Source organism: Cupriavidus sp. LA-1 (assembly GCF_055385985.1).
The window spans coordinates 611744-668341 of the sequence record NZ_AP031387.1 but is presented as its reverse complement, the minus strand read 5'-3'; the positions used below and the strand labels follow the sequence as shown (position 1 = coordinate 668341).

The following is a 56598-nucleotide window of genomic DNA, read 5'->3' as shown; positions in this document are numbered from 1 at the left end:
GTTAAGCCCTTGCAGGGCGCTGCGCGGCCGTCGCAATTCCAGTTCTGAGGACGAAGTCACCATGCAGGTCATCCAAGCGACCGAACTGGCCCAGTGGCTGGCCGACGCCAGCCGCGCCAAGCCGGTTCTGCTCGACGTACGTGAAGGCTGGGAGGTGCAGACCTGCGCCATGCCCGGCATCACCCACATCCCGATGCGCGACATCCCCGCGCGCGCGGCCGAACTGGACGAAGACGCCGACATCGTCTGCATCTGCCATCACGGCGCACGCAGCATGCAGGTGGCGGCCTACCTGGAGCGCCAGGGTTACGCCAGGGTCTACAACCTGACCGGCGGCGTGCACGCCTGGGCCAGCGACGTCGACCCGGCCATGCCGAAGTACTGACGCAGCAATCCAGCTCAGTAACACCAAGAAGAAACGACTGTAGGCCGCGCCCCGCGCCGGCAACCTGGAGCTTTCATGACGTTTGCGCCCACCGCCCTGCCCGGAGTGATCCGGACGCGCCTGGCGATCGCGGTTTCCCTGCTTGCCCCGCTGTTGGCTGTGATGCCCGCGGCACCGGCAAGCGCGGCCGACCTGCTGCAGGTCTACCGCGATGCGCAAGCCAATGACGCGCAGTTTGCCAGCGCGCGCGCGCAGCTGCTGGCCACGCGCGAGAAGCTGCCCCAGGGCCGCGCCGGGCTGCTGCCGCAGATCACCGGCTCGGTCGGTGCAACGCGCACAAACGTCGACCAGAGCGCGCCGATCGTCGCCAACCGGTTCTTCAACAACAACAACTGGGCGCTGCAACTGACCCAGCCACTGTTCCGCTGGGATCGCTGGGAAACCTACAAGCAGGGCGAACTGGCCGCGCTGGCCGGCGAAGTCTCGTTCCGCCAGGCCGAGCTCGACCTGATCACGCGTTCATCGCAAGCCTACTTCGACGTCCTCACCGCGCAGGACAACCTGTACCTCGCCGGCGCGCAGAAGAAGGCCATCGCCGAACAACTGGCGCAGGCCAAGCGCAATTTCGAGGTGGGAACGGCAACCATCACCGATACCAACGACGCGCAGGCACGCTACGACCTGGCGACCTCAACTGAGATCGCCGCACAGAGCGCGCTGGAAGTCGCGCGCGCGAACCTGCAGCAGATCACCGGCAAGCCTGTCGACGAACTGCTTGGCCTGCGGCCCGAGGCTGCCATTCCCGGCCCGCAGCCCGCGGACGTGAATTCGTGGGCGGCACAGGCAGAGGCCACCAATCCACAAGTCGGCCTGGCCGGCTACAACCTGGAAACGGCCCAGCGCGAAGCCAACAAGGCCAAGTCTGGCCACTTGCCTTCGGTAGACCTGGTGGCTTCGTACGGCTTCACCAATTCAACCGGGACGGCCACCCAGCAGGTCAACATCGCCAGCCGCAACAACAACGCCCAGATCGGCGTGCAACTGACGCTGCCGATCTATTCCGGCGGCCAGATCCAGTCGCGCGTACGCGAGACGCTTGCGTTAGCCGACAAGGCCGCCAGCGACCTCGAATTTGCGCGCCGCACTGCCGCGCAGAGTGCGCGCCAGAGCTACTCGGGCGTTTCCAACGGGATCGCACAGGTGAAAGCACTCGAGGCAGCGGAGCATTCAGCCCAGAGCGCGGTCGAGTCGAACCAGCTTGGCTACGAGGTGGGCGTGCGCATCAATATCGATGTGCTGAACGCCGAAGCCCAGCTCTTCCAGACTCGCGCCAACCTGGCCAAGGCGCGCTACGACACCATCATGAACGGGCTGCGGCTGAAGGCCTCAACCGGCGGCCTGCAGGAAGACGACGTGGTGCAGATCAACACCCTGCTGACCTCGTCGCCGGGCGCACTGTACAAGCTGCCCGCGCCCGCCCAGGCCGGCGCCAAAACGCCCGCAGCAATCCCGCGTGCCGCGGTCGATCGCCGCGGCACGCGGCGCGAAGCCACTCCCGCCGCCACACCGCGCACCTGATCCGCCAGAGAACGCCGCAAAGCAAACCGGGCCGCAAACTGCGGCCCGTTGGCATATGTAGCGTCGCGCCTTACTTCGCCCGCGTGCGCGACTCCACGTTCAGCAACTGCCAGCGGATCGACGACGCATCCGCCGGCGGATTCGGCACCTGGTACTCACGCACACGCAGCTTGTAGGTCACGCCCGGCTCGAAGTCCAGCCCTTCGATCGGGCCATACCAGAGCTGCCACGACACCTGCGGCGATTCACGCCAGCGATAGCACGTCATCTTGCCCATGCCCGGGCACTCCACGCGCTGCGAATCGATATACACGATCTTCTCGACGCCGCCGGCACCCACGCTCGCGCCGCGCTTGCCCACGCCCTCACGCTCGACAAACTGCAGCAGATCGCCGCCCGCGGTCTTCCAAATGATCTGCCGCCCCGTACTGCCCGCCGACGGCTGCGTGCCGACAGTGGCGAACGGCGTCTGCATTGCCTTGAGCAGGGTCGACTCCAGTTCCATGCGCGGTGTCGGGCATGCCATACGCGTGCCGGCGATGTTGTCGAAACGGATGCCGGTATCGGTCTTGCCATAGCTCCCGGTAAAGCGGTTGCAGCCACTGGTGCCGCTGACCGTGCCCTGAGCGGCATCGATGCCCTCGTTGAACTCGAAATTGATGGGCTGGCCGTTGTCGCCGTGCGGGATCTCGCGCAGGGAACCGTCGGGCTGTTGCCAGCGAAGCAGTTCCCAGCGGCTGGGGCCGGAGGGTTGGGTCTGGTTGAGGTTGGTGCCGGCGGAGGGGAGGTCCGGTACCGACGCGGTGGTGCAGGCGCCGAGCACGCCGGCCAGCAATGCCACTAAGGCGCTGCACGCAAAGCGTCGGCCGCAGGTATCACGAGCAAAGGTCAGCATAAGGTTCTGGCTCCTGTAATAGGGCATGCGTCACAGTCCGTTGCCATGCATGCACGGTTCCGGGCTGATTAGAGGCGGCCGCGAGGGCACAAGTTCAGCCCTGCCGGCGGACAAGATACCCGGAATGTCGACTACGCTCCATCCGGCCAAGCACCCCCGCCGACGCCAATCCTGCCGCCCGCTTTGGCAACCACACCTATTTGTGAGAAAGTGGCGATCGAAAATCATTCACACCCCTATGGTGCCCGCCCTTCCGATCGCCAGAGCTTCGGCCGCCGTCAACCCTACACCGACCGTCCCCTCCATCCCCGGCATGAGGCGCGCGATGGCGGATGGCTGCCGTGCGAGGCCGGCGTGACAAGACGCAAGGTTGTGGGGAATCTTGCCTGGATGCTGGTCGAGCGCGGCCTCCAGGTAGCAGGCGGAATCGGCATCGTGGCCATGCTGGCGCGCGGCATGGGACTGGAAGGCTTCGCGCACTTCCAGTATGCGCAGGCGGTCGTCTATATTGCCGCCTCGTTCGTGCTGGTCTGCGGCAGCGAGGTCATCGTCCCGAGGCTGGTCGCCGATCCCGACCCCACTGCGCAGCACCGACTGCTGACGCACGGCTTTGGCTTGCGCTTCGCTGCCGGCGTGCTCGCCTATCTGCTGATCGGCGGCTTCCTGCTGGCTTCCCGCCAGGGCCCCGAGTTCTGGGTGCCGTCCATGATCCTCGGCCTGGCCGTGTTGCTGCGCGAACCGTTCGGCATCGTGACAGCCTGGATGCAGGCACATACACGGACACGACCAAATGCGCTCTTCAGCCTGACCTCGCTAGCGGTCAAGGCCGGCTGCGTGGCGCTGCTCTTCTGGCTCGGGGTACAAAGCGTCCCCGCCTATGCCGCAGCCATTGTGCTTGAAACCGCCCTGGCATCGGCACTGCTGGGCCTCTACTACCTGCGCCGCGCGCCGCGCGCCCGCGTCGCCATGGATACGATGCTGGTCCGGGAGCTGCTCGGCAATGGCGCCCTCTTCTGGATAAGCTTTGTGCTGATGATGGGCTCCCGCCGTATCGACCAACTGCTACTCAAGCCGTTGGTACCGCTTGGCGAGTTCGGCGCCTACGCGGCATCGATGCAGATCCTCGACAATTACGTGGTGGTTGCCACCATCCTCTGCGCCGGCATCGCCCCGATCTACGTCTATGCACAGCCCTCACTGGTCCAGGCCCGGCGCAACATTATGAAGATCGCCGCCGGCATGACGATGGTCGGCGCAGTGGGCGCGCTGGCGATTGCCCTCAGCGCCCACTGGATCGTTCACCTGCTCTATGGCTCGGCGTTTGCCTCCGCTGCCGGCCTGCTGCAACTGACGGCCATGGCATCGATGCTCATCTTTACTGATGTCGCACTGACCCTGCTGCCCATCTATCTACGCCGGCCTCGTCTGGTTGCGGTCAAATGGGGGTTGGTGTTCGCCGTCACCATTACCATCGATGTCATTGCAATACCGGCATTTGGCGCATACGGTGCGATCCTCGGCTACGCTGTCGCCAACCTGCTGTCTGTCCTGTTCGGCATCGGAGTGTGGCTGCGCGAAGGGCGTCGTGCCACAGCAGCTCGGGAGGCCAGTGCATGACGACGCGCCGCAATATCTGCTTTATGACAGGGACACTCAACGTCATGGCCGGCGCTGAGCGAATGACGGCAACCGTCGCCAATGCGCTGGCTGAACTCGGCCACAACGTCAGTATCCTGTGCTTGTTCGATACAGCCAGCCGTTTCCCGCTGCACCCAGGCATCCACCATGCGGCGTTGTTCGACCAGCGCCCCTCCTTCAAACGGGCGTATCTCGCCACCGTCGCCGGCATTCGCCGCCATTGCCGCGAGCGCAATATCGACGTGCTGGTACAGGTCGACACCATGCTGGCGCTGTTCGTACTGCCCGCGACCATCGGCCTTGGCCTGCAGCATATCGCCTGGGAGCATTGCCACTTCGACGAAGACCTCGGCAAGGCTGCACGCAGGGGCGCCCGGCGCCTTGCTGCACGATATTGCGACCAGGTCGTGGTCCTGACTGAGCGGGATCGCAAGCGCTGGATCGAAGCCCTGCAGCCACGCAGCGAGGTCGTCTGCATTCCGAATCCGCTGCCCTTCCCGATGCCCGCAGCCCCTGCGCCGCGCGTGGGGACACAGGTTCTGGCCATGGGGCGACTGGTCGCGGCAAAGGGCTTCGATGTGCTGTTGCGCGCCTGGCGGAAGGTCGCGGCGCAGGCCCCGGAATGGGAGCTGGTCATCCACGGCGAAGGCGAGGAACGCGATGCGCTCACCGCGCTGGTCGACCAACTGGGCCTGGGCGACCAAGTCAGCCTGCCCGGGATCTGCCTGGACGCGACGCAGGCCTATGCGCGCGCCTCGGTCTTCTGCCTGAGCTCGCGCTACGAGGGCTTCGGGCTGGTACTGATCGAAGCCATGGCCTTTGGCCTGCCAATCGTATCGACCAATTGCGAGACCGGGCCGCGCGAACTGCTCACGCCCGGACAGGACGCGCTGGTTGTGCCGACGGACGACGCGGATGCGCTTGCCGATGCGCTGTTGCGCGCGATCAGGCAGCCGGAAGAAGCCGGCCGCCTCGGCGCAGCCGCACGGCGTAAAGCAGAAGGCTTCGCCCTGGAGCAAATTGCCCGCCGATGGGATGTCCTGGTAAGCGCGCCGGCGCAAACACACCGCAAACGGCCGTCGACGCCGGCGTCCTGAGCGCCGCAGCCGGTGCCCTTCAGGTTCCGAGCGCCTGCGCCAACTCCGCCAGCGTCCGTACCGTGGCACCCCGGTGCAGGCCCGCGAAGGTTCGAGCGTGGGCACGCATGTCGGCCAGCGCTGCAGGATCCGAGAGCACCCTTGACGCCGTCCTGACCAGGTCGTCGGCATCAGCCACGCGAAGGCAGGCCCCGGCGGCGATGGCATCGTCGGTCGCCTGCGCGAAGTTGAACGTGTGGGGACCGATCAGCACCGGTGTGCCGACCGCGCACGACTCGATCAGGTTCTGCCCGCCCAGCGGCATCAGGCTCCCGCCGATGAAAGCAAGGTCCGAAGCCGCGAAGTACATCGCCATCTCCCCCATTGAATCGCCCAGCACCACGTCAGCCGTGATCGGAGCAGGCAGATGATCGATATCCACCGCACTGCGCCGCTGCACGGTGAAACCGGCGTGCGCGACCATTGCCGCCACTTCATCGAACCGCTGCGGGTGCCGTGGCACCAGCAACAAGGCTGGCCTGGGCACTTCCCCGCACGACCGCTGCCAACGCGAAAACGCATCCAGCAGCATCGGCTCCTCGCCTTCCCGGGTACTGGCAGCGGCCAGCACGGCGCGTTCGCCGAATGCCTGCCGCAAGCGGCCGCCGCGCTCCACGCTGGCGGGGGCCGGCTGCATGTCGAACTTCAGGTTGCCCGTGACCTGCACCGCCTCCACGCCCAGGGCACTGAAACGATCGGCATCGCCAACGGTTTGTGCCAGCACGCCGGCAAAATCGCTGTACATCGCCGCCGCTGCGCGGCCAAAGCGGGCGGTACGCCGGTAGCTGCGCGGCGACAGGCGTGCATTGACCAGGAACAGCGGCACGCCGGCCCGACGCGCACCGCGCACCAGGTTGGGCCAGACCTCGGTTTCCATCAGCATGCCAGCCGCCGGCCGGAAGTAGCGCAGGAACCGGCCCACCAGCCAGGGCAGGTCATAGGGCAGGAAGCACTGCAGGACGCGCGGTTCTTTGCCGAAAAGTTGCGCTCCGGTCTGCCGGCCGGTCGGCGTCATATGTGTCAGCAGCAGGCGATGGCCAGGATAGGCTGCCAGTAGCGCTTCGATCAGCGGCTGCGCGGCCCGCGTTTCGCCGACCGAAACCGCGTGCACCCACAGCCACGGCCCGTTTGCCGGCAAATGGCCGTAACGGCCCAGCCGCTCCCGGACATGCTCAAGGTAACCGGGCTCCTTGCGGGCGCGCCAGACAAGACGCAGCAGGGCAACGGGCAGCGCCACCAGCCACAACAGGCTATACAGGACACGCAGCATCAGCGGCCCGCCCCGCGTACGCGGCGGGCCGCTTCAATAACGTCTTCGACTGACGGCACGACGCCATGGTCGCCCACGTTGGCAATTCGGTCCGACCAGTAGCCTTCGGTCTTCCAGCGCCATGTCGCGGTGTAGATCTCCACGGTGGGCCGGCACAGCGCCGCGGCAATATGGACGAGCCCGGTATCGACACCAATGACAACCTCGGCGCGATTGACCAGGCCAAATCCTTGCATCACCGTGAAGCGCGGCAACACCTGGGCCCGCGGCACTCCCGCTGCAATCTCCTGGGCGGCCCGACGTTCCGCATCGTTACCCCACGGCAGCAGCATGACCAGGCCGTCTTCCAGCAACCGGCGCCCGAGCGCGTGCCAGTCTGACACCGGCCACTTCTTCTTCGCGCCGGCCGTCGCGTGGAAACACGCGGCATAGCGCGGGGGCAGGCCGTCCCAGATCGGATCATCCATATGCAGCGTCTGAGCGGCGGCGCCGAAGAACTGCGGCGGCTCGGTCGGCCCGACGCCGGTAAGCGCCGCGCCCAGCAAGCGCGAGCGCTGTACCGAATGGGTCTGGCTGGGCACGCGCACCGGCGCGGTATACAGCAGCCGCGCGGCCGGCTCATAGCCGGAACCCTTGGTGGCATTGCCAAGGCCGATGATCGGCGCCCGCGGCGTACGGCTGGCCGCGCGCGCGACCACGGCGGTCTTCAACAGGCCCTGGCTTTCGATCACCGCGTCATAGTTATCGAGGCGCAAAGTGTCGCGCAGCGCGCCCACTTCATGCCACGTGCCCGACTGGTAGAAGCGCTTGCGCCAACGCCGCAGCGCGAATGGAATGACTCGCCGCACATCAGGCAGCAGGCGCACCAGCTCGACGTAGCCCTCCTCCACCACCCAGTCGATCTCGGCCCCCGGCCAGCGTGCGCGCAGGTCATGCACCAGCGGCATATTGTGGACAACGTCACCCAGGGACGAGACCTTGATCAGCAAGATGCGCGGCCGATCCGGCAGTGCAAACGGTGCGGCCATCGGGGCGGCCTGGAGGACGCCGGACGGGGCCGCCGGCTGCGGCGCCGCCCCGCCCTCAGAACGGGAGCTGAGCATCCGGTTTCTCGGCCAGGATCACACGTTTGAATTCAGCCTGGATCCGCGCCAGCGCGACGTCGTTGTCCGCCTCGAAGCGCATCACCACTACCGGCGTGGTATTGGACGGACGGGCAAGGCCGAAACCATCCGCATACTCGACACGCACGCCGTCGATGGTGATGACCTCGCGCGCGCCATCAAACGTGGCATTGGCCTTGATCTTGTCCAGCAGCGTGAACGGCTCGCCCTCGGCGCACTTGAGTTGCAGCTCGGGGGTGTTATTGGCGTTTGGCAGCGCATTCAGCACGGCGCTGGGGTCGGCGTAGCGTGACAGGATTTCCAATAGCCGCGCGCCCGTGTACAGGCCATCGTCAAACCCGTACCAGCGATCCTTGAAGAATACGTGCCCGCTCATCTCCCCGGCGATCGGTGCGCCAGTCTCCTTGAGCTTCGCCTTCACCAGCGAATGGCCGGTCTTCCACATCAGCGGCTCGCCGCCGTGCTGGCGAATCCACGGCGCCAGCTTGCCCGTGCACTTGACGTCGTAGATCACCTGCGCGCCCGGATTGCGCGCAAGGATCTCTTCGGCAAACAGCATCAGCTGGCGGTCTGGGAAAATCACCTGCCCGTCCTTGGTCACGACGCCCAGGCGGTCGCCGTCACCGTCGAAGGCCAGGCCCAGTTCGCAGTCGGTTTCGCGCAGGCACTTCATCAGGTCCTGCAGATTCTCGACATGGGCCGGGTCCGGATGATGGTTCGGGAAATTCCCGTCGACCTCGCAGAACAGCTCAGTCACTTCGCAACCCAGCCCGCGGAACAGATCGCCCACGAAGGCACCGGCCACGCCGTTGCCGGCATCCAGCGCAATCTTCATGGGACGGGCCAGCTTGACGTCGCCAAGAATGCGGTCGAGGTACTTTTGGCGCACATCAACCTCACTATAGCCGCCGGCGCCACTTGCGAAATTGCCGGCTTCGATCCGCTGGTGCAGCCCCTTGATCTGCTCGCCATAGATGGCCTTGCCTGCCAGGACCATCTTGAAGCCGTTGTAGTCCGGCGGATTGTGGCTGCCGGTGACCATGATGCCCGAGGTGGCGCTTACGCCATGGAGTTCGATGTTAGTGCCAAAGTAGACCATCGGCGTGGCAACCATGCCCAGGTCGATCACGTCCATGCCGGCGGCGCGCAGGCCTTCGATCAGGCCACTAATGAGGTCCGGGCCGGAGAGGCGGCCATCGCGGCCTACGACAACGGCCTTCTCGCCGGCTTCCGCCGCAGCAGAACCGAATGAGAGGCCGATCTGGCGGGCCACATCCCTGGTAAGCGTCTTACCGACGATGCCGCGGATGTCATAGGCTTTGAAGATGGAGGGATCAAGTCTCATGGGGATTCCTGAAGTAATGGCTCAGCCGCGCGCCCGCAAGGGCCGATCACTGCGTGCCGAAGGGGGTATTTTGCCGGATTGCGCGCCGCGCGGGCGGTATAATCGCCGCTTCGGTAACAATGGCCCTCGTTCTTGCCGCCCACATGGCGGCTTACGGCCTGAAGCCAGCCAGCGCCGCCATCGCAGACGGCGGCACAAGGATCAGGTACCTGAAGCGGGCCCAGCTCGCCACTTCCAGCCGTCATCCGCGCCAGCGATTGCGCTCTCACCCTTGCCGTCCAATATCCAGACCATCAACCGGCCCCGCGTAGCCTGCCTGATCACCAATTCGGAGATCGGCGGTGCGCAGTCGCATGTGGCGGATCTGCTGCAATCGGCAGGCGGCCAGGCCGACATGGTACTACTGGCAGGCGGCGAGGGTCCGCTTCTCGACGTTGCACAACGCGCTGGCATCCCGGTCATCCGGCTGCATCAACTGGACAACACCCTCTCGCCCGCCCGTGCAGTCACGGCACTGCGCGAGTTGCTGCAGGCCCTGCGGCAGGCCGCGCCGGACCTCATCCATGCCCACAGCGCCAAGGCAGGTGCGCTGGGCAGGATTGCGGGCTTGCTGCTTGGTATCCCGGTGATCTATACGGTGCACGGCTTTGCGTTCAAGCCGGAAGCGCCTGCGCGGCAGCGCATCGCCGCACGCATCGCCGAGTGGCTGCTAGCACCGTTGACGGCGCGCATGATCTGCGTAGCCGAGGCCGAGAAGGACCTCGCCCGGACACTGCCAATCCGGGCACGGCATATTGCCGTGATTCCGAACGGCATTGCCGACACAATCGCTCGCGCACGACCGAATGCAACCGTGCAAAGGATCGTCATGGTCGCCCGCCTTGCCCGACCCAAGCGGCCTGACCTGGTAATCCGCGCCTTCGCGCGTGCAGCCGTGCCAGACTGCGAACTGGTCATCACGGGCGACGGGCCCCAACGGCAGGCCCTGCAGCAACTGGCAGACCAGATTGCGCCCGGGCGCGTCCGCTTTACAGGCAGCATCGGAGACGTTCCCGAATTGCTGGCGACTGCGCAGATCTTCGTCCTGGCCTCCGACCATGAGGGATTCCCGCTTTCCGTCCTGGAAGCCATGCGTGCCGGCCTGCCAGTCATTGCCTCGGATCTGCCGGGAATTCACGAACAACTCGACGCGGGCCGTTGTGGCGAGCTACTGCGGCGTAACGACCCGTCCGCGCTGGCCGACGCCCTGTCGCGCATGGTGCACGACGCCAGCCGGCGCGCAACCCTGGGCGATGCGGCGCGCAATCGTTGGGAACAGAACTACGGCCTGGACCGCATGACACACGCTACGTGGGCCGTATATCAGGACGCCTTGGGCGACAAGCCCCGCGCAGCACGAGTGCCGACATGACGAACATGCTCAAGACCGAGCCGCTGCGCCGCCGCGCCACCGGCATGCATATCGCCGGCTCGGAGACCATCCGCCGCGTGAGCCGGATGCTCGGCTGGGCGTGCCTGGGCCTGGTGCTATTCGGCATCAACACCGTGCTGGCCGAGGTTGCGCACCACGCCGGGGTCGTGACCTACGTGTTCACGCGAACGCTGCTGTGGTCCATTGTCCCCTACCTGTTCGCCTTCATGATGCTGCACCGGTCGCTGCACCTGCCGGCGATGGAGGGCAACAGCCTGGCCGGCCTTGCGTCGACCTTCCCGTTCGTCGCATTGCTTTTCGTCTTTGCCGCATTCCATATCGAGTACTCCCGCGGGGCCCTGCTACTGGGCTACGTGACTACGCTGGCGTGGATCTGGATCGGCTATCGCCACTACGTGCAGAACTACGTGCCGCTGTTTGGCTACACCGATCCGCATACGCTGGAGCAACTCGAGTCCATCCTGACAATGCCGGGCGCCGCGCCACCCTCGCCCACACGCTTCGAGCCGATCGGCTCGCTGGAGGACGCCAGGCACTGCGACGGCCTGATGGTCGACCGCAGCACCACCGCCGATCCCGAGCGCACCCGGCAACTCGCGCAGTACAAAATGAGCCACGTGCGCATGTACTCGGTCGAACGGGTCGGCGAAATGCTCACCGGCCGCGTCGGGCTCGCGCATATCGACGAGAATTTTCTGGACGACTATGCGGCGCACTACCTCTACGGCTACCTCAAGCGCGCCATCGACATCGCGGCCGTGCTATGCCTCGCGCCGTTCCTAGTCCCCGTCAGCCTTGCGGTCGCGCTGGCGATCCGGATGGAAACGCCAGGCCGGGCGATATTTCGCCAGGAACGTATCGGCCTATTTGGCAAGCCATTCGTCATGCTGAAGTTCCGCAGTATGGGCGTCGATCCCAACGCCACGGCGCAGTTCGCCTCGCGCCAGGATCCGCGCGTCACCAAGGTTGGGCGGATCATCCGCAAGTATCGACTCGACGAAATCCCGCAGCTCTGGAATGTGCTGGTCGGGCATATGAGCCTGATTGGGCCGCGGCCGGAACAGGCGCCGATGGTGGAGGGGTTTTCAGGGACGATTCCGTACTACCCGTACCGGCATCTGGTGCGGCCGGGGTTGTCGGGGTGGGCGCAGGTGCAACAGGGGTATGTCGGCACGCATGAGGAAACGGTGACAAAGTTGAGCTATGACTTGTATTACGTCAAGCATTGCTCGTTTGCGCTGGATCTGCTTATTGGGGTGAAGACGGTGCGAACGTTGGTGACAGGGTATGGGGCGCGGTGATGGCTGAATCTGAACCGTCGCCGGACGCCAGCCCGATGCGCATCATGCTCGTCACGACCGGCCTGAAGCTGGGTGGCGCAGAACAGCAGGTCGTGGCCTTGGCACGGGAATTTGTCCGCCTTGGACATGCTGTCCTGATTGTCAGCCTGACAAGTGGCAGTGACATACCGCTGCCAGACGGCATCACTGTCGAGCAGCTCGATATGCGCAAGACGCCGTGGTCGATGGCGCGTGCACTTTGGCGTGCCCGTCAGCTGGTCACGCGGTGGCGGCCGGACATCATGCATGCGCATATGGTGCATGCGAATCTGTTTGCCCGCGCACTGACCCGTATGGTCCGCTGCCCACCGTTAGTCTGCACCGCGCACAGCTTCAGCGAAGGCGGCCGCCTGCGCATGCTGGCGTATAGGCTAACCGACGGATGGGCCAGCCTGACCACGCACGTCAGCAGCGCAGGCCACATTGCCATGATCGCGGCAGGCGGTGTGCCGGCGCAACGGATCGTCGTGATGCCCAATGGCATCGATGTGAACCGCTTTCGCCCTGACCCGGCATTGCGCAATGCCACACGCGAGCGTCTCGGCATCGACGCCGATACGCGCCTGGCGCTCAATGTCGGGCGACTGGTGCCCGAGAAGGCGCAGGATCTGCTGATCCGAGCGTTTGCACAGATCGATCGTGCCGTACCCGCACACCTGCTGATCGCGGGAGGTGGCGTGCTCAGGCAGCCGCTGACCGATCTGGTGGCGTCGCTCGGCCTGTCATCGCGCGTCACGCTGCTAGGTCCGCGCCACGACATCCCTGCCCTGCTCAACAGCGCTGATGCGTTCGCGCTGTCATCAAACATCGAGGGCCTCCCCATCGTTCTGGTGGAAGCGTTGGCTTGCGGCTGTCCGGTCGTATCGACTGATGCGCCGGGCGTGGCGGAAGTGCTTCACGATCAGGGCACCATCGTGCCGCGTGGCAATGCGCCAGCACTCGCCAGAGCACTCACCGCCGCTCTGCGTGCGGGCCGCGGATTACCAGCTCAGGCCGCCGAGCGGCGCGAACGCGCGTTGTCCTCGTTCTCAATCGATGCCGTGGCGCGGCGTTGGCTCACGCTCTACGCGAGCCTGCCCGGCGCGGCAGGCGCGCCACATGCAAAGGGAGTCTGATATGCCGGCGCCGTGCAGGCAATCTGCTGTGGATGCCGATTAAGCAGGGCTTTCTGGTCGGCGCCGGCATAGGCGTGGTCACCAAACCTGCACATGCGTTGGGACCGCAGGGCCTCGACCACTCCCAGTATGCGCTGTCGCTTGCGCTGGTGTGCAGCGCAGAGGTGGTGATGCTCTTTTGGTCGAAGCGCAGGCTCGCGAGCTCGGACTCGAGGATTCGCTGGAACTTCCAGGCACCACATCGAATATTGAAGCAGTTTTACTGCGATGCATCGATTTTCTGCCTCAGTTCGCGCTATGACGATTTTTGACTCGTTCTGGCGAAAGCGAACGGCATATTTCGACAGCCGCCACCTTCAACAAGCCGTGGAATACCCAGAAGAAATCTTCAAGAATGCCGAGAATACTTGGCCCGGCGTAGCGGGGAAGGGGTCCACCCCATGGAGGCGTCAGAATATTCGGGCAATGGAAAAACCTTCTGGAGCAGCAGGTCAGAGGGTGTGGCGAATAGGCTCGGTACTTCCTTACAAAATAGGGGAGAGCGCTACAACTTCAAGTCTCGAACTACGGATGAGTCGCGATACAATCCAAGCTACATTAAAGGAAATGTCCGATCTTCAGCATGACTGATATGCCTCCCCCACCCGAAGCCAACAAGCCGGTTACGCCGTTCGGTCTCTTGCTGAACTCATCAAAGCTCATTATTGCTGCCGCGGCGGTGGGTGCTTTGCTAGGCTTTGGGGCATCCCAGGTTATCAAGCCTCGCTGGGTTGCCAAGATGACTGTCCAGATCGGCCAATTGGCAATCACTGGCCAGACAGGCATTGGACTGCGCCTGATCGAGAATCAGCTCACCGCCGCGGATCGCTACAACCTGCCGGCGACTAGGCTGCAGGTCATAAGGGCGATGGGTCTGCCGGACCCCGAAAGCAGCGCAGCGTCGAAGCTCGTTTTTGATACTCTGCGTGCATCCACGGACAAGAGCCCCGACGTGATCAGCCTGCAGGTATCAGGGTATACGCAGAGCGAGGCACTGACCGCCATAGCATCCTCGTTCAAGATCCTGTCCGCGGAGCACAACAGGCTCTTCGAGCCGAGCTTCACTCGGATGAAGACTGATCTGGATATTGTCAAGGGTAAGCTTGAAGCCGCGCAACGCGAATATGACAAAAGCGTTCAATCGCTCAAGTCAGGTGTGAATGCGGGCGGCACGAACGCGGCACAGAATGTTCTGGTGACCAACCTGGCTACTGTCATCAATAGTCAGATTCTTAACCTCAAACAGCAATCCGATACTCTGCGAGAGGCACTGGAGCCTAGCCACACCTACCCGACCCGAACCTTAGGTGAAGCTTATGTGCCGGCACAACCCAGCACACCCGGGACAGCATTATTGATTGCTTCCGGCTTTGCGGTCGGGCTCGTCGTCGGTGCCCTGATTGCTTTCCAGAGGCGCTCGTTCCGCCCCTGACTCGCGGGCCACGCCAGAAGAAACGGGACAGCCTTGGCTGTCCCGTTTTCGATCACTCAGGTCGTCACGACCGTCGCACGACTATCCGCCGGCTGCGGACCATATCCGTGAACCTGCTGGCTCAGGATATCACCAATCGTTTCACGATCATTCTGCTCCGCCGCCAAGCGTAGTCGCGCAAGCACTGGCGCAAACTCTTCCCACGGCACATAGACTTCTCGAGCCTTCATGATGCGCTTGTGCGCGGTAGGCTCAGGATTGTCACCGATCAGCAATTCCTCGTAGAGCTTCTCGCCAGGCCGCAGGCCCGTCACGTGAATCTCGATATCGCCCCCAGGATGATCATTGTCGCGTACCGACAGGCCCGACAGCTGGATCATGCGGCGAGCCAGGTCCATGATCTTGACCGACTGCCCCATGTCGAGCACGAAGACCTCACCGCCATGGGCCATCGCGCCGGCCTGCAGCACCAACTGGGCCGCCTCCGGGATCGTCATGAAGTAGCGCGTGACCTCCTCGTGTGTTACGGTCAGTGGACCGCCATCCGCCAATTGCCTTCGGAAGAGCGGAACGACACTACCGCTGCTGCCCAGGACATTGCCGAATCTGACCATCGCGAAAACCGTCCGGTTATGCACGACATCGTCCTGCCGGCCATCCAGCGCCGCATAGTTGACTGCGGGGCTGGCGGCCATGGCTTGCAATACCAGTTCAGCCATGCGCTTCGATGCCCCCATCACGTTGGTAGGACGCACCGCCTTGTCGGTAGAAACCAGCACGAAGTTCTCGACCCCGCTCTCCATGGCCGCGCGCGCCAGGTTCAACGTACCAAAGATGTTATTCATCACGCCCTCGGCTGCATTGCACTCCACCAGTGGTACATGCTTGTACGCGGCAGCGTGATAGACCGTCGCCGGCCGAAACAGCTCGCAGATCTCGCGCAGACGCCTCAGGTTGGCCACACTAGCCAGTAGCGGGATCACTTCGATCTGCAGGCGATGCTCGTTGCGCAGGCGCTCCAGTTCATGATGAATCGAATAAAGGCCGAACTCGTTGTGTTCGACCAGGACCAGCCGGCATGGCTTCTCCAGCACGATCTGGCGGCATAGCTCGCTGCCGATACTGCCGCCGGCGCCCGTCACAAGCACCGTCTTGCCAGCCAGATAGCGCGCCAGCAGCGCGGCGTCGGGGGGTACGGGCGCACGACCCAGCAAGTCCTCGATATCAAGTTCCTGGAAATCGCGTATGGTGACGCGTCCGGACGCCAGGTCCGCCATGCCGGGCAGCGTGCGCACGTGCACAGGCACCTCGCGCAGTTTGTCGATCACAGCATTGCGCTGCGTCCGCCCCATCGACGGAATGGCCAGCAGGATATCGGTCACGCCCATGCGCTCGACCGCATCCGGCACATCGTCCGGCCCGATGATGTCGAGGCCGTTTATAGTGCGCCCGATCTTAGCGGGGTCATCATCGATGAATCCGAGCAGCAGATACTGTCTCGCAACGGCCAGTGCGGACGCGGTCTGAACACCCGCTTCACCAGCGCCATAGATCAGCAGACGCCCTTCGTGCGAATGCACCCTGGCTGGCGTGCCAGCCAGCCAGAAGCGCGCCTGCGCACGGCTAGCGCCCACCAGCAGCAGGAACAGCATGGGCTGGATCAAACCGACACTGCGTGGTACGCCATCGAGCTTCAGCAGAATCAGCGCCGTGAAGAACAACACGCCATACAGACCCACTGCCTTCGCCGTGCTGGCCAACGCCGCCATCCCCGTGTAGCGGAAAATTGCCCGATACAGGCCAAGACGCACGAAGATCGGAAAGGCCAGCAACGGTGCCAATATGTACACATAGCCTTGCTGAAAGGTAGGCAACCCGGTCTGGTCGATGCGCAGGTAAAAAGCCAACCATACAGACAGGAGCGCCAGGAACAGATCCAGCGCAACCACGACGATGCGCTTGGCCGCGCGCGGCAACGCAAGCAGCGGAACTGTCAGGCTCTTCACAGGCTGGCCCGTCCCAGGACGTCAGTCAGTACGCGGCAGGTCTTGGCAATTTCAGCATCGGTCAGCGTGGGGTGCACAAGGAACATCAGGCTGGTCTCGCCCATGACCTTCGCAACGGACAGGCGCTCGGCGGGACGCCAGCCGGTTTCATCGAATGCCTTTTCGAGATAGACCTCCGAACACGAGCCTTGGTAACAAGGCACGCCGGCATCAACGATAGCTTGCACGATGCGATCGCGGGTCCAGCCGGCAGCAAGGCGGTCGGGCCGGACATAGACGTAGCACTTGTAGTGCGCGTGGACGCTATCCGATGACAAGACCGGAACCCGAACGGCGGAGAAAGGCCTGGCGGCGTCCAGGATGGCTTGCGCATGCGCGCTGCGGCGCGCGGTCCATTCCGCCATGCGCCGCAACTGGATACGACCGATGACAGCCTGCATTTCCAGCATGCGCCAGTTGGTGCCAAAGTTCTCATGCAGCCAACGGAAACCGGGTGGATGCTGGCGCTCGTAGACTGCCTCGAAGCTCTTGCCGTGGTCCTTATAGGCCCACATGGTGCGCCAGACAGCCTCATCGTTGGTGGTCACCATACCGCCTTCGCCACCCGTACTCATGATCTTGTCCTGGCAAAAACTCCAGGCGCCGACATGGCCGATCGAACCGACGCTTCGCCCCTTGTAGCGCGCACCGTGCGCCTGCGCGCAATCCTCGATTACTTTCAGATCGTGACGTGCGGCAAGATCCATGATCGGATCCATGTCGCACGGCCAACCCGCCAGGTGCACCACGATCACGGCCCTGGTGCGTGGTGTCAGGACACGCGCAATGGATTTCGCGGACAGGTTGCCGCTATCGGGATCCACATCCGCAAAGACCGGCGTCGCACCTGCGTTCACCACGCAGGACACACTGGCGATAAACGTCCGCGGCGTGACCACGACTTCATCGCCAGAACCAATGCCCAGGCCCTTGAGCGCAACATCCAGCGCCAGCGTGCCATTGCTCAGCGCAACCGCATAACGTGTACCTGTCCACTCGGCAAACTCGTTCTCGAACTCGCGGCATTCGCTGCCAGTCCAGTAGTTCACCTTGTTGGACAGCAGCACCTCCTGTACGGCATCGGCCTCTTCCTTTGTGAAGCTCGGCCAAGGAGAAAATGGAGTATTCAACATAGCTTTATTAGACCTTCAGAGGTTGCCCCACCACCCGATCGCCTCTTCTCTGCAATCTTTTCGAGTGACGCGGGCTTACTTTCTTTGTTCCCTCGCCGGATTTCCCACCACTATCGTGCAGTCCGTCACGGGCTTAACCACTACTCCACCTGCGCCGACCATAACGCCAGTGCCGATGTCGATACCCTGCCGCACCACGGCACCCACGCCAATCCACGAGAAAGCCCCAACTCGGACACCACCGCTGAGGTTCGCCCCCGGACCCACGTGCACAGCGTGTGCCAACGTACAGTCATGATCCACCGTTGCCCCTGTGTTGACGATGCAAGCATCCCCAATCGCCGCATCGGCATTGACCACAGCCCCGGCCATGACCACGGTGCCGGCGCCCAATATGGCAAAGCGGCTGACGCACGCGTGTGGGTGAACCACCGTCGCCAGTGGAATCCCAGCGGCTGCCAGGGCCTGCTGCTTTTCCCATCGCACCTGGCAGTTCCCAATCGACACCAGAGCAGCATCGAACTCGTGGACACGCCCCATCATGGCGGACAGATCGCCCAGCACAGGCCAGTGTCGATTGTCATGCAACAAGGGCCAGGCATCATCGAAGAACATGATACTCTGCCAGCCGGCAACCAGCGCGGCATCGGCCACGACCTTGCCATGGCCGCTTGCGCCAAACAGGGCGAGCCGGTTCTGCTTCATTTCTTCTTGCCCGTGAACTTCGGCATGGTCGCGTCGCCGGCGGCGCTGATACCCTCACGCACGACTACCTTGCGAACGGTCAGCCAGAGGATGCTGATATCGAGCCACAGGCTGCGGTGATCGACATACCAGAGGTCAAGCGCGAACTTCTCGTCCCAGCTCAATGCATTGCGGCCGTTGACCTGCGCCCAGCCGGTCACGCCGGGCCGAACCTCATGGCGGCGCGCCTCCTCTGGTGAATACAAGGGCAGATACTCCATCAACAGTGGACGCGGGCCGACCAAACTCATGTCGCCCTTGACGACGTTCCAAAGCTCAGGCAATTCGTCGAGACTCGCTGCGCGCAGGAATCGGCCAAATGCTGTCAGCCGCTCGGCATCGGACAGGAGCAGCCCGTCAGGACCACGCGCGTCGGTCATGGTCCGGAACTTCACCATGACAAACGGCTCGCCATGCAGGCCCGGCCGTGTCTGTCGGAAGAATACTGGGCTGCCAAGCTTGTTGCGCACCAGACAGATCAGGATCACCAACGGCACGCAAAGTACAATCAAGGCAAGGCCCGCGAGGATCAGGTCAAAGAGGCGCTTCATCGGATATCCATTTCGCTCAGCATGACCGCATTCACCTTGTGCACGTCATACTTCTCCTCGGCAATCGCCCGCGCACGCCGGCCCATCCTCTGCGCCAGCTCGCGGTCCTCCAGGAAGCGCAGCATTGCCGATTCCAGCGCATCGACGGACTTGACCGGCACAAGGAAACCGTTGTCGCCGTTCACGACCGTCTCTCGGCAGCCAGGTGCATCCGTGGTGATCACGGCGCGGCCCATCGCCATGGCTTCGAGCACGGTGCGCGGCGTACCTTCCCGGTAGGACGGCAGCACATAGACCGTGCTTTGCGCAATCGCCGGGCGAACATCGCTCAGTTTGCCCAGGTATTCCACGACACCGTCACCCACCCAGGAATCGAGTTCTTCCTGAGAGATGGCATCGGGATTCGAGTCGATCCAGCCTACCAGAACAAAGGTCGCGTCCGAGCGCCGTGCCCGAATTCGCCTTGCGGCCTCGGCATACTCTCGCACGCCCTTGTCGCCCAGCAGACGTGCAATCAGCAGGAAGCGCGTATTGCCTTCGAGTAATGGCGCTACCGCGAAGCTCGATACATCGACGCCCGATCCGTTGACAACACATGCCGGCGTGTCCGCACCGAGAATGCCACGTTGCCGAAACAGGTCACGATCATCCGGGTTCTGGAAGAACACCTTCTGCACGCGCCCCAGCGCGGTGGCATACATACCCTGCACCAGCACGCGCATGCCGCCTCGCCCGCTCTCCTGCTGGAAAGCGTACCCGAGCCCCGTGATCAGGGCAAAGCGCCGCGGCACGCGGGCCAGCCATCCAGCCAGGGTTCCATAGATCACCGGCTTGATAGTGTAGCCCATGGTGTAATCGGGCCGAATGCGCCGCATCAAGCGATACAACTGCAGCGTCGTCCGCAGGTCGGCGAGCGGATTCGTGCCAGTGCGATGCATTTCGATGTCATGCACCGTCAGGCCTTGTGCCTCAAGACGCGCACGCACTGGATCGGCGGCCGGCAGTCCAGGCGCGGCCACATGCACGTCCAGGCCCTTGGCCTGCAGGGCGGCAATCAGCGGCCCGCGAAAACCGGTGAGCGAATCCGCGAAGCTCGCAATCATCAAAAATCTCACGCCACGCTCTCCGCCAACGTAGTCGATTCCAGCTCCTTCTCAAGCCAAGCCTGGAACATGAGCACGCACCAAAGTTGGTGCTGCCAGTTACGCTGGCCCATGAGGTGCTCATGCCATTTCTGGCGGATTGGCGTCGGGTTCAAGAAACCTTCGCGACGCAGACGCGACGCATCGAGCAGTTCCTCTGCCCACTCGCGCAAGGGGCCACGCAACCATGTGTCGATCGGCACACCGAATCCCATCTTTGGCCGCTCGATTAGTGCCTTGGGGACGTGCCGGTACAGCACCTGCCGCAGCGCCCACTTGGTCGTGTATCCGGATACTTCCTGGCGAAGCTTGTAGGCTAGCGGGAGTTGCCAAGCAAACTCTACAACGCGGTGATCCAGGAACGGTACCCGCGATTCCAGGCTGCAGCCCATTGCGGCCCGGTCCACCTTGGTAAGGATGTCGTCGGGCAGATACGTCTGCATGTCGAGCGCCATCATGCGCTCCACTTCGCCGAGCGCATCGAGGTCACACTGCGCAGTATCAAGGAGCGTGAGCGGCTCACGTCCGCCAATTACGATGGCTTCGGGCTTCTGCCATTGCGAAACCATGCCGCGATACAATTCGGCGGCAGATCTGGCCGCCATCACACCTGCGCCCTTGTGGATCTTCTCGCCAATGTTGGCCCATCGCGATGCGCCCGGAATGCTGGCGGCCAGACTGTTCAGCCGTTGCGGTGAGGGTCGTGTCAGCACCCATGCCATGGCCGAACGCAGCCCCGTCGGCACCGACGACAGGCGGTTCCATAGCGTCGCAGTGAGTTGGTAGCGGTTGTAGCCGGAGAACAATTCGTCGCCGGCATCGCCGGACAACGACACGGTAACGTGCTCGCGCGCCAGCGCGCTGACCAAGTATGTTGGGATCTGCGACGAGTCCGAGAAGGGTTCGTCATAGAGCGTCGGCAGGTTCGGAATCACGCCAAGCGCCTGCTCGGGCGTCACGTACAGCGACGTATGCTCGGTACCCAGATGCTGGGCGACGGCCTTCGCATGCTCCGCTTCGTTGTAGATACCCTCGTGAAAACCGATCGTGAAGGTTTTTACCGGTCGAGAGGATTGCGCCTGCATTAACGCCACGACGGTCGAGGAATCGATGCCGCCCGACAGGAACGCACCCAGCGGAACGTCGGCCATCATCTGGCCGCGAATCGATGTGCGCAGCAGCGCCTCAAGCGCGTCGACTGCTTCCGAAGGGCTACCAGTGAATGGCTCACGTGCACCGCGCAGCGCCACCTCGATGCCCGACCAGTACGCACGCGGCGCGGCTTCGCGATTGGCCAGCGAGACTTCCAGCAGACGACCAGGCGCCAGCTTACGGATGCCCTGGAAGATCGAATACTCGCCTGGCACGTTGTTGTGCCGCATGAACAAGCACAGCGCATTGCGATCGATGTTCCGCTCAAAGGCAGGATGCGCATGCAATGCCTTAAGCTCGGATCCAAACAGGAATGTCCGGGCAGCCCCCTTCCCCTGCCAGCCGTAGTAGAGCGGTTTTTCACCCAGGCGATCGCGCACGAGCGTCAGCACGCGTTGCTGGCGGTCCCAGACCGCAATTGCAAACATGCCCACTGCCCGCTTGACCGTGGCTTCGATACCCCACGCGTCGAAACCTGCCAGCAGTGTCTCGGTGTCGGAATGCCCACGCCATTGCTGCTGCCTGCCGACTTGCTCGAGCTTGTCACGCAACTCCGGATGGTTGTATATCTCGCCGTTGTACGCGATCACGTAGCGGCCGCTGGCCGACGCCATAGGCTGATGGCCAGCGGGCGACAGGTCCACAACGGCCAGCCGGCGATGGCCAAAGCCTACTGGCGATTCGGCATCGCACCACGCGCCGCCATCGTCCGGGCCGCGATGGCGGATGCGGTCCGCCATCGCCTCGAGCAACGCGGTCCTTTCGGCTGCGGCGACGATATTGCCGCCAAAGAATCCTGCAAACCCACACATGGTTAACGTGCTCCTGCTTGCTTCAGTAGCCGCGCCAGCCTCGGCGCAACCTGCTGGACGCAATATTCCTGTTCCACACGATGGCGGCCCGCCTGCCCCATGGTGTGGCGTAGCTCACGGTTACCCAACAACTCATCCAGCACCTGTTCCCAGGCTTCCGGTCCATCGGCGAGATAGCCGTTTTCCCCATTGCGCACGATCTGCGCATTGACCCCGACCGGCGAGGCCACGACAGGCAGGCCGCAAGCCATGTACTGGATGAGCTTGTAGCCGCATTTGCCGCGCTCCCACGGCGAATCACGCAATGGCATGATGCCGATGTCACAGCAGGCAATTGACGCCACCTCAGTATCCTCGCTCCACGGCACGCATTCCACATCCACGCCAGCCATCGTGACTTTCGCACCAATCACACGCAGCTTGAACGCATAGCGTTGTGCCAGCCGACGCAACGGCCCCTCCAGCGCGCCAAGATAGGCAGCCGTCGTCGGCGAGCCGATCCAGACAATGCGACGCACGGTGTCGTCGCGGTGCGCCTTGCCAGCCAGCGGGTAGCGATCGAGGTCAACCACCGTCGGTACGATCTCTACCCACTTCGCCCCGGCGTCACGTGCGCGCTGAGCCAGATATTCGTTACCGGCCGTGACCAGCGCAGCGTCGGCCATCAGGTCGTCGATGCGACGCCCCAAGATCCGCCTTACCAGCGGCAGCCGGTGCAGGTCGTAGTTGTGGAACAGCGCATCGTCATAATCGAGCACATACGGCACGCCACGCAGCATGGCGCGTTCAATCACTGCGGGAAACCAGGGAAGCGCTTCCTTTTCGATCCACACCACATTCACACGCTTGCGGCGCATCATTGACCTGAGGCGTACCCCATAGGCAGCAATCATCGCGCCGCGTTGATACCCTCCAGCACGGTACTTCCCGGCCAGCATGGCATCGTCCAGCAGCGCTTGCGATTCGCTTTCGAGCCCAGCATCTTTCAGCCACGGAAGGAACTGCAGCATCCGCAGCCTTGACGACGCACCGAGGCGCCCGTAGCGGGTCAGTAGCAGCGCTTTCATCGCTTCGACGCCCTCAGGATCTGCGGCAAGGACCTGGCAAGCATGCCGTAGCCCTTCAGCGTATTGCGGATGTCCTGTGTACCGCCGCGCGCTGCCGAAAACACAGTCCGCGAGACTGGCTCCAGGCACACGGTGACGGCCAGGAGCACCCAGGCACCAATCGTGGAGAAATGCTTAAAGCCATAGAGCAGCCGGCTGCGCAACGAATAGAACAGGCGGGTCGCCTTGATCTGGCGAGACGTGCCACCACCGGCATGAAATGCCTGGGCGTCTGCAACGTACACAATGCGACCACCCGACTGGCGCACCCTCAACGACAGGTCGAGATCTTCCAGATACACGAAGAACCGTTCGTCAAACCCGCCCAACGACTCGAACACACTGCGGCGGATCAGATAGAAGGCGCCGATCACGTGATCCACGTCTCGCGTGGTTGCGTGATCCCAGTCGCTCATGTGGTGCCGGTAATCGCACAGCCATGGCAAACGGTCGAGCCCCACCGCCGCGGCCGAGAACATGCCCAGCGAAGGGAAGCGCGCGCAGGCGCGCTGGACATGACCGGTCTCGTCGATCAGTTGAATCCCGGTTACGAACACGTTCGCGTTTTCCGGACGCTGCATGAAGGCCAGCGGTTTCGCCAGCGACTGTTCATAGAGTCGGGTATCCGGGTTCAGGAACAGCACAAATTCCGCCTGTCCCGTTTTCACGCCCTGGTTGCAGGCGGCGCCGAAACCACGGTTCTCCTTGTTGCGCACGAAATGAATCGGGAAGCTCCAGTCAGTACGATCGGCAACCAACTCCAACGAATTGTCGATGGAAGCGTTATCTACGATGGCAACCGACGCAACCAGCCCGCCGGCATTCTGCTGCAGACTCTGCATAGCCTCCAGCAGCTGGGTGCCGGATGACCAGTTCACGATAACAATATCAATACTATTCATCGCAGTAGCAACGGATCGTAGACAGTCATGGCATAGAGATTCAGCATCCCGCTGCCCAATGCAAACACGACGGCCAGCGACTGAATGACTTTCGACTCGTACGTGAAAGCCTTGAGAATATAGATCAGAACAAAAACCGACAGCAATTCTCGAAACCGGGCGGCCACGATCGGAAACTCCAGCATCGAGAAATGAATCGCCACGCTTAGCAGCATCCCGATCACGGCATATTGCATGGCCACGCTATTCTGCTTCCAGAGGTACAGCGCCGCGGACATCAGTGCCATATCCAGCATGAATGGCAATGGCACAATCGTGGTGGATACCTCGATATCCAGATAAGTACCCAATACCGGAAAGACCGACTGGAATTCCGAAAAGAGAGCCTGCCGGAACAGCAACCCAACAGCAAATATCCCGACGATCAGCAGGACGGCCACCTTGAAAGGCATCCGGCCCAGCACATAAACGATCAGCAGGACGATGGCCGAATAATGGAACGTCACGGCCAGGCACAGCAGGAGGAACTCCCCAAGCTTGAGCTGCCTTTCGTCCTTGCGCCAGAACACGAAGAACGCTATGGCGAATGCGATCGATGCGCGCAGCACCGTCATCTCGAACAGAATGAAATACCGGCTCAGATAGAAGAACACCAGCAAGGCGATCAGTCCGAGACTCAACTCGGACGTCCTCAATGCCGCGCCTTTGAGCATGATGCACAAGGTGCAAATCGTGCCGTAGATTGCCACATTTCCCAAACCCAGCCTGACCAGCCAGTACACCAGCGCGGTAAATCCGACTTCGAAGCGGGTTTCGACACTGGTCAGCCCATCGCCGGAACGCACGAGCTCGAAAAACTCGAGATAGTTCGGATAGTCGCGGCTGACACCAAGAAACTGATGTCCTGCGACGAGGCCGAGAATGACGGCCACGACCCCGAGGAACGCAATCCCGGTTGCCAGCCTGACTTCCTCATATGGATTATGAGTCACTTTCCATGCCTCGCCAACATCTTCATACCCAAAGCATCGAAGAACATCCGCAAAGACCACGCGATTGCGGCACCGCTCACGCCGAACACGTTAGTCAACCCCACTAGGGCTGCGATATACAGCGGCACCTCGATCAGGTGCAACAAAGCTGTGGCGCGCGTCTTGCCTCGTGCGTGAAGCAGGGCGAAGTACATGGACCCAATGGCATTGGCCAGCACGCCAATGCAAAGTATCCGCCCGACTGCAACTGATGCCGGGTCTGCAGGATGCCCGAGCCACAGCGTTAGCAATTCCGGCAGGATGACCGCCAGGATCCCGAGGCCAACCAGCATTGCCCCCACGACCCGCATCATCCACCGTCCAAACAGCCGCGATGATTCGCCCGGATCACTGACCAGCAGGCGGCTGATGGCCGGAAACGCAACAGTTGTAACCGCGCTCGACAGTATAAGCGTCTGCACCGTGACCTCATACGGAATCACATAAGTGGTCACTGCCGCGGCGCCAAGGATCGCCGCAATTAGGAACCGGTCGGCCTGGGTCAGCAGCGGGCTCAGTACACTGCTGATCGTGAACCAGCCACCAAACTGAAAAAGTTTTGCGGCCACAGTGCGCGAATAGGTGCCCCGGACCGTTCCGGGTGGCAGGCACTGCAGCGCAAAGACACGGTAAAACCACAGGGCCAGCGCACGCGAGACCACCAGGCTGGCGATCAGCAGATCCACTCGTGTCGAAAAGAGCAAGATCAGGTATGGCAGGCCGAAATTGGCCGCTCCAAGCAAGATCCGCAATACGCTGATGTTCTGGAAGCTCAGATAGGCTTCATTGACCCCTCGATATGTCGCGCTCACCGCCTGCATCGGCAGCGCCAGACCGAGCAGCAGGATGGCCGACCGGATTTCCGACTGTGGCACATCACTGGCGTGCACGAGCCTACCCACGCCCAGCATCGCTGCCAGCATGATCAGCACCATACCTATGCCGCCCGTGACCAGCGTCAGGCGCGTAGCGGTTGCCAGCACGTCCGGAATCGAGGCTTCGTCGTGTCCGTCGCGCAAGGCCGACACCCGCTGGGTCGTCGCCCGGCCGATGCCAAGATCCAGCGCACTGGCATAACCAATGAGACCCCACGCCAGTGCAAGCAGGCCGAAGCGTTGGCTGCCTAGCCCCGACAGCAGGTGGGGAACCGTTACCGCTGCGATCAGCAGAGGCAGGCCAAGCCCAAACAGATTCCAGGAGATGTGAGATGCACGCATCTAGTATTTCATGTGATCGGCCCATCCCCTCGGGCGGACGACACCGCAGAACGGGCAACCGCAGTTGCAGGCTGCCCTGTCCGGTGCTGCGTCGCTGGGCTACTGCTCTGAAGTCAGGCCATCTTCTGCCTGCGTTGACGGTTCACATACCAGCCCATCGCCTCCTGCAGTCCGTCGCCAATGCTATGCGTCGGGGCATAGCCTAGAAGCGAGACGGCCTTGCTGATGTCGGCCTGGCTGTGGCGCACGTCTCCCGCGCGGAAATCGCGGTAGGTCGGCTGCACGTCGGCACTGACGCCGTAGGGCGCCAGGTTCGTGCGCAACGACTCGAACAATTGGTTCAGGGTCGTGCGGTCGCCCACGGCAACGTTGTAGACCTGGTTGGTGGCGTTGTCGTTCGTCGTGGTCGCGGCCAGCAGGTTGGCCTGCACGGCGTTTGCGACATAACAGAAGTCTCGGCTGGTCTCCCCGTCGCCATTGATATGCACGGTTTCGCCATTCAGCAACGAGGCTGTCCACTTGGAAATGACCGCCGCATAGGCACCCTCCGGATCCTGACGCGGACCGAAAACGTTGAAGTAGCGCAGACCGATGGTGCGCAAGCCGTAGCAGCGGGCAAAGACGTCGGCATAGAGTTCGTTGACGTACTTAGTCACCGCATATGGGCTCAGCGGTTTGCCAATGCGATCCTCGACCTTCGGCAAGCCGGGATGATCGCCATAGGTACTGCTGCTTGCCGCATAGGTGAAGCGCTTGACGTTTGCGTCCCGCGCCGCGACGAGCATATTCAGAAAGCCGCTGATGTTCGTTTCGTTGGTTGCGATCGGGTCCTGAAGACTGCGCGGCACCGACCCCAGCGCGGCCTGGTGCAGGACGTAGTCCACACCCTGATCGCCCGACACATCTCGAAAGACGCACGCCCGACTGCAATCGTCAAGGTTACGGATATCGCCTTCGACGAACTGGAAGTTCGCCCACTGAGCCGGCGTGACCAGGCCACGAACTTCCACGAGGTTGGCCTTGTGGCCCGTTGCGAAGTTGTCCAGGCCCACCACACGCTGGCCGAGCTTCAGCAGCGTCTCCAGCAGATTGCTGCCGATGAAACCCGCAACGCCTGTAACCAGCCAGGTTTGGGGCGCCTCGGCGAGCTTGCGTGTCAGTTGTTCGTAAGCGCCCGATTGGGCGGAACTGTCGATCATCTTGTTTCCTTCGCCCCCGGATTACAGGCGACCGTCGGACGCGCCAAGCGGGAGGATGCCCTTGACATCGAACAGTACGGCGCCAGGTTGCCCGAGTGCCTTGATGCCGACCTCACCCATTGTCACGAACTGCTCATGCCCCACTGCAAGCACTACGGCGGCGTACTGCCCGTCTTCCGGCATGCGGGTCAGGCATTGCAGCCCGTACTCATGCTCTGCGTCCGCGACGTTGATCCAGGGGTCGAAGACATCAACCTGCGCGTTGTAGGCGCGCAGCGACTCCACGATGTCCACGACCTTGGTGTTGCGGACGTCTGGACAGTTTTCCTTAAAGGTGAGACCGAGCACCAGAATCTTGCTGGCCAGCACGTTCAGGCCCTTGCGCAGCATCAGCTTGACCGTTTCGTCGGCAACATGTTGCGCCATGTTGTCATTAATCCGGCGGCCAGCAAGAATCACTTCAGGGTGATAACCCACTTCCTGCGCCTTGTGCGTCAGGTAGTACGGATCGACGCCGATGCAGTGGCCGCCAACCAGACCCGGCCGGAACGGTAGGAAATTCCATTTGGTACCTGCAGCCTCGAGCACTTCAAGCGTATCAATGCCGAGCCTGTGGAAAATCAGGCTCAGTTCGTTCATCAATGCGATGTTCACATCGCGCTGGGTGTTCTCGATGACCTTGGCGGCTTCCGCCACCTTGATGCTGCTGGCCTTGTGTGTGCCCGCCGTGATGATCTGGGCGTAGAGTTGGTCCACTGCTTCGGCCACGTCCAGCGTGCTGCCGCTCGTCACCTTCCTGATCGTCGGCAGGCGGTGCTGTTTGTCGCCCGGGTTGATGCGCTCGGGGCTGTATCCACAGAAGAAGTCCACGTTGAACGACTTGCCGCTGAATTTTTCCAGCACGGGCACGCACACTTCTTCCGTGGCCCCCGGATACACCGTTGATTCGTAGATCACCAGGGCGCCCTGGGGCATGACCCGGCCCACGGTCTCGCTGGCCTTGGCCAGCGGCGTCATGTCCGGCCGGTTGGCCTTGTCCACCGGCGTCGGTACAGTCATGATGAACACTTGGCAATCGCGCAGCTCTTCAATATTGCTGCTGTAGTGCAGGTGCTCGGCTTCGACCAGCTCTTCATGGCTGACCTCCAGCGTGCTGTCCTGGCCGGACTTCAGCTCAGCGATGCGGGACGGATTGATGTCAAAACCTACCACTGGGCGCTGTTTGCCGAACTCCACCGCCAGCGGCAAACCGACATAGCCCAGACCGATGACTGCGATTTTTGCTTGATTCAGGTTCATGCGCGAAAAGGATGAGCAACGATGTTAGCGAGCCGGGCATCTGCCCGACCCGATCGATATCATTCGAACAATTCTGCTGCGGATAGCGCGGAACCAGCCTGGTCCTTGGCCGACAGCAACGGAGCAACATCCATCGTCGGCCACTCAATGCCGATCTCCGGATCATTCCACGCGATCGTCCGCTCAAACTGCGGCGCATAGTAGTCGGTGGTCTTGTAGAGAAAATCGGCGGATTCGGAAAGCACAACGAATCCGTGCGCAAAACCTGGCGGCACCCAAAACAGGCGATGATTATCCTCGCTGAGTTCCACGCCCACCCATTTAGCAAAGGTTGCGGATTGCTTGCGAATATCCACGGCCACATCGAACACGCGCCCGCGCACCACGCGTACGAGCTTGCCCTGCGGCTGCTGGATCTGATAATGCAGGCCGCGCAATACACCCTTGGCACTGCGGCTATGATTGTCCTGTACGAAATTCACGTCCAGCCTGGTTGCTTCGGCAAACGCTTTCTGATTAAAGCTCTCGAGGAAAAATCCCCGCGCATCGCCGAATACCTTCGGCTCGATAACCATGACGTCTGGAATGGCGGTACGAATGACGTTCATGTTCACTTGATGGTTTCCGAAATAATGTGCTGCAGGTACTTGCCGTAGCCGTTCTTGAGGAGCGGCTTCGCCAGGCACTCTACCTGCTCGGCACTGATCCACTTGCTGCGGTATGCAATTTCTTCCGGACACGCCACCATCAGGCCCTGGCGATTCTGCAGCGTCGCAATGAAGCTGGCGGCTTCGAGCAAAGAATCATGAGTGCCGGTATCAAGCCAGGCATAGCCACGGCCCATGATCTCGACTTCGAGCTGTCCCATCTCCAGGTACCGCTTGTTGACATCAGTGATCTCGAGTTCGCCGCGCGCCGACGGCTTGATGTCGGCGGCGATGTCGCAGACCTGGTTGTCGTAGAAATAGAGACCGGTCACCGCGTAGTGCGAGCGCGGCTTGAGCGGCTTTTCCTCCAGCGACAACGCACGGAAGTTCTCGTCGAACTCCACCACGCCATAGCGCTCGGGGTCGTGCACATGATATGCAAAGACCGTGGCACCCTGCTCCTGCACAGCAGAGCGCTCAAGCTGTCGTACGAGGTCATGTCCGAAGAAGATGTTGTCGCCAAGGATCAGCGTCGAGGGATCATTGCCGACAAAGTCGCGGCCGATGATGAATGCCTGCGCAAGGCCATCCGGCGACGGCTGCACCGCGTAGGACAGGTTGATGCCCCAACTGCTGCCGTCACCAAGCATTTCGGCGAATCGCGGCGTGTCTTCAGGCGTCGAAATAACGAGGATGTCACGAATCCCAGCCAGCATCAGCGTGGTCAGCGGATAGTAGATCATCGGCTTGTCGTACACCGGCAGCAGTTGCTTGGATACCGCTCGCGTGATCGGATAGAGTCGCGTGCCGGAACCCCCGGCGAGAATGATGCCTTTGCGCATGGTGCGAAATTTCAGGAAAGGATCTGGTCCAGCAGGAGATCGACGCCCTGCTGCCAATCCGGGAGATGGATATCGAAGGTGTCCCGCAGCCTGGAAGTATCCAGCCGCGAATTCGCCGGCCGCGGTGCGGGCAGAGCATAGGCGGTGGTCGGAATCGGCTCGATGCTGGCCAGGTCTGCCTTCAGTTTCACGCCTCTTGCCACCGCACCCGCCACCACGTACCTAGCATAACCGTACCACGTAGTCTCACCCGCGGCGGCTAGGTGATAGATCCCTGCCGGAAATGCATCATGTCGCCCGTGCAGCCAGTAGCGCGCAACAATTTGCGCCGTCACATCGGCAATCAGTGCAGCCGTTGTCGGCGCACCGAATTGGTCGGCGATCACGCGCAGACTATCTCGCTCACGGGCCAGCTTCAGTATGGTCTTCGCAAAGTTGCCGCCACGCGCGCCAGCCACCCAGCACGTGCGCAACACCAGGGCTGTCGCACCGCCGGCCGCAATCGCCTGCTCTCCGGCAAGCTTGCTCTTGCCGTACACCGATTGCGGGTTCACCGCATCGGTCTCGACGTAGGCACCCTCTCTGGTACCGTCGAAGACGTAGTCGGTCGAGTAATGGACCAACAGGCTGCCGAGGCTACGCGCTTCTTCGGCAAGCACGCCGGGCACCACGCTGTTCACCGCGAATGCTGTCTGCGAGTCCGACTCGGCTTTGTCGACGGCAGTGTAGGCTGCCGGGTTGACAATCACGTCGGGCCGCAATTCACGGACCAGTGCGCGCAATGCGTCTGGCTGGCTCAGGTCACACCGGCTCCGGTCCAACGCCACCACGCGTCCGAGCGGCGCAAGACTGCGGCGCAGTTCAAAGCCGACTTGCCCATTGCATCCTGTTACAAGAAGAGTCGGCACGTTGGGTGTCTCAAACCGCATATTGCTTGGCGACCCAGTTTCGGTACTCACCGGACATGACATCCTGGACCCACGCCTGGTTGTCGAGATACCACTGCACGGTCTTGCGCAGGCCGCTCTCAAAGGTTTCTGCTGGTTTCCAGCCCAGGACGCGTTCGAGCTTGCGCGCATCGATGGCGTAACGCCTGTCGTGGCCGGGGCGGTCTTTCACGAATGTGATCTGATCGCGATAGGAACCTTGCGCCTTAGGCTTAAGCGTATCGAGCAGGTCGCAGAGCGTATGCACAACTTCGAGATTGGTCTTCTCGTTCCAGCCACCGACGTTGTACGTTTCGCCCACGCGGCCGCGCGCCAGCACCTCGCGGATAGCGGCGCAGTGATCGCCCACATAGAGCCAGTCTCGCACGTTCTGGCCATCGCCGTAGACCGGCAGCGGCTTGCCGCCCAGAGCATTGGCGATCATCAGCGGGATCAGCTTTTCGGGAAAATGGTACGGCCCGTAGTTGTTCGAGCAGTTCGTCGTCAGGACGGGCAGCCCATAGGTATGGTGATACGCCCGCACCAGATGGTCAGACGCCGCTTTCGAGGCGGAGTAAGGGCTGTTCGGCTGATATGGCGTGGTTTCCGAAAATTGCGGATCGTTCGGACCAAGTGAGCCGAAAACTTCATCCGTGGAAACATGTAGGAAACGGAACGCGGCCTTGGCCACTTCATCCAGCCCGCCCCAATACGCGCGCACAGCTTCCAGCAGGGTAAAAGTGCCAACAATGTTGGTCTGGATAAATTCGCCAGGACCGTGAATCGAGCGATCCACGTGGCTTTCGGCCGCGAAATGCACCACGGCGCGCGGCCGGTACGTCGCCAGCAGGCTATCGAGCGCAGCGCGGTCGCATATATCGGTCGTGGAGAAAACGTGCCTTGCATCGCCTTCCAGCGTAGCAAGCGTCTTGCGATTACCTGCATAGGTTAGCTTGTCGACATTGACAATGCCATCGACATTTTCATTGCGCAGCCAATCCAATACGAAATTTGCACCGATAAATCCGGCGCCACCAGTGACCAAGATATGCGACAAACCTTCTACTCCCTGCTATCGATATACTTCGAGGACCCGAGAAACATCGGGGAACCCCTCCTTGTCCATGAGGCTGGACGGGGGACAATCTAGTGCCTGTGGAAGTGGCGGTATTCTATCCGACTCGCTGGCGCCCCCACCTCACATGCGGCATCTTTTTGTAGCCTGTTGTAACGAATCTCAGTGTCGGCAACGCCACACGTGCAAAAAAACGGAACACATTGCATGCAATCTTCCAAGCACTCCGAAAAAGATGAACATGCACCACTTTTCGCGATTGGCGACGTGCAGGGCTGCATCGATTCCCTGGACAAGCTCCACAGCCGGCTGCCCCCGGAATGCGGCCTACGCTTCGTCGGCGACCTTGTCAACCGGGGCCCCGACTCGCTCCAGACGCTACGCGCCGTCCGGGCGCTTGGCCATCGTGCGCAGACCGTCCTTGGCAATCACGACATACATCTGATGGCGATAGCGGCCGGCGTGCGCAAGAAGGGGCGCTCCGACACGCTGGATGAGATTCTAACTGCCGGCGATCGCGAGGAACTGCTGACCTGGTTGCGCCACAGGCCTATTGCGCTGTACGACGACGGCTTCCTGCTGGTACACGCGGGCATCCTCCCACAATGGACGGCAACCCAGGTCATGGAACTGGCGCAGGAAGTCGAAGAGCAACTGCAGAGCGCCAACTGGGAGGGTTTCCTGGCTGACATCTTCGGCAACGCGGCGGACCGCTGGCACAACGGGTTGCGCGGCATCGAGCGGTACCGCGTGGTCGTCAATGCGCTGACGCGGCTCCGGTTCTGTACGGCCGACGGCGTAATGGACCTCAAAACAAAGGAAGGCCCGGGCGGCGCGCCGAATGGCTTAATGCCCTGGTTCGACGTCCCCAGACGCCAGACGGCCAGCGTCACAGTTGTAGCCGGTCATTGGTCGACCTTGGGACTAGTCATGCGCCCCAACCTCATGCTGCTGGACACCGGGTGCGTCTGGGGTGGGCAACTCACGGCGGCGCGCCTGGCTGCCAACCCGGATGAACGAACGCTGATTCAGGTCAGGTGCCCACAGTACCGGAATCCAATAGGATAGGATACACAAGTCGCCACGAGCCCCCACCTCCGCCTGGAATGCCCCGGTGCGCAGATCATGAGAGTCAGTACAATCCGGTCCGGACGCGAGCCGCGAAGCAGCCCGGAAACGCAAAATCGCTGCGCCAACGCACATCGCCAGAGAATCACTCCAGGACACAGCCTGAATGCGCTTGATTGCACTCCTTTATTCACCGGCACGGCAATCCCGGCGGGATCTCTATATGCTCTACCTGTCCGGAGCCGTCACGCTTGCGATTTTTCTGTGGCAAGGAAACAAGGGACTAAATCTGCCAGATGAGGGGTTCTTCTGGTACGGCGTACAGCGCGTCCTGGCCGGTGAAGTTCCGACGCGCGATTTCATGGCCTACGATCCGGGCCGGTACTACTGGTCAGCCGCCATCATGAAGCTGCTCGGCAACGACAGCCTGCTGATATTGCGCGCAACGGCCGCGCTGTTCCAGGCCATCGGCGTATTCATTGGCTTGAAGATGCTCGACGCCGAGACGGAAGCCCCGCGTCCTGTCATGCTATTGCTGGCGGCGGGCACGCTGACCGTCTGGATGTACCCGTGGTTCAAGGTATTCGATGTTGTTTCGTCGATCGCCATTGTCGGGGCAATTATGCTGCTGGTGCGCAGCCCGTCGTACAGGCGGTACTTTGCGCTGGGTGCTGTTGTTGGCTTCGCCGCCATCTTCGGCAGAAACCACGGGGCGTATGGCATCGCAGGCAGCATCGGCACATTCGGATTCCTGGCCATCCGGGGCGAGAGGAGTCTGAAATGGCTGCAGGCCGTAAAGTACTGGGCAGCCGGCATCTTCGTCGGATACTTGCCCGCCCTGATTCTGATGGCGGCGGCGCCGGGCTTTGCCCTGACGCTCTGGGATAGCGTTCACTTCCTGTTCGTGGAGGTCCAAGCCACCAACCTGCCCCTGCCAGTACCCTGGCCCTGGCTGGCGTACGACGAAAAGTTACCCCCCCTGGATGCGGCAATGGCGCTGGCTCCGGGTTGCTTCTTCATCGCCATCGTTGTCTTTGGCATTCTGGGCCTGGCCTGGACTTTCGGGCTGCGTCTGCTTGGCAAGCCCGTGCCGCCTATGCTGGCGGCCTCCAGCCTGCTTGCCCTGCCCTATACCCATTACAGCTTTTCAAGGGCAGACACGGTTCATCTGGCACAGGGCATCTTTCCGTTCTTGCTCGGGATGTTTGCCGTAATCGTGAATCGCCCCGCCTGGTTCCGCCTGCCGGTCGCAGCACTGCTGTGTGGGGCCAGCGTCATCGCAATGTTGCCCACCGACCCCGGCTGGCAGTGCCGCCTCTTGGATGACTGCACGAAGATCGAGATCGGAGACAGCACGATCCAGGTCAACGGCGGAACGGTTCGGGATCTGGCGTTGATCCATAAGATAGGAGAACTTGCCGGTCCCGACAGCAACCTGCTGGTCATGCCATTCTGGCCCGGCGCCTATGCAGCCCTGCATCGAAGAGCCCCGAACTGGGAAATCTATGCACTCTTCCCTCGTGGCCCGATCTTCGAGCGCGCAGAAATCGAACGAATCCGCGCAGCCGCGCCCAGGGTCGTGCTGATCAACAACGCCCCACTCGACAAACGCGAGGATCTGCGCTTCCAGAACACGCACCCGCTGATCTACCAATACGTACTAGCACATTACGAACCGGTGAACGGCGTCGCGCCCGATCCATGGCATCAGGTATACCTGCGCAAATAGCACCGCCACGATTCACGTACTCGACAAGGCCATGGCATTCTCTTATTGTACGCTCGGCGCAATTTCACCCCGCCATACGTAAAAGCTAGCGAGTTCTCACGATGCCATGGAAGAAAATGGGGCAGCTGTTCTGCCCCGACCGCGTTCATCCCAAGCTGATGAGCCATGCGGCCAACCCCCTTGCGCTGCACCTGGATGGAGACATTTATCGCGTCCTCTATAGCGGTCGCGATTCCCAGAACCGTTCTTCCGTTGGCTACGTGGATGTCGATATCGTCAGGCGCGAGGTCGTGTACGTGCACGATAAGCCGGTATTCGAGTATGGAGCGGAGGGCAGCTTCTATTCCCATGGCGTGAGCATCGGCAACTGCTATGAGGCCGATGGGCGCCGATACATTCTGTTCATGGGCTGGCAGTACCCCACGGGGGGTCACTGGCGAGGGGACGTCGGGCGCCTTGTCGTCAATGACGATTTCTCCATGCACCTTGACAGTGAGATACCGTTCATGGCGTCCGATTCGGTCGACCCTGTCAGCCTGTCCTACCCCTGGGTCATGCGCGAGGCGAACGAGTCCTATCGCATGTGGTACGGATCGACGGTGACCTGGGATGCCGGCAATGGCGAAATGCTCCATGTGATCAACCATGCCACTTCGGCGGATGGCCATTCATGGAATCGACACGGTCTCGCGGTACCCTACGCCCTAGGCACAGCTCAGGCCTTCTCGCATCCTACGGTCGTCGGGAATCCCGTGGATGGCTACCAGATGTGGTTTTCCTATCGTTGCGGCGCGGGACGGACTTACCGGATTGGCTATGCGGAAAGCCATGACGGCACCCACTGGGAGCTGCAGCTTGCGAAGACGGGCATTGATGTGTCAGCCGACGGTTGGGATTCTGAGATGATCGAATACCCGTTTGTCTTTGAACACAAGGGGCAACGATACATGCTCTACAACGGCAACGGCAACGGCAAAACCGGATTCGGAGTCGCACTTTTCGCAGATGAATAGAATATCTGGCTTCGACTTCGCCGGCCTTCCAGTCCGGCAGATCCTGCGCTATGGAATCGTTGGTGTCGCCAGCAACCTGACAGGCTATCTGGTATATCTGACCATCACGTACTTTGGGCTCGAGCCGAAGGTCGCGATGACCTTCCTGTATGGCGTCGGCGCGACGGTTGGCTTCTTTGGCAACAGGAACTGGGCCTTTGCCCATGACGGCAATTTCTGGCGAGCCGCCGCAAGGTATACCGTGGCGCATGCCTTCGGATACCTGCTGAACCTGACAATATTGTTCATGTTCGTCGACAAGTTCGGCTACAAGCACCAGATCGTCCAGGGAATCGCGATTTTCGTGGTCGCCGGCTATCTGTTTCTTGCCTTCAAGTTTTTTGTATTTCGCACAACCACCACAAAATAAATAGAGATATTTGATGAAGAAATGCCTCAGATGTGCGACAACCTTCGCCAGAGAGGAGACCAATTGCCCAGCCTGCGACTGGACACCGGCACTGGTGAACCAGTTTCCGACCTACGCTCCCGAATTTGCACAGGAGAATAGCGGCTTTAAGGCAGGCTACTTCGCAAGGCTTGCGGAGCTTGAAGCCGACAATTTCTGGTTCCGTGGCCGCAACCGACTGATCCTCTGGGCACTACAGGAGTATTGCCGGAACCTAGGATCCTTCCTTGAGATTGGATGTGGCACGGGCTACGTGCTCTCGGGCATCGCACGTCAGTATCCGAACGCTCGACTGTATGGCAGCGAGATTTTCTCGGCCGGCCTGAGCTTCGCAGCCGAGCGCACTCCATCAGTCAATTTCATGCAGATGGATGCCAGGCAATTGCCGTTCGTCGACGAGTTCGACGCGGTTGGCGCGTTCGATGTAATCGAGCACATTACAGAGGACGAGCAGGTTATGGGCATGATGCATCAGGCATTGAAACCGGGTGGCCTGCTACTGCTGACTGTTCCACAGCACGCCTGGCTTTGGAGCCCCACGGACGACTATGCATGCCACGTCCGACGTTACTCGGCGAAAGAGTTGCACACCAAGGTCGAAGCCGCAGGCTTCACTGTCGTGCGAAGCACATCGTTTGTCTCGGTATTGCTCCCAGCGATGCTGGCGTCGCGAGTGATCCAGAAACTGTCCCCCAAGCGCATTGGTGCAAATCCGACCAGCGAACTGGAGCTCGCCCCGTGGCTCAATGCCATGTTCGAAACGCTCCTGAATGCGGAGGTCGCCACGATCCGGCGCGGCATGAATCTGCCCGTGGGCGGCTCGCGCCTGTTGGTGGCCCAAAAACGCAAGGAATGAATGCTTCATGCATCACATTGAAGCCACTTCAATGTATTTCCGTTGGCGGGTGTCAATCCTACAATCAGGGGATAGAAAACACACCCAACTCGTTTGTCAGATGCCTTAATTGCATCAACCCGTGCTATTCTCTGAAAGCTTAGAAAGCCAGCACCACCCGGATCCTTTTCTCACGCGCGGTTGTGAAATGTCCTGGCGGAGGGATGAATTTCGTCGCACATCGATTCAGGCGTCCAGACCACGCAACAGTATGCAGAATGACAGTGGAAATTGAAGGCAAGGACAAAGTCGTAGCCATCGTTCAATCGTGTTACATCCCTTGGAAGGGGTATTTCGATCTGATTGGATCTGTGGATGAGTTTATCATCTACGACGATATGCAGTACACGCGACGGGACTGGCGCAACAGAAATCTGATCAAGACGCCGCAAGGACTGTCGTGGCTTACCCTGCCTGTCAAGGTCAAAGGGAAGTATCATCAGTCGATCCGCGAAACGGAGTTGGATGGCGAGAAATGGCGCTCGGACCATTGGAAAGCCTTGCAACAGAACTATCGCCGTGCTCCGTATTTCAATGAGATTGCCGAGGTACTGGAACCTCTCTATCTCACGCGCAGCTATAGCGGCCTGTCGGACCTGAACCGCACCCTGATCGAGGCGCTCTGCCCCTTGCTTGGCATTTCAACCGCGCTGAGGTGGTCCTGGGACTACGAACTGATTGATGGCAAGACCGAGCGTCTTGTCGGACTCAGCAAGCAGGCCGGTGCAAGCGTATATATCTCCGGTCCGGCGGCGAAGGACTATATCGAACCGGAATTGTTTGCGGAGGCGGGCATTGAGCTGCGCTACTTTAGTTACTCCGGTTACCCGGAGTATCCCCAGCTATGGGGACAATTTGAACATGGCGTCACCGTGCTCGATTTGTTGTTCAATTGCGGACGAGACGCAAGAAATTACATGAGATATCCGGCCATTTCTGCGAGCGGCCGGTGAGACAAAGAGACATCCGATCATGAATGATTTGCTTTCTCCGGTCGCCAGCTATTACACGCAGAAGATCAAGGAATTCGGCCCGCAGCCAAGAGGGGTAGACTGGAATGGCGAAGACGGCCAGATGCTGCGGTTCCAGCAGTTGTGCCGGGTGCTGGATCCTGATAACCCGTTCTCGGTCGTGGACGTCGGGTGCGGCTATGGCGCACTGCTGGATTTCCTTCTGGAGCGCTTCCAGGACTTCCAGTATGTCGGGCTCGATATCTCGGAAACAATGATTGAGACAGCCACCAATCTGCACAAGGACAAGGCACAGGCGCGCTTCATTGCAGGCACGAAGCCAGACGAGCCCGTGGATTTTGCCGTGGCAAGTGGCATATTCAACGTGCGGCTTAGCAGCGACGAAGCACCCTGGAAGGAATACATTCAGGGCACGCTCGAGCACATACACAAGTTCAGCAAGCGCGGCTTTGCGTTCAATTGCCTGACGTCGTATTCGGATGCAGACCGTATGCGTCCTGATTTGCATTACGCGGATCCGTGCGAGCTTTTCGATCTGTGCAAGCGCAAGTTCTCGCGCAATGTCGCACTTCTCCACGATTATGGACTGTACGAATTCACAATAGTCGTAAGGAAGTAAATGATGGCGAACGCATCCAAACCGCTGGTTATTTTCGGCACCGGTCAGATCGCCGAGCTCGCGTGGTTCTATTTCACCCATGACTCCGGCTACGAGCCCGTGGCATTCACGGTCGACCGCGCATACCTGGATCGCGAATCGCTGCTTGGCCTTCCCGTCATCCCTTTCGATGAGTTGCCCAATTCATTCCCACCAGCAGCGGCAGACGTCTTCGTGGCCCTTAGTTATGCAAAGCTGAATGCCGTGCGCACGCAGAAAGTGCAGGAGGTACGCGCCGCCGGCTATCAGACACCCAGCTACATCAGCAGCCGGGCCACAACGTTCCCGGGTTTCGAGCCCGGTGGCAACTGCTTCATCCTTGAGGACAACACGATTCAGCCGTTCGTCCAGATCGGCGACAACGTTACGCTATGGAGTGGTAACCATATCGGGCATCACTCGGTGATCGAGGACAACTGCTTTATCAGTTCCCATGTGGTTATTTCAGGAGGCGCGCGAGTGGGTAATGGTTGCTTCGTTGGCGTCAACTCCACGGTCCGGGACCATGTGTCCATCGGCGCGCGTTGCGTGATCGGTGCCGGTTCACTAATCACGGCCGATGTGGAGCCGGAGGGCGTCTACGCCTCACCGCCATCGGAACGGTCTCGCGTACCCAGCACGCGGTTGCGCGGAATCTAAGGCAGCCCGTTGGCGAACAGCTGCATAAATAAGAAGATCAATGAGAATCATGAACAGTGAGAGCTATTACGGTGGCATTCGTCCGAATGCCATGCCGGATGCCATCTCAAGACATCGGGAAGAGCTTGAGGTGCTGGGATACACCGTCATCGAGGGAGTCCTCGATGCCTCCAGTTTGCAGGAATGGCGGCAGCGCATCGACGACGTTTATACACGGCAAGAGGATGAGTTCGGCGGGCGCCAGGCGCTGACCGCAATCGGCGAGCAGGATTTGTGTCGCGCACCGCTTCTCTACGACCAGACATTCCTTGGCCTGGCGAGTGAGCCTCGCGTGCTGGAACTGGTACGCCGGGTGCTGGGTGACTGGTTCATTCTGAACCTTCAGAACGGCATTATCAACAAACCGGACGAGCGTCACCATCAGACATCGTGGCACCGCGACCTGCCATATCAGAACTGGACCAGCTCGCGCCCGTTGGCGGTGGGAGCGCTGTTCGCCATTGATCCGTTCACAACGGAAACCGGTGGCACCATGGTGCTCCCCCACTCACATCGCCTTGAAGTCATGCCATCTGAGGACTTCATCCAGCGGCAGGCGATTCAGATTACAGCATCAGCTGGTTCGGTACTGGTCTTCGACGCCATGGTCTTCCATCGCGCCGGGCTTAATCGATCGTCGCAAATACGACGAGGCGTCAACCATCTGTACACCAATCCGATTATGAAGCAGCAGTATGATTTTCCGGCTGCCCTTGGCGACGATTTTTCAGCGGACCCTGCTTTCCGGCGTCTACTGGGGTACGACTCGAGGGTGCCTCGCAGCGCCTTGGACTGGCGCCGTAATCGCGCGAAGCGTCTCGGGTCGACGCAGCGCAAGTAACTGATGAGAACACCTGAAATCAGTGTTGTTGTGCCGTCGTACGGCTGCCTCGGTTGCCTCGAGGAATTGTGTGCACGCCTTGACAAAGTGCTGCGCTCACTGACCCCGTCCTTCGAGATCGTTATTGTGGACGACCGTAGCCCAGACAACTCATGGCCCCTGACCGAATCGCTGGCAAGCCGCTACGATTCGGTGCGCGGCATTCGTCTGAGCCGAAACTTCGGGCAGCACATGGCAATTACCGCGGGTATCGAAAGCGCGCGGGGGGAGTATGTCATCGTGATGGACTGCGACCTGCAGGATCCACCCGAACGCATCCCCGACCTGCTCGCGGAAATAAAAAAGGGCTACGACCTCGTGCTGGCGCGTCGGGTTGAACGTAGCCACTCGGCATTCCGCACCATCTCGGCAAAGCTATATTTCCGGATGATGCGCGCACTGACGGGCGATCCGGTGGACGGCAGTTATGGAACGTTTAGCATCCTGAGCCGGAAAGTCGTGGATGCATTCCTGCGCTTTGGCGAACGCGAGCGACATTATCTGTTCATTCTGCGCTGGCTCGGTTTCCGCTGCGGAACAATCGAATATGCCCACGGCGACAGATTTGCGGGACGCAGCTCCTACAACCTGATACGACTGATCAAGCATGCGCTGGGCGGGGTCTTCTTCCAGACCAGCGTCTTCCTGACCTGGATTATCTATGCTGGGCTGTTCTTCACCACACTCAGCTTTGTCGGCGGCTGCTTCTTCATCTACCGCCATCTTGTCAGCACCTCGCTTCCAGGCTGGACCAGCCTGTTTGTCGCGATACTGTTCGCAACGGGTCTGGTACTTGCCAGCGTAGGAGCCGTCGGTTTGTATATCGCGCGCATTTTTGAAATGGCAAAGGGCCGTCCGATGTATCTCGTTGACAAGGAATGCGGCTGCGGGCAAACGGCGCTCGACCCTGCAATCACCGCAAAAGATTGACAATGGCCACGCGCAGCGGACGTCGCATCGCGGCGGTATTGTTGCTGGCCTGTCTGGCTGTGGCCGCCAGCAGGAATCTGATCGACTATGACCAGGTCCTGCGCCAGAAGCGGCAAGCTGCTCGGGAGCTTGCAGTCTTGCCCGGCGGATGCGGTGATGGCGATGCCAAGGCGTGTAATCGCGCGCTTCGCCACAGCCTCTATGCCCTGCTGGAGTCCTTGAGAACGGATCCGGCCTACCATCAGGGCCATCGCACCGGCGTTGTTGTCATCGATCCCGATTTCTATGCAGGGGTATATATCGATAAAGCCATAGATGCCGCACTGCAAAGTTGCGCCATCCAACCCTTCAGCGTTCCGGCGATGACGGGCATGCCATTGCTCGGCGGCCTGCTTGCGCGCGCCAGTGGGTGTCGCTTCGACTCCTATGGTTATCAGTACCTTCCGAATCATGAGTCTCCCCACAAGAACGAGCTTGAAGATCCTTGCTCACTGGCGCGCGATCGCGGCTTTGGACAGGTGGCGATCATCCGCAGACAAGGCGAACGCTTCGTGGCGGAAGGAAGGGACTGTGTGCCCGGCTAAGGCGACGTCGAGCGTGCCCGGACTCGCGGACAATTCATTCGAACGCGCAGGTTACATTGCCTGCCAATGTGTGGCGCTGACCTTCGCCCTAGCCATGAGCCAATGGGTGTCCGCGCCGCTCCTGGAGCCCGGCGCTTCCCTGAGCCGCGCCATCCTGACCGCCGCAGCGGCAACGCTGGCCACCATAGCTGCGATTTTCGAGCTGCGCAGCCTGAACGATCGCAAGCAGTGGTTTGATTCCTCGCTCCCATTGCTTGTCGGCGGACTGCTTGCCGGCCTGCTGTTCCTGTGGGTCATGCAGGCGCGTGCCGTCATCGCCTACGCGATCATCGGCGCAACATGCATGCGATTGCTGGTAGTCGCGTTCAGAGCGGGGGCACGCGCTGCGCCCGTGCCCATACTTGCTGGCGCCGCCATTGGTTACTGGGCATTCCTGCTCAGCTTTGTCGACGGCTACAAGACACTATGGATAAGTCAGGCGATTCAGTCCGGCACCGTCCACGTGGATCTGCTGTTTCATTCAGCCATCGCAAGCATGCTGTCTGGCTACGGCGTGGGTTCGCTGGGCGTCGATGGCCTTGCCACATTTCCCTATCACTTTGGCAGCCATCGGGTGATGATCGTCTTGTACGAAGCGCTTGGCATTGAGCCACTCCAGTTCTACTCGGTCGTGTTTCCACTAGTATTCGGCCCGCTGTTCGTCTGTCTCATGTATCTCTTCGCCAATGCGTTTCGGGTGTTTCTGATTCGCACCGATGCCGCATGGAATCGATGGCGGACAACCGGAGCTGGCTGGTTCTGGGCGGTGTTCGCGATTTTCTTTGTGGGCGTGATCTCCGCCGCCGCGCGCAGGCAACTCGGAGTCTGGGACAACGCCTTCCATAGCGAATCGTTCGGCGTGGCCATCCTGTTAGCATATTTCGGCGGTATCTGGCTCTTCGAGCAACTCGGCAAACACAGGCAGATACGGATCACGTGGTCGACATCGCCGATTCTCGCGCTCTACCTCGGTGCCCTGTGCGTCCTCAAGATCAGCGTCGGGCTGGTGATCGGCTGTGTATTTGTTTATGCGCTGTTGAGGAGCCGCGTTCCGCGGCTTCGGCTACTCCCCGGACTGCTGGCCGTCGCACTGCCACTTTTATACGGCCTCTGGCTGACGCGGTCAAACACGGGCAGCGGTGAGGCCGGACCCGGTCTGCTCTCGATGCTCAAGCCGTTTGCCTTCCTGCGGGACATCGTCAAACCCGAAGCCTACGGTTACTCATTTATTGCTTTTTTTGGTCCCTTGATCACATTTGTCGTCTTGCGGTTACTTTCAGGTCCTCGTAACCCTGTCTCGGGCTTGAGATCAAGACTCGAAAGCCATACGCTGTTGGATGTCGAGTTGGCGGTCGTCGTCACAATCGCGTCGATCATGCCCGGCATACTGCTTGCTGTCCCACAGGGGAGCACAAATTTCTTCGCCGAAGTGTCCTATTGGTGGGTACAGCCAGTGGTGGCAGTCATGCTGAGCCTTGCATTGGCACGCTTCACCTCACGTGAAGAAGAAACACCCCGAGTACCGCCCTCGACCCAACGGGACTCGACCGCAAATAGCGTAGATTTCGAAGCTTAGAATAACGAAGGCAAGTAAGCGATGACCACAATCCAGTCCACAGGGAAGGACGCAATGAGAGCCGCCGCGCGAAACATCTCATTCAATCGACCATACATGACGGGACGAGAGTTGCACTACATCTCGCAGGCACATGCACGTGGTCATCTGGCAGGCGATGGGCCGCTCACCGAGCGTTGCCACAAGTGGCTGGAGGCGAAGACCGGCGCACCGAAGGCGCTACTGACTCACTCCTGCACGGCGGCCCTGGAAATGACTGCACTGCTGCTGGACCTGGAGGCAGGCGATGAGGTCATCATGCCTTCATACACGTTCGTGTCGACAGCGAATGCGTTCGTACTCCGCGGGGCGGTGCCCGTTTTCGTCGACGTGCGGCCCGACACGTTCAATATCGACGAAAAGCTCATTGAGGACGCCATCACACCACGCACGCGCGCCATTGCACCAGTGCACTACGCCGGTGTTGGCTGCGAGATGAACACGATCATGTCGATCGCGCAAAAGCATGATCTGCGCGTGGTCGAGGACGCGGCGCAAGGCGTCATGGCTTCGTATCAGGGACGCGCCCTCGGCAGCATCGGCCATCTTGGCACTTACAGCTTCCACGAGACCAAGAACGTCATCAGCGGCGAAGGTGGCGCGCTAATCGTGAACGATCCCGCGTATGTCGACCGCGCCGAGATCATCCGCGAAAAGGGCACCGACCGCAGCCGCTTCTATCGGGGCGAAGTGGACAAGTACACGTGGCGATCGAGCGGCAGCTCTTTCCTGCCGAGTGAACTCACTGCTGCGTTCTTGTGGGCGCAACTGGAAGAAGCGGAACTATTGACTCAACGCCGTCTGGCATTGTGGGATAGCTACCATGGACTTCTGGCCCCGCTTGAGGCAGAAGGCTTATTGCGGCGGCCAGTCATCCCGGCCGATTGCCAGCATAACGCTCACATGTTCCAAATTCTTGTGGGTGAGGGGATAAACCGCCAGCAGGTGCTGCAAGATCTTAAGGCAGCAGGTATTGGGGCTGTGTTTCACTATGTTCCGCTCCATTCGTCGCCTGCCGGACAATCGGTGGGTCGTGCACACGGCGATCTATCCGTTACTGACGACATATCATCCCGGTTGATTCGCCTACCGCTTTGGCTCGGCCTGTCTGACGATGATCAGATATATATTGCGGATATGCTCTGCAGGGCGTTGACGAGGCGGTGAGTTAGGCTGCTACAAAGCCGAGAACGCACTCTGGGCGTAAGAAATAACACGCAAAGAAGTTGAGGACACCCGAATCCTCGCTCTCCGCGAGAATTCGGGTGCCAGCGGAATCTATCTTGACTTGGATTAACTGATGGGGATATCCTTTTAGCCGTCGCTAGGCGATCCGGCAGTCAGTGGCAGATCGCTGTTTGATGGTGGCACGCCGGGATGTCCGCACATCCCGGCACCTCGCAGATTTGAGGCTGGCCTGTCGTATGCCAGTACGACTCGCAGTCAATGAAGAATATGCGAGCGGATTCCGCGAGCTTTTCATTGTTAGCGAGAAGCTCGCCGCCTCCCATCGCCCGACTGTATGAATGGCGAAAACTTGGTCAGCCAAGAGGCAAGCAGACAGGACCAAATTCTCATTCTGCGGCAAACACTCCAGCAAGCGTCTTCTCACCAAGGTCGTCGCGGTACAACGTTGGCTTTTACCAGTACCGCCGTGGATCGGACTTTTTCGAGATATTGATCGACGCGACTCTTGCTGGGTCGGTACTGTTCGACGGAGATAATCCCGCAAAAGGAGGTGCTTCGGTCTACGAAGCACTACTCGCACGTCGCCGTACCGTCCTCACAAAATCACCGAGACGTGCCAAGCGAAAACGTGCCCGGCTGCGTGCCGCAGTGTTACGGGGATCCACCGGTATTGTTCCTCTGATTGGGACTAGCGGCCGCCCCAACCTGATAGGACTAGAAGCCTCTTGGGCGGCGAGCTGACGGCTGCGTGGCTCGCGCAGGATCCCGTCAAGCGGACGGTGATCCAGGTCGAGTGTCTGCTGCAGACTGACCCGCTTGGCTGAATATGTAATCTGCGCCCAGACGCGGGCGACGACATGTCTCAGCTTGTGGCAGCCGTTGCCGGCTCGTCAGCACGGACAACATCGCACGCTACTTGGTTGAGCCGGGCTGCAGTGGCCGCCGCAGCCTCGGGAGCGCCCTTCGCAAGGTGGACTACCACTTCTTGCGCACCGCCGGCAAGCTCGCGGCGATTATCAGACGTCGGACTAAGCCTTGGGCCAATAGTCAGCCGTGCCTTGATTGGCGACGCGCGCAAGATAGCATCCAGACATTGCAGCAGGCTCAGGTCACCAATATAGGCAGGCGCCAGCGTCGGTTCCCCGGTTGCCTTGTCTAGGTAACTCAACCCCAGCGGCTGCACCGGCAACCCACCCGAAATCGGCGCCTGCATCAGGTTGGCATGAAACGGCAGCACGCTAGTCCCATCGGTAGTAGTCCCCTCCGGAAACACCCCCACCAAATCCCCCTGCAACATCACATCCGTAATGTCGTGCAGCACCCGATGCGCATCCCGCTTGCGCCCACGCTCGATGAAGATGGTGCCGGTCTTGTCACACAGCCACCCAACCAGCGGCCAGCTCCGAATCTCCGACTTGGCAACAAAGCGCACCGGCTGCCAACTGTGGATCACATAAATATCCAGCCACGAGATATGGTTGGACACCACCATCGCACCCTGCCGGCCGGCGCCGGTCGACGCCGCGCCGGTGGTATCGACCACCTCCACCTCCACCCCGCAAATCCGCAGCAACCGCCGCGACCAGCGCCGGATGTGCCATTCGCGCGAGCGCACGCCCAGCCACGGGAACAGCAAGGCGCAGGTCAGCACCCCGCGCAGCAGGTGCAGTACCAGCGCGGTCTTGCGTAGCCAGATCATGCTTGGGCGTGGTTGCCGTAGACGACCTGCCCGCCGACCAGGGTCATGCGGACCTTGCCTTCCATCTCGTAGCCGAGCCACGGCGAGTTCTTGCCCTGGCTCTTAAGGGAGCGGCGCTCGACCTTCCAGAGCTGCCTGGGGTCGAAGACGCACACGTCGGCGGCGCTGCCGACGGCGAGGGTGCCGGCCTTCAGGCCGATCACGCGGGCGGGTTCGGCGGTGATGCGGGCCAGCGCCTGGGCCAGCGGGACCTTGTGCTCGGTGGCCCAGCGCAGGGTCAGCGGCAGCAGCAGTTCCAGGCCGGTTGCGCCAGGCGATGCCTCGGCGAATGGCAGCAGTTTCTCGTCGTCGTCCACGGGCGTATGGTCCGAGCACAGGGCGTCGATGGTGCCGTCGGCGAGCGCGGCGACGATGGCGTCGCGGTCGCGCGGGCTGCGCAGTGGCGGCGAGAAGCGCATCTGCGAGTTGAAGTAGCCGATATCCATGTCGGTCAGCGAGACGTGGTGGATATTGACGTCGCAGGACACTTTCAGGCCTTCGCGCTTGGCCTGGCGGACCAGTTCCAGCCCGGCGGCGGACGACAGGCGGCACAGGTGCACACGCGCGCCGGTGCTGCGCATCAGTTCGAAGATGGTGTGCAGGCGGACGGTTTCGGCAATGACCGACACGCCAGACAGGCCCAGGCGTGACGCCACCGCGCCGCTGGCGGCGACGCCGCCGCCTAGGAACGGGTCTTCCGGGCGCAGCCAGACGGTGAAGCCGAAGGTCTGGGCATATTGCAGCGCGCGCAGCAGCACCTGGGTGTTTTGCACCGGGGCTTCGGCCTGGCTGAAGCCGACGCAGCCGGCTTCGGTCAGCTGGCTCATCTCAGTCAGGGTCTCGCCCTTGAGGCCCAGCGTCAGCGCGCCCAATGGGTACACGTGGGTCTGGTTCAGCGTGCGGGCGCGGAACTTCAGCATTTCCACCAGGCCGGGCTCGTCGAGCACCGGATCGGTATCGGGCGGGCAGACCAGGCTGGTCACGCCGCCCGCGGTGGCGGCGGCCACTTCGGATTCGAGCGTGGCCTTGTATTCGTAGCCCGGCTCGCGCAGGCGCGCGGACAGGTCGACCAGTCCGGGGCACACGATCAGGCCACTGGCGTCGATGGTCTTGTTGGCGGAGAAGTCCGCCGGGGCGCTGCCCACGCCGACGATCTTGCCGGCGGCGATGTAGAGGTCCTGCGCGGCGTCGGTGTTGCTGGCCGGATCGATCAGGCGGCCGCCCTTGATGTGAATCTTCATAGCTTGGCTTGTCGTGTCGCTTGGCTGGTTCGGTGTGTTCTGGCTCGTATCGCTCGACTGCGTCATTCGTCGCCGCTTATTCGTCGCTGTTTCCCGCCACGATGCCCATCACGGCCATGCGCACGGCGATGCCGAAGGTCACCTGGTTCAGGATCACGGATTGCGGGCCGTCGGCCACGGCGGAGTCGATCTCCACGCCGCGGTTCATCGGGCCCGGGTGCATCACGATGGCTTCGGGCCTGGCCAGCGCCAGGCGCTCGGGCGTAAGGCCGTAGGCCTTGAAGTATTCCTGCGCGGACGGCAGCAGCGCGCCGCTCATGCGCTCGTTCTGCAGACGCAGCATGATGACCACGTCCACGCCCTTCAGGCCCTCTTCCATGTTGTGGAAGACGCGCACGCCCATCTGCTCCAGCCCCGACGGCAGCAGCGTGCGCGGGCCGATGGCTCGCACTTCGGGCACGCCCAGCGTGGTCAGCGCGTGGATGTCGGAGCGCGCCACGCGCGAGTGCAGGATGTCGCCGACGATAGCCACCGTCAGGTTGGTGAAGTCCTTCTTGAAGTGCCGGATCGTGTACATGTCCAGCAGGCCTTGCGTCGGGTGGGCGTGGCGGCCGTCGCCGGCGTTGATCACATGCACGTGCGGCGCGACGTGCTCGGCGATCAGGTACGGGGCGCCCGAGCTGGCATGGCGCACCACGAACATGTCGGCAGACATGGCCGACAGGTTGTTGATGGTGTCCAGCAGCGACTCGCCCTTGCTGGTCGACGAGGCGTTGATGTTCAGGTTCAGCACGTCCGCAGACAGCCGCTTGGCGGCGATCTCGAAGGTGGTGCGGGTGCGGGTGGAGTTCTCGAAGAACAAGTTGAACACGCTCTTGCCGCGCAGCAGCGGCACCTTCTTGACATCGCGGTCTGAGTCGGACAGCGATACGAACTGGCTGGCGGTGTCGAGGATGTGCGTGATCATGTCACGCGACAACCCCTCGATCGACAGTAGGTGCTTCAGTTCGCCGTTCTTGGTGAGCTGCGGGTTGCGGAACGTCTTGGTCATAGCTGGTCGGGCGCGGGCAAAAAACGGGGGGGTCTGGTCTCGGAGCTGGGTGTCAGGCGCGCGCAGCGCGCCTGGGGCATTCGGGCCGGCTCAGCCGGTGGCGGAATCGGTAGGTTCGGTCGCAAAGGCGAATTGTGCGCCGGCACCCTCGCCCTGGCGCGACAGCACCAGTGTGGTGCCGGACGGCAGCTCCATCTCGGCGGCAGTCAGGTCGGCGGCAATCGGCAGCTGGCGCCCGCCGCGGTCGACCAGCACGCCCAGCGCCACGCGCGCGGGGCGGCCGTAGTCGAACAGCTCGTTGACGGCGGCGCGGATGGTGCGGCCCGTGGCCAGCACATCGTCGATCAGCAGGATATTGCGATCATCCACCGCAAACGGCAGCGTGGTCGGCTGGGCTTGGCTATGCAGGCCCTTCTTGGCATAGTCGTCGCGGTGGAAGGCTACGTTGATCACGCCATGCTCGGGCAGCTTCAGGTCAGCGGCCAGCCGCGCGGCGATCCACGCGCCACCGGAATGGATGCCGGCCACCGACCAGCGCGCGCGCTCGGCCTCGGGGATCAGGGCCTGGGCCTGGTCCAGCAGCTTGCGGTACAGCAACTCGGCGTCGGGAACGGAGATCTGCGTCATAGCGGGAATTGGTCGAAATACTGTTGCAGGATGATGCGGGCGGCCTCGGCATCGAGCTCGCCGCGGCGGGCGCCGGCCATCGACGCGGCGCGCGAGGTATAGCGCTCGTCCACCCACTCCACCGGCAGGCCGAAGCGGCCATTAAGCTGGTTGCCGAAGCGCCGCGCCAGCTTCATCGAAGGCTGCTCGCCGCCTTCGGGGTTGACCGGCATACCGACGATCAGCTGCACCGGGTTCCACTCAAGGATCAGCGCCGCCACGGCTTCGAAGCGGCCTTCCACGGTGATATTGGGGAGAATGGTCAGCGCACGCGCCTCGCGCGTGATGAAATTGCCCAGCGCAACGCCGATCTTTTTTTCGCCGTAGTCGAATGCCAGGACCGTGCCGTCGCGGGGCAGTTCACGCCCCACGGCGTCAGGCATGCCCGGCCTCGCCCGACAGCATGGTGAAGTCGATGCCCAGCAGCCGGATGGCGGCGGCAAAGCGCTCGTCAGGCGGCACGCTGAAGATGATCTCGGGGTCGGCCTGGACGGTCAGCCAGCCGTTGCGGCTGAGTTCTTCCTCCAGCTGCCCGGCGCCCCAACCGGAATAGCCCAGCGTCAGCAGGAAGCGATGCGGGCCGCTGCCGTTGGCCACGGCCTCCAGCACGTCCTTGGAGGTGGTCATTTCCAGCCCGCCCGGCACGGCCAGCGACGATACATAGACCCCCACCGGGTCATGCAGCACGAAACCGCGCTCGGTCTGCACCGGGCCGCCGAAATAGACCGGCTGGTGCGCGACTGGCTGGATTTCAAGCTTGAGGTCGATCTTGTCGAACAGCGTGGCCATGTCGATATCGATGGGCCGGTTGATCACCAGCCCGAGCGCGCCACGCTCATTGTGTTCGCAGATATAGACGACGGAACCCGAAAAGGTCGGATCGGCCATGCCGGGCATGGCTATCAGGAACTGATTGGTCAGATTGATGGGTGCTTCGGGCTTCGCCATGCCTTGCATTTTATCAAATCGCCGGGGGTCTTCCGGAAAAGATTGGCGGGCGCTGCAGTGCAGCAATGGGCGCCCGGCCACGCTCTGGGACTACGGTCTGGCTCAATCCTTGCCGGTCAGCGCGGCCAGGTCTTGCTCCGTCAGCCAGCGCCAATCGCCCTCTGCCAGCGCCGGATCGAGCTGCAGGCCGCCAATGGCGCTGCGATGCAGCGCGTCGACGTGGTTGCCGGCGGCCGCCACCATGCGCTTGACCTGATGGTACTTGCCTTGCACCAGCGTCAGCCGCAGGCTGCGTTCGCCGGTGATCTCGCATTCTTCTGCCGCGATCGGCGCCGGTTCGTCCAGCAGATGCACGCCGCTGCGCAGCGCCTGCGCCTGCTCGGGCGTGACCGGCTCCGCGGTCGTCACTTCATAGACCTTTGGCACCTTGCGCTTGGGCGAGGTCTGGGCATGGATGAACTGGCCATCGTCGGTCAGCAGCAGCAACCCGGTGGTGTCGTGGTCCAGCCGCCCCACGGCCTGCACCTCGCGCTGGCGCAGCGGCACCGGCAGCAGGTTGTAGACACTGGGATGATGGCGCGGACGCTGCGAGCACTCGTAACCGGTGGGCTTGTTCAGCATCAGGTAGGCCTTGGTGCAGGCCAGCCACTCTTCGCCATCGACGGTCAGGCGCAGACCGTCCACGTCGAACTGCGCGCGCGGGTCCTCGCATAGCTCGCCGTTGACCTCGACCAGCCCGGCGGCGATCAGGTCACCGCAGTACCGGCGCGTGCCAAAGCCCTGGGATTGAAGAATTCGGTCGAGAGTCATGTGCTTCTGTGGTGGCTGTGATAGGAGCGTGGTGGCCGGCGGCAATGCCGGCGCGGTACCGCTATGTTAGGGTATCGGCGCGATCGACCCGGCTTTCCACACTTTTGGCCCAGCCAAACCAGTCAGACAGGCAAGCGAGCATGCAGGCAGCAGGCAACCCGGCCACGGCCCGGCCACCCTACCGGATCGGCAAGAACTTTGCGCGTGGGCTGGTCTGGTTCCGACGCGACCTGCGCGCCACCGACCACGCGGCGCTGCATTATGCCCTCAGGCACTGTGCCCGGGTGTGGTGTGTGTTCGTGTTCGACCGCGACATCCTCGATCCACTGCTGGCGCGCGGCCTGCGGGCCGACCGTCGGGTCGACTTTATCCGGCAGTCGCTGCTGGAACTGAAGGAAACGCTTGCCGCGGCCGGCGGCGGCCTGATCGTGCTGCACGACCGGGCCGGAACCGCCCTCCCGGCGCTGGCGCGCGAGCTGGAGGCCGAGGCCGTCTTCACCAACCACGACTACGAACCCGCCGCCAACGCCCGCGACGAAGCCGTGCACCAGGCGCTGGCGGCGCAGGCATGCGCCTTCTTCACCTTCAAGGACCAGGCGATCTTCGAGCGTGACGAGATCCTCACCGGCCAGGGCAAGCCCTTCTCGGTCTTCACGCCGTACAAAAATGCGTGGCTCAGGGCTGTGCAGCCGTTCGACCTGCGCCCATACCCGGTCGATCCATACCTGCAGGCACTGGCGCCGGTGCCGGCCGCATACCGCAAACCCATGCCGACGCTCGATCAACTCGGCTTTCGCGCCAGCAACCTCGCCGAGATCGCGATGCCCACCGGTGCGTCTGGGGCGCAGGCGCTGCTCGAAGAGTTCAGCGTGCGCATGGGCGAGTATGGCCGCCGGCGCGACTACCCTGCCCTGCGCGGCCCCAGCTACCTGTCGGTGCACCTGCGCTTCGGCTCCGTCTCGATCCGCACGCTAGCGCGCGCCGCGCACGAGGCCATGCTGCGCGGCGGCGCCGACAGCGAGGGCGCCTCGGTGTGGCTGTCGGAGCTGATCTGGCGCGAGTTCTACTTCATGATCCTGCATCACCATCCGCGCGTGGCGGCCGGTGCGGCCTTCCATCCCGCCTACGATGCGATCCGCTGGCAGGACGGTGATACCGGCGAGCGCTACTTCCGTGCCTGGTGCGATGCCGCCACCGGCTACCCGCTGATCGATGCCGCGATGTTGCAGATCCGGCAAAGCGGCTATATGCACAACCGCCTGCGCATGGTGACGGCCAGCTTCCTGGTCAAGGATCTCGGAGTGGACTGGCGCCGCGGCGAGCAGTACTTTGCCGACCAGCTCAACGATTTCGACCTCGCCGCCAACAATGGCGGCTGGCAGTGGGCCGCGTCCACCGGCTGCGATGCGCAGCCGTGGTTCCGCATCTTCAATCCGGTGACGCAATCGGAAAAGTTCGATCCGCAGGGCCGGTTTATCCGCAAATACCTGCCGCAGCTGGCGGCACTGCCCGACAAGCACCTGCATGCGCCATGGACCGCGCCCGAACCTGTGCTGGCGGATGCCGGCGTGCGCCTGGGAGACAACTACCCGCGCCCGCTGGTGCAGCATGACGTGGCGCGCAAGCAAACGCTGATGCGATATGGGGTGGTAAGGGATGGAGTGAGAAAGCGCACCGGCAGCGAAGACGCTGCCGGCGTGGAGGACTGAGCCCGGAGGAGCGCCCGGCTTCAGGCGAAGCGTCAGGCTGCCAGCATCGCGCTTTCGCGATAATGCCGCTGCGCGTCGTCGAGGCGCTCGGTTTCCTCGAACAGCCGCGCCAGCGCCAGGTGCGTGCGCACGCGCAGGCGGCGCTGCTGGTCGGGCTCAGCATATTTCAGCGCGCGCTCGAAGCTGGACTGGGCCTTGCCCCACAGCTTCTCGCCCAGGCACAGCACGCCCAGCGTGTAATAGAGGTCGGCGTCGGCGGGATGCGCGGCCAGCCATTTCTCGGCCTGCTGGATCTGCGGCAGGGCGTGGCCGGGCACGGCGCAATCGGCATAGCGCTGCACCAGGCGGCTGTCCCAGTTGACCTTGAGCGCGTCTTCGATAATGCGGCGGGCTTCGTTCTGCCGCCCCAGCGCGGCGAAGTACCGCGCCGCGGGTTCGGCGATGCGCGTGGCGCGGCGCTCGTCGGCGGACAGCGAACGCCAGAACTCAGACAGCGCGTCGGCGTCGTGGCGGCGCTCGTCCAGCATGGCTTCGACGGCCATCTGCTTGAGCCGCAGCGCCAGCACCGGATGCAGCGCATTGCGCTTCTCCAGCGAGCGCGCCAGGCGCAGCACCTCGGACCAGTTCTTGAGGTGCTGGTGCGCGCGCAGCGCGATGCGCTGCACATGGATCTGGCGCGCGCCCTGCGACTGCAACTGGGCGATGGTTTCCAGCGCGCCGTCGGCGTCGCGGGCATCGACCAGCAGCTCAGCCATCGACACCAGCCGTGCCTGCTCGCGCTCGGGGTCCGTGACCTGGGCCATCCAGGCGTCGCGCCGCTCGGTTTCCTGCATCCGGTGCGCGGCGCGGGCACCGATCAGCGCGGCGGTCTGGGACTGGTCGTGCCACGACTGGGCCTCGCGCGCGGCACGCTCGGCGCGGGCGAAGCGGCCCGCGAACAGATTCTCGATCGACTCGCGCAGCGCCGCCTGCGCCTTGCTCATGCGGCTGCGCTCGCGGTAGGCGGCGGCGCGGCGCGGCATCTCGGCCAGATGGCGGATGGTGGACATCACCGTCCACACTACGAAGAACAGCAGCAGCAGCAAGGCCAGCGCCAAGTTCAGCGACAGCTCGACACGGTACGGCGGATAGAACAGCACCACATTGCTGTGGTTGAACTGCGTGAACAGGGCCAGCCCGACGGCGCCGCCAAACAGGACCGCAACCCAGAACAGAAGGCGCATGGGCTTACTCCTTCTTCAGGGCATGCAGCGCGCCCAGGCTTTCGGACATGGTCGGCAGCTGCACCGTGACCGCGCCGGCCTGCGCCTGCCGCAGCAGCGTCAGCACACCCTGCACGCGACGCGACTTGGTATCGAAATAGCGTCCGATCATTGCCTGCGCGGCGGCCAGGTCGTTGCGGAACACGGGCTCGTTGCGCGACAGCAGCGCCAGGCGCGCATTGAGCAGGCGCAGCTTGACGTTTTCGCGCAGGAACCAGCCCTGGTCGCCCGACAGCAGCAGCGCCTCGGCGTCGTCGACCTTGCGGATGCGGATCACCTGCGCCAGTTCCTCGCGCAGGTAGTCCCACAGGCGGGTGAACCAGCCCGGGCCATTGGCGGCAGCCGGGGCGCTGGCGCCCTTGCCACCACTACCCGCGGCACTCTTGCGGGCATCGGCCTCGGTGCGCTCGAGCATGCGCTCGCTGGACAGCAGCGGCAGCGTGTCGACCTGGTTGATGGCCTCGTCCAGCTTGATCGCGGCGCCGGTCAGGTCGGTGTCGGGCACAGCCTTCATGCGCGCCACGTCGCGCGCGATCGCGCGGCGCAGCAGGTTGTACTGCGGCTTGTCGGTGCGCGCCAGGCGCGCGTCGGCGCTTTGCAGCGCGGCCAGCGCCACCTGCACGTTGCCAGTCAGCTGCAACTGCTGGCCGGCACTGGTCAGCAGTTGCTGGATCTCGGCGATTTCCCAGTCGTCGCGGTTGCGCATCAGGTCCTGGTAGACCTGCTCCAGCGCCACCTGCTTGTCGCGGGTCTCGCCGACCTGGTTCTCCAGCGCACCGACCTTGGCCTGCAGTTCCTTGACCGTGTCTTGCGCGTTGCGGGTCAGCACGCGCGACTCCTGCACCAGCGCGTCGTTGCTTTGCTGGCGGCGCGCCAGCTCGCCGGTCAGGTGGTCGACGCGCTGCTGCAGCCACCAGAAGCCGCCGGCGGTCGCCACCACCAGCACGGCGACCAGGGCCCACAGCGCGGCGGACCGCCGTGCGGCGGTGCGGGGAACATCGGCATGGCCGGCGCCCTGCGAGGAGGCGGATTGCGCCGGTTGCGCCGGGCGGGCAGAGGCCGCGCCAAGCGGCGGCGTAGCGGAGGAGGACGTGGTTTCTTGCGTCACGCGTTCGACCTTCGTTGACGTTGCGGGAACTACGGTGGCCGGCACCGCGGCCGGCGGCCCTGCGGCTTCAGCGACTGCCGGGCTGGTGTCCGCCGGAATGCTTGCGGGCGTGCTTGCCGGCGCCGGGCCGGCATGGGCATCGGCCCACTGCAGGCATGCCGCCAGCAGGCCGGCATCGCCCGGCGCGGCGCGCTGGATATGCGCGAAGCCCAGCGCCAGCGCCTGTTCGGCGATTCTCGCATGCGGCGCGATGCACTGCACCTGCCGCAAGGAAGCGTCTTCCTGGGGCGACAGTTGCCGCCGCGCCAGCACGTCAAGGTTGCGCACCGCCTCGGAACTGGTTAGCAGCCACGCGTGCGGCGCCGCGCCGGGGCGCAGGTTGTCGCGCACGGCCTGCCACTGCATGGCGCTCGGTTCGGGCAGGGTGCGCTGGTACGCCTCGACGGCCTCGACCTGCGCGCCGGCCTCGCGCAGGCGGTCGCCCAGCCAGTCGCGCCCGCCATTGCCGCGGATGATCAGCACCGGCCTGCCGGCCAGCGCGGCGGGATCGAGCTGCGCCCACAGGGCTTCGGAGTCGAAGCGCAGCGAGTCGGTGTCCGGTGCGGCATCGTCAGTGCCCTGCCCGTGCGCGGCGGCGCCCGCGGGCGCGATCACGCGATACGCGGGCGGCGCAATGCCGCGCTCGGCCAGTGCGGCGACGCTGGCCGGCCCGACCACCGCCACCGGCACCTGCGCCGGCCAATGGGCCACGGCTGCGCCTTGCACGACGGCCAGTGCGTCGAGCGCGTAGACGATGGCATTGGGACTGACGAAGACC

At 62.3% G+C, this 56598-nt stretch carries 53 protein-coding genes (2 of these 53 only partly in view); 24 read left to right on the top strand and 29 right to left on the bottom strand.

From position 1 onward, the window contains the following. The 3 genes from ACZ5MJ_RS03200 to ACZ5MJ_RS03190 form a co-directional block, all read left to right on the top strand. Positions 1-48 carry the end of a protein-L-isoaspartate O-methyltransferase family protein gene (locus tag ACZ5MJ_RS03200; RefSeq protein WP_464222354.1) on the top strand. 606 nt of this gene lie to the left of the window's left edge, so the window shows 48 of its 654 coding nt (coding positions 607-654); its start codon lies beyond the left edge, outside the window; it ends in the stop codon at positions 46-48. 13 nt (positions 49-61) lie between these two features. Then, positions 62-385: a rhodanese-like domain-containing protein gene (locus ACZ5MJ_RS03195; RefSeq protein ID WP_464222353.1), complete on the top strand. Its 324-nt coding sequence runs from the start codon at positions 62-64 to the stop codon at positions 383-385. Positions 386-460: 75 nt separating this feature from the next. After that, positions 461-1963, top strand: coding sequence for a TolC family outer membrane protein (locus ACZ5MJ_RS03190; protein ID WP_464222351.1), 1503 nt, complete (start codon positions 461-463; stop codon positions 1961-1963). 70 nt (positions 1964-2033) lie between these two features. Here ACZ5MJ_RS03190 and ACZ5MJ_RS03185 read toward each other — a convergent pair whose 3' ends face one another. Further along, positions 2034-2858: a DUF4377 domain-containing protein gene (locus ACZ5MJ_RS03185; RefSeq protein WP_464222349.1), complete on the bottom strand. Its 825-nt coding sequence runs from the start codon at positions 2856-2858 to the stop codon at positions 2034-2036. Positions 2859-3248: 390 nt separating this feature from the next. Here ACZ5MJ_RS03185 and ACZ5MJ_RS03180 point away from each other — a divergent pair, with 390 nt between their 5' ends. Then, a complete protein-coding gene (locus ACZ5MJ_RS03180; RefSeq protein ID WP_464223641.1) occupies positions 3249-4475 on the top strand; it encodes a lipopolysaccharide biosynthesis protein in 1227 nt (408 codons plus the stop codon). Next, on the top strand, positions 4472-5593 hold the full coding sequence (locus ACZ5MJ_RS03175) for a glycosyltransferase family 4 protein (protein ID WP_464222346.1): 1122 nt from the start codon (positions 4472-4474) through the stop codon (positions 5591-5593). Before ACZ5MJ_RS03180 ends, ACZ5MJ_RS03175 begins: the two co-directional genes overlap by 4 nt. Before the next feature lie 19 nt (positions 5594-5612). Here ACZ5MJ_RS03175 and waaA read toward each other — a convergent pair whose 3' ends face one another. From waaA to ACZ5MJ_RS03160, 3 genes are read right to left on the bottom strand one after another with little or no spacing between them, the layout of a single operon-like run. Beyond that, positions 5613-6902 (bottom strand): lipid IV(A) 3-deoxy-D-manno-octulosonic acid transferase, encoded by a 1290-nt coding sequence (gene waaA / locus ACZ5MJ_RS03170; RefSeq protein ID WP_464222344.1) that lies wholly within the window; start codon positions 6900-6902, stop codon positions 5613-5615. Beyond that, on the bottom strand, positions 6902-8005 hold the full coding sequence (gene waaC, locus ACZ5MJ_RS03165) for a lipopolysaccharide heptosyltransferase I (RefSeq protein ID WP_464222342.1): 1104 nt from the start codon (positions 8003-8005) through the stop codon (positions 6902-6904). Before waaC ends, waaA begins: the two co-directional genes overlap by 1 nt. Then, positions 7986-9371 (bottom strand): phosphomannomutase/phosphoglucomutase, encoded by a 1386-nt coding sequence (locus ACZ5MJ_RS03160; protein ID WP_464222341.1) that lies wholly within the window; start codon positions 9369-9371, stop codon positions 7986-7988. Before ACZ5MJ_RS03160 ends, waaC begins: the two co-directional genes overlap by 20 nt. Here ACZ5MJ_RS03160 and ACZ5MJ_RS03155 point away from each other — a divergent pair. The 5 genes from ACZ5MJ_RS03155 (at position 9370) to ACZ5MJ_RS03135 (ending at position 14729) form a co-directional block, all read left to right on the top strand. Then, positions 9370-10782 carry a glycosyltransferase family 4 protein gene (locus ACZ5MJ_RS03155; RefSeq protein ID WP_464222339.1) on the top strand — a complete coding sequence of 471 codons (1413 nt, stop codon included), beginning with the start codon at positions 9370-9372 and terminating at the stop codon, positions 10780-10782. The genes ACZ5MJ_RS03160 and ACZ5MJ_RS03155 overlap by 2 nt on opposite strands. Positions 10783-10787: 5 nt before the next feature. Next, positions 10788-12104: a sugar transferase gene (locus tag ACZ5MJ_RS03150; RefSeq protein ID WP_464223640.1), complete on the top strand. Its 1317-nt coding sequence runs from the start codon at positions 10788-10790 to the stop codon at positions 12102-12104. Then, complete coding sequence (locus ACZ5MJ_RS03145) at positions 12104-13258, top strand: glycosyltransferase (RefSeq protein WP_464222337.1); 1155 nt, start codon at positions 12104-12106, stop codon at positions 13256-13258. Before ACZ5MJ_RS03150 ends, ACZ5MJ_RS03145 begins: the two co-directional genes overlap by 1 nt. A 32-nt stretch (positions 13259-13290) precedes the next feature. Further along, positions 13291-13569: a hypothetical protein gene (locus ACZ5MJ_RS03140; protein ID WP_464222334.1), complete on the top strand. Its 279-nt coding sequence runs from the start codon at positions 13291-13293 to the stop codon at positions 13567-13569. A 311-nt stretch (positions 13570-13880) separates the two neighbouring features. After that, the gene (locus ACZ5MJ_RS03135; protein WP_464222332.1) at positions 13881-14729 is read left to right on the top strand and encodes a hypothetical protein; all 849 of its coding nucleotides are present in this window, start codon (positions 13881-13883) and stop codon (positions 14727-14729) included. A 56-nt stretch (positions 14730-14785) separates the two neighbouring features. On the opposite strand, the gene ACZ5MJ_RS03130 is transcribed toward ACZ5MJ_RS03135, so the two are convergent. The 16 genes from ACZ5MJ_RS03130 to rfbB form a co-directional block, all read right to left on the bottom strand. After that, positions 14786-16735 (bottom strand): polysaccharide biosynthesis protein, encoded by a 1950-nt coding sequence (locus ACZ5MJ_RS03130; protein WP_464222330.1) that lies wholly within the window; start codon positions 16733-16735, stop codon positions 14786-14788. Continuing rightward, on the bottom strand, positions 16732-17907 hold the full coding sequence (locus ACZ5MJ_RS03125; protein ID WP_464222328.1) for a DegT/DnrJ/EryC1/StrS family aminotransferase: 1176 nt from the start codon (positions 17905-17907) through the stop codon (positions 16732-16734). The genes ACZ5MJ_RS03130 and ACZ5MJ_RS03125 overlap by 4 nt, the downstream gene beginning before the upstream one ends. A gap of 75 nt (positions 17908-17982) precedes the next feature. Further along, positions 17983-18612 carry an acetyltransferase gene (locus ACZ5MJ_RS03120; RefSeq protein ID WP_464222326.1) on the bottom strand — a complete coding sequence of 210 codons (630 nt, stop codon included), beginning with the start codon at positions 18610-18612 and terminating at the stop codon, positions 17983-17985. Beyond that, on the bottom strand, positions 18609-19202 hold the full coding sequence (locus ACZ5MJ_RS03115; RefSeq protein WP_464222324.1) for a sugar transferase: 594 nt from the start codon (positions 19200-19202) through the stop codon (positions 18609-18611). The genes ACZ5MJ_RS03120 and ACZ5MJ_RS03115 overlap by 4 nt, the downstream gene beginning before the upstream one ends. Then, positions 19199-20305 carry a glycosyltransferase family 4 protein gene (locus ACZ5MJ_RS03110; RefSeq protein WP_464222323.1) on the bottom strand — a complete coding sequence of 369 codons (1107 nt, stop codon included), beginning with the start codon at positions 20303-20305 and terminating at the stop codon, positions 19199-19201. The genes ACZ5MJ_RS03115 and ACZ5MJ_RS03110 overlap by 4 nt, the downstream gene beginning before the upstream one ends. Positions 20306-20313: 8 nt before the next feature. Next, complete coding sequence (gene asnB, locus ACZ5MJ_RS03105) at positions 20314-22308, bottom strand: asparagine synthase (glutamine-hydrolyzing) (protein WP_464222321.1); 1995 nt, start codon at positions 22306-22308, stop codon at positions 20314-20316. A gap of 2 nt (positions 22309-22310) precedes the next feature. After that, on the bottom strand, positions 22311-23375 hold the full coding sequence (locus ACZ5MJ_RS03100) for a glycosyltransferase family 4 protein (RefSeq protein ID WP_464222319.1): 1065 nt from the start codon (positions 23373-23375) through the stop codon (positions 22311-22313). Beyond that, complete coding sequence (locus ACZ5MJ_RS03095; RefSeq protein WP_464222317.1) at positions 23372-24316, bottom strand: glycosyltransferase family 2 protein; 945 nt, start codon at positions 24314-24316, stop codon at positions 23372-23374. Before ACZ5MJ_RS03095 ends, ACZ5MJ_RS03100 begins: the two co-directional genes overlap by 4 nt. Next, positions 24313-25308: an EpsG family protein gene (locus ACZ5MJ_RS03090; protein WP_464222315.1), complete on the bottom strand. Its 996-nt coding sequence runs from the start codon at positions 25306-25308 to the stop codon at positions 24313-24315. The genes ACZ5MJ_RS03095 and ACZ5MJ_RS03090 overlap by 4 nt, the downstream gene beginning before the upstream one ends. Next, positions 25305-26564 carry an oligosaccharide flippase family protein gene (locus ACZ5MJ_RS03085; protein WP_464222312.1) on the bottom strand — a complete coding sequence of 420 codons (1260 nt, stop codon included), beginning with the start codon at positions 26562-26564 and terminating at the stop codon, positions 25305-25307. The genes ACZ5MJ_RS03090 and ACZ5MJ_RS03085 overlap by 4 nt, the downstream gene beginning before the upstream one ends. Before the next feature lie 113 nt (positions 26565-26677). Then, the gene (locus tag ACZ5MJ_RS03080; RefSeq protein ID WP_464222310.1) at positions 26678-27763 is read right to left on the bottom strand and encodes an SDR family oxidoreductase; all 1086 of its coding nucleotides are present in this window, start codon (positions 27761-27763) and stop codon (positions 26678-26680) included. Positions 27764-27784: 21 nt separating this feature from the next. Continuing rightward, on the bottom strand, positions 27785-29062 hold the full coding sequence (tviB, locus tag ACZ5MJ_RS03075) for a Vi polysaccharide biosynthesis UDP-N-acetylglucosamine C-6 dehydrogenase TviB (RefSeq protein ID WP_464222309.1): 1278 nt from the start codon (positions 29060-29062) through the stop codon (positions 27785-27787). Between the two features lie 59 nt (positions 29063-29121). After that, positions 29122-29670, bottom strand: a complete 549-nt coding sequence (gene rfbC, locus ACZ5MJ_RS03070; RefSeq protein WP_464223639.1) for a dTDP-4-dehydrorhamnose 3,5-epimerase — start codon at positions 29668-29670, stop codon at positions 29122-29124. 2 nt (positions 29671-29672) lie between these two features. After that, positions 29673-30551 carry a glucose-1-phosphate thymidylyltransferase RfbA gene (gene rfbA / locus ACZ5MJ_RS03065; protein WP_464222308.1) on the bottom strand — a complete coding sequence of 293 codons (879 nt, stop codon included), beginning with the start codon at positions 30549-30551 and terminating at the stop codon, positions 29673-29675. Between the two features lie 11 nt (positions 30552-30562). Further along, positions 30563-31480, bottom strand: a complete 918-nt coding sequence (gene rfbD / locus ACZ5MJ_RS03060; RefSeq protein ID WP_464222306.1) for a dTDP-4-dehydrorhamnose reductase — start codon at positions 31478-31480, stop codon at positions 30563-30565. Continuing rightward, positions 31470-32534 (bottom strand): dTDP-glucose 4,6-dehydratase, encoded by a 1065-nt coding sequence (gene rfbB, locus ACZ5MJ_RS03055; protein WP_464222304.1) that lies wholly within the window; start codon positions 32532-32534, stop codon positions 31470-31472. The genes rfbD and rfbB overlap by 11 nt, the downstream gene beginning before the upstream one ends. Positions 32535-32759: 225 nt before the next feature. Here rfbB and ACZ5MJ_RS03050 point away from each other — a divergent pair, with 225 nt between their 5' ends. From ACZ5MJ_RS03050 to rffA, 13 genes are all read left to right on the top strand, one after another. Then, positions 32760-33620, top strand: coding sequence for a symmetrical bis(5'-nucleosyl)-tetraphosphatase (locus tag ACZ5MJ_RS03050; RefSeq protein ID WP_464222302.1), 861 nt, complete (start codon positions 32760-32762; stop codon positions 33618-33620). Between the two features lie 166 nt (positions 33621-33786). Next, positions 33787-35349 carry a hypothetical protein gene (locus tag ACZ5MJ_RS03045; protein WP_464222300.1) on the top strand — a complete coding sequence of 521 codons (1563 nt, stop codon included), beginning with the start codon at positions 33787-33789 and terminating at the stop codon, positions 35347-35349. Between the two features lie 101 nt (positions 35350-35450). After that, a complete protein-coding gene (locus tag ACZ5MJ_RS03040; protein WP_464222299.1) occupies positions 35451-36362 on the top strand; it encodes a glycoside hydrolase family protein in 912 nt (303 codons plus the stop codon). After that, positions 36355-36771, top strand: coding sequence for a GtrA family protein (locus ACZ5MJ_RS03035; RefSeq protein WP_464222297.1), 417 nt, complete (start codon positions 36355-36357; stop codon positions 36769-36771). Before ACZ5MJ_RS03040 ends, ACZ5MJ_RS03035 begins: the two co-directional genes overlap by 8 nt. A 13-nt stretch (positions 36772-36784) precedes the next feature. Beyond that, positions 36785-37666 carry a class I SAM-dependent methyltransferase gene (locus ACZ5MJ_RS03030; RefSeq protein WP_464222296.1) on the top strand — a complete coding sequence of 294 codons (882 nt, stop codon included), beginning with the start codon at positions 36785-36787 and terminating at the stop codon, positions 37664-37666. Between the two features lie 263 nt (positions 37667-37929). After that, positions 37930-38658 carry a WbqC family protein gene (locus ACZ5MJ_RS03025; protein ID WP_464222294.1) on the top strand — a complete coding sequence of 243 codons (729 nt, stop codon included), beginning with the start codon at positions 37930-37932 and terminating at the stop codon, positions 38656-38658. 19 nt (positions 38659-38677) lie between these two features. Next, positions 38678-39295, top strand: coding sequence for a class I SAM-dependent methyltransferase (locus tag ACZ5MJ_RS03020; protein WP_464222292.1), 618 nt, complete (start codon positions 38678-38680; stop codon positions 39293-39295). Continuing rightward, positions 39296-39973: an acetyltransferase gene (locus tag ACZ5MJ_RS03015; RefSeq protein WP_464222291.1), complete on the top strand. Its 678-nt coding sequence runs from the start codon at positions 39296-39298 to the stop codon at positions 39971-39973. Positions 39974-40022: 49 nt separating this feature from the next. Continuing rightward, positions 40023-40853 (top strand): phytanoyl-CoA dioxygenase family protein, encoded by an 831-nt coding sequence (locus ACZ5MJ_RS03010; RefSeq protein WP_464222289.1) that lies wholly within the window; start codon positions 40023-40025, stop codon positions 40851-40853. A gap of 3 nt (positions 40854-40856) precedes the next feature. Next, positions 40857-41822: a glycosyltransferase family 2 protein gene (locus ACZ5MJ_RS03005; protein ID WP_464222287.1), complete on the top strand. Its 966-nt coding sequence runs from the start codon at positions 40857-40859 to the stop codon at positions 41820-41822. Positions 41823-41824: 2 nt separating this feature from the next. Continuing rightward, on the top strand, positions 41825-42406 hold the full coding sequence (locus tag ACZ5MJ_RS03000; protein WP_464222286.1) for a hypothetical protein: 582 nt from the start codon (positions 41825-41827) through the stop codon (positions 42404-42406). Between the two features lie 13 nt (positions 42407-42419). Further along, on the top strand, positions 42420-44021 hold the full coding sequence (locus ACZ5MJ_RS02995; protein ID WP_464222285.1) for a hypothetical protein: 1602 nt from the start codon (positions 42420-42422) through the stop codon (positions 44019-44021). A 21-nt stretch (positions 44022-44042) separates the two neighbouring features. After that, complete coding sequence (rffA, locus tag ACZ5MJ_RS02990; RefSeq protein WP_464222283.1) at positions 44043-45227, top strand: dTDP-4-amino-4,6-dideoxygalactose transaminase; 1185 nt, start codon at positions 44043-44045, stop codon at positions 45225-45227. 883 nt (positions 45228-46110) lie between these two features. On the opposite strand, the gene ACZ5MJ_RS02985 is transcribed toward rffA, so the two are convergent. The 7 genes from ACZ5MJ_RS02985 to ACZ5MJ_RS02955 form a co-directional block, all read right to left on the bottom strand. Then, complete coding sequence (locus ACZ5MJ_RS02985) at positions 46111-46947, bottom strand: lysophospholipid acyltransferase family protein (protein ID WP_464222281.1); 837 nt, start codon at positions 46945-46947, stop codon at positions 46111-46113. Continuing rightward, positions 46944-48227 carry a dihydroorotase gene (locus tag ACZ5MJ_RS02980; protein ID WP_464222279.1) on the bottom strand — a complete coding sequence of 428 codons (1284 nt, stop codon included), beginning with the start codon at positions 48225-48227 and terminating at the stop codon, positions 46944-46946. Before ACZ5MJ_RS02980 ends, ACZ5MJ_RS02985 begins: the two co-directional genes overlap by 4 nt. Before the next feature lie 76 nt (positions 48228-48303). Continuing rightward, positions 48304-49278, bottom strand: a complete 975-nt coding sequence (locus tag ACZ5MJ_RS02975; protein WP_464222277.1) for an aspartate carbamoyltransferase catalytic subunit — start codon at positions 49276-49278, stop codon at positions 48304-48306. Positions 49279-49368: 90 nt separating this feature from the next. Continuing rightward, entirely contained in the window at positions 49369-49905 is a 537-nt protein-coding gene (gene pyrR, locus ACZ5MJ_RS02970) for a bifunctional pyr operon transcriptional regulator/uracil phosphoribosyltransferase PyrR (protein ID WP_464222274.1), read from the bottom strand. Continuing rightward, positions 49902-50327: a Holliday junction resolvase RuvX gene (gene ruvX / locus ACZ5MJ_RS02965; RefSeq protein ID WP_464222273.1), complete on the bottom strand. Its 426-nt coding sequence runs from the start codon at positions 50325-50327 to the stop codon at positions 49902-49904. Before ruvX ends, pyrR begins: the two co-directional genes overlap by 4 nt. Continuing rightward, a complete protein-coding gene (locus tag ACZ5MJ_RS02960) occupies positions 50320-50892 on the bottom strand; it encodes a YqgE/AlgH family protein (protein WP_025583981.1) in 573 nt (190 codons plus the stop codon). Before ACZ5MJ_RS02960 ends, ruvX begins: the two co-directional genes overlap by 8 nt. A gap of 102 nt (positions 50893-50994) precedes the next feature. Next, positions 50995-51702, bottom strand: a complete 708-nt coding sequence (locus tag ACZ5MJ_RS02955; protein ID WP_464222272.1) for a pseudouridine synthase — start codon at positions 51700-51702, stop codon at positions 50995-50997. 140 nt (positions 51703-51842) lie between these two features. On the opposite strand from ACZ5MJ_RS02955, the gene ACZ5MJ_RS02950 reads away from it, so the two are divergent. Then, a complete protein-coding gene (locus ACZ5MJ_RS02950) occupies positions 51843-53411 on the top strand; it encodes a cryptochrome/photolyase family protein (protein ID WP_464222271.1) in 1569 nt (522 codons plus the stop codon). A gap of 32 nt (positions 53412-53443) precedes the next feature. On the opposite strand, the gene ACZ5MJ_RS02945 is transcribed toward ACZ5MJ_RS02950, so the two are convergent. Next, entirely contained in the window at positions 53444-54634 is a 1191-nt protein-coding gene (locus ACZ5MJ_RS02945) for a heme biosynthesis HemY N-terminal domain-containing protein (RefSeq protein WP_464222269.1), read from the bottom strand. Between the two features lie 4 nt (positions 54635-54638). After that, positions 54639-56598: the 3' portion of a fused uroporphyrinogen-III synthase HemD/membrane protein HemX gene (gene hemDX, locus ACZ5MJ_RS02940; protein ID WP_464222267.1), read on the bottom strand. Its footprint extends 176 nt past the window's final position; 1960 of the gene's 2136 nt are visible here — the last part of the coding sequence; its start codon lies beyond the right edge, outside the window; its stop codon occupies positions 54639-54641.

Excerpts from the sequence above, each read along its gene's own strand:
- ACZ5MJ_RS03195 (WP_464222353.1), top strand. The coding sequence starts at position 62 with ATGCAGGTCATCCAAGCGACCGAACTGGCCCAGTGGCTGGCCGACGCC.
- ACZ5MJ_RS03190 (WP_464222351.1), top strand. The coding sequence starts at position 461 with ATGACGTTTGCGCCCACCGCCCTGCCCGGAGTGATCCGGACGCGCCTG.
- ACZ5MJ_RS03185 (WP_464222349.1), bottom strand. The coding sequence starts at position 2,858 with ATGCTGACCTTTGCTCGTGATACCTGCGGCCGACGCTTTGCGTGCAGC.
- ACZ5MJ_RS03180 (WP_464223641.1), top strand. The coding sequence starts at position 3,249 with ATGCTGGTCGAGCGCGGCCTCCAGGTAGCAGGCGGAATCGGCATCGTG.
- ACZ5MJ_RS03175 (WP_464222346.1), top strand. The coding sequence starts at position 4,472 with ATGACGACGCGCCGCAATATCTGCTTTATGACAGGGACACTCAACGTC.
- waaA (WP_464222344.1), bottom strand. The coding sequence starts at position 6,902 with ATGCTGCGTGTCCTGTATAGCCTGTTGTGGCTGGTGGCGCTGCCCGTT.
- waaC (WP_464222342.1), bottom strand. The coding sequence starts at position 8,005 with ATGCTCAGCTCCCGTTCTGAGGGCGGGGCGGCGCCGCAGCCGGCGGCC.
- ACZ5MJ_RS03155 (WP_464222339.1), top strand. The coding sequence starts at position 9,370 with ATGGGGATTCCTGAAGTAATGGCTCAGCCGCGCGCCCGCAAGGGCCGA.
- ACZ5MJ_RS03160 (WP_464222341.1), bottom strand. The coding sequence starts at position 9,371 with ATGAGACTTGATCCCTCCATCTTCAAAGCCTATGACATCCGCGGCATC.
- ACZ5MJ_RS03150 (WP_464223640.1), top strand. The coding sequence starts at position 10,788 with ATGCTCAAGACCGAGCCGCTGCGCCGCCGCGCCACCGGCATGCATATC.
- ACZ5MJ_RS03145 (WP_464222337.1), top strand. The coding sequence starts at position 12,104 with ATGGCTGAATCTGAACCGTCGCCGGACGCCAGCCCGATGCGCATCATG.
- ACZ5MJ_RS03140 (WP_464222334.1), top strand. The coding sequence starts at position 13,291 with ATGCCGATTAAGCAGGGCTTTCTGGTCGGCGCCGGCATAGGCGTGGTC.
- ACZ5MJ_RS03135 (WP_464222332.1), top strand. The coding sequence starts at position 13,881 with ATGACTGATATGCCTCCCCCACCCGAAGCCAACAAGCCGGTTACGCCG.
- ACZ5MJ_RS03125 (WP_464222328.1), bottom strand. The coding sequence starts at position 17,907 with ATGTTGAATACTCCATTTTCTCCTTGGCCGAGCTTCACAAAGGAAGAG.
- ACZ5MJ_RS03120 (WP_464222326.1), bottom strand. The coding sequence starts at position 18,612 with ATGAAGCAGAACCGGCTCGCCCTGTTTGGCGCAAGCGGCCATGGCAAG.
- ACZ5MJ_RS03115 (WP_464222324.1), bottom strand. The coding sequence starts at position 19,202 with ATGAAGCGCCTCTTTGACCTGATCCTCGCGGGCCTTGCCTTGATTGTA.
- ACZ5MJ_RS03110 (WP_464222323.1), bottom strand. The coding sequence starts at position 20,305 with ATGATTGCGAGCTTCGCGGATTCGCTCACCGGTTTTCGCGGGCCGCTG.
- asnB (WP_464222321.1), bottom strand. The coding sequence starts at position 22,308 with ATGTGTGGGTTTGCAGGATTCTTTGGCGGCAATATCGTCGCCGCAGCC.
- ACZ5MJ_RS03100 (WP_464222319.1), bottom strand. The coding sequence starts at position 23,375 with ATGAAAGCGCTGCTACTGACCCGCTACGGGCGCCTCGGTGCGTCGTCA.
- ACZ5MJ_RS03095 (WP_464222317.1), bottom strand. The coding sequence starts at position 24,316 with ATGAATAGTATTGATATTGTTATCGTGAACTGGTCATCCGGCACCCAG.
- ACZ5MJ_RS03085 (WP_464222312.1), bottom strand. The coding sequence starts at position 26,564 with ATGCGTGCATCTCACATCTCCTGGAATCTGTTTGGGCTTGGCCTGCCT.
- ACZ5MJ_RS03080 (WP_464222310.1), bottom strand. The coding sequence starts at position 27,763 with ATGATCGACAGTTCCGCCCAATCGGGCGCTTACGAACAACTGACACGC.
- tviB (WP_464222309.1), bottom strand. The coding sequence starts at position 29,062 with ATGAACCTGAATCAAGCAAAAATCGCAGTCATCGGTCTGGGCTATGTC.
- rfbC (WP_464223639.1), bottom strand. The coding sequence starts at position 29,670 with ATGAACGTCATTCGTACCGCCATTCCAGACGTCATGGTTATCGAGCCG.
- rfbA (WP_464222308.1), bottom strand. The coding sequence starts at position 30,551 with ATGCGCAAAGGCATCATTCTCGCCGGGGGTTCCGGCACGCGACTCTAT.
- rfbD (WP_464222306.1), bottom strand. The coding sequence starts at position 31,480 with ATGCGGTTTGAGACACCCAACGTGCCGACTCTTCTTGTAACAGGATGC.
- ACZ5MJ_RS03050 (WP_464222302.1), top strand. The coding sequence starts at position 32,760 with ATGCAATCTTCCAAGCACTCCGAAAAAGATGAACATGCACCACTTTTC.
- ACZ5MJ_RS03045 (WP_464222300.1), top strand. The coding sequence starts at position 33,787 with ATGCGCTTGATTGCACTCCTTTATTCACCGGCACGGCAATCCCGGCGG.
- ACZ5MJ_RS03040 (WP_464222299.1), top strand. The coding sequence starts at position 35,451 with ATGCCATGGAAGAAAATGGGGCAGCTGTTCTGCCCCGACCGCGTTCAT.
- ACZ5MJ_RS03035 (WP_464222297.1), top strand. The coding sequence starts at position 36,355 with ATGAATAGAATATCTGGCTTCGACTTCGCCGGCCTTCCAGTCCGGCAG.
- ACZ5MJ_RS03030 (WP_464222296.1), top strand. The coding sequence starts at position 36,785 with ATGAAGAAATGCCTCAGATGTGCGACAACCTTCGCCAGAGAGGAGACC.
- ACZ5MJ_RS03020 (WP_464222292.1), top strand. The coding sequence starts at position 38,678 with ATGAATGATTTGCTTTCTCCGGTCGCCAGCTATTACACGCAGAAGATC.
- ACZ5MJ_RS03015 (WP_464222291.1), top strand. The coding sequence starts at position 39,296 with ATGATGGCGAACGCATCCAAACCGCTGGTTATTTTCGGCACCGGTCAG.
- ACZ5MJ_RS03010 (WP_464222289.1), top strand. The coding sequence starts at position 40,023 with ATGAACAGTGAGAGCTATTACGGTGGCATTCGTCCGAATGCCATGCCG.
- ACZ5MJ_RS03005 (WP_464222287.1), top strand. The coding sequence starts at position 40,857 with ATGAGAACACCTGAAATCAGTGTTGTTGTGCCGTCGTACGGCTGCCTC.
- ACZ5MJ_RS03000 (WP_464222286.1), top strand. The coding sequence starts at position 41,825 with ATGGCCACGCGCAGCGGACGTCGCATCGCGGCGGTATTGTTGCTGGCC.
- rffA (WP_464222283.1), top strand. The coding sequence starts at position 44,043 with ATGACCACAATCCAGTCCACAGGGAAGGACGCAATGAGAGCCGCCGCG.
- ACZ5MJ_RS02985 (WP_464222281.1), bottom strand. The coding sequence starts at position 46,947 with ATGATCTGGCTACGCAAGACCGCGCTGGTACTGCACCTGCTGCGCGGG.
- ACZ5MJ_RS02980 (WP_464222279.1), bottom strand. The coding sequence starts at position 48,227 with ATGAAGATTCACATCAAGGGCGGCCGCCTGATCGATCCGGCCAGCAAC.
- ACZ5MJ_RS02975 (WP_464222277.1), bottom strand. The coding sequence starts at position 49,278 with ATGACCAAGACGTTCCGCAACCCGCAGCTCACCAAGAACGGCGAACTG.
- pyrR (WP_464222274.1), bottom strand. The coding sequence starts at position 49,905 with ATGACGCAGATCTCCGTTCCCGACGCCGAGTTGCTGTACCGCAAGCTG.
- ruvX (WP_464222273.1), bottom strand. The coding sequence starts at position 50,327 with ATGCCTGACGCCGTGGGGCGTGAACTGCCCCGCGACGGCACGGTCCTG.
- ACZ5MJ_RS02960 (WP_025583981.1), bottom strand. The coding sequence starts at position 50,892 with ATGGCGAAGCCCGAAGCACCCATCAATCTGACCAATCAGTTCCTGATA.
- ACZ5MJ_RS02955 (WP_464222272.1), bottom strand. The coding sequence starts at position 51,702 with ATGACTCTCGACCGAATTCTTCAATCCCAGGGCTTTGGCACGCGCCGG.
- ACZ5MJ_RS02950 (WP_464222271.1), top strand. The coding sequence starts at position 51,843 with ATGCAGGCAGCAGGCAACCCGGCCACGGCCCGGCCACCCTACCGGATC.
- ACZ5MJ_RS02945 (WP_464222269.1), bottom strand. The coding sequence starts at position 54,634 with ATGCGCCTTCTGTTCTGGGTTGCGGTCCTGTTTGGCGGCGCCGTCGGG.